The sequence below is a fragment of the Dyadobacter sediminis genome (assembly GCF_005860765.1).
Taxonomy (GTDB): Bacteria; Bacteroidota; Bacteroidia; order Cytophagales; family Spirosomataceae; genus Dyadobacter; species Dyadobacter sediminis.
In genome coordinates this window covers 115,344-173,014 of the sequence record NZ_VCEI01000025.1, presented here as the reverse complement: position 1 = coordinate 173,014, position 57,671 = coordinate 115,344, and the positions used below count along the sequence as shown (strand labels likewise).

The window sequence follows — 57,671 nt, the reverse complement described above, 5'->3', positions numbered from 1 at the left end:
GATATGGAAACCGGTAACTTTTGGCAGCAGATCTTTCCTTCATTTTTTCAGCCGTATCGTCCTGATGCGTTCCCGGATCGCTTGGATTGATGGCAATTACCGGAAATCCCTGAGACGCAAATTTACTGTTCAGCGCAATAACGCGGTCTTCATAAGCCTTTGCGAACGGACAGTGATTGCTTGTAAAAACAACAATAATGCCTTTTGACCCTGAAAAATCATTTAAAGAAACATTGCTGCCATCTGCATTTTTAAGCTGGAAATTAGCCACGGCATCGCCTATCTGATAACCTGAGGAAACCTGTTTTTCATCATTCAGATAAACATAATCCGAACTGAAAGCACTTGTTCTGCCTGTCAAACCCGTAAATACAGCAATCAAAATCCACAGACCAATTTTCATTTTTATATTTTATTAATCATTCCTATGGTAAGACGTAATTTAATGATAAAAGTAACATTTTTGGAATGTTAAGGTTTGTTAATCCTTCAATTTGACAAATATTCCGTGAACGGCACTTTTCATCTGATGTATAAAGGTAATTGTTTGAACAGCTTTAACTATATCTATACAAATAATTGCATAAATAATCCGGCCGGCATTTCTATTGGCGTTCCGGGCTCTGCTTGCAGTACCAAATAAACAGCGTAAGGCATTGTTATTCTGCATTTATGTGCCTATATTTGCACCTCATTTTGAAATTCAGTATATCATAATCAATTAACATGTACGCAATTGTAGAAATCGCAGGTCAGCAATTTAAGGTTGAAAAGGGTCTCGCTATCTTCACGCACAGGCTTGAAGGTGACGTGAACGCTGCCCTTGTGTTTGATAAAGTCCTTCTCGTTGATAACGGAGGCACAGTACAGGTAGGTTTGCCAACAGTAGCCGGCGCTTCTGTAAAAGCAACTGTACTTGAACACCTTAAAGGTGAAAAAGTAATCGTCTTCAAAAAGAAAAGACGTAAAGGTTACAAAGTTAAAAATGGTCACCGCCAGTATCTGACAAAGATCAGCATTGACGAAATTGTAGCCTGAGTTGTTCCGCAACCCGGAAAGCAAGTATCTGTTTAAATCAAGAAATTACAACAATCAGTTTAAGATATCATGGCACATAAGAAAGGTGTAGGTAGCTCGAGAAACGGACGTGAGTCGGAAAGCAAGCGTCTTGGAGTAAAATTATTTGGTGGCCAGCTTGCCAAAGCAGGCAACATTCTGGTCCGCCAGCGCGGAACAAAACACAATCCTGGCAAAAACGTAGGCATCGGCCGCGACCATACATTGTTTGCACTGGTTGAAGGCAATGTGGTTTTCCGCAAGACGCGTGAAAACAAGTCTTACGTTCACATTGAACCCATCGCAATTGCGGCAACCGAGCCTGCAACAGCAGAAGCTTAGGAAATCAGATCCAGCATTTTATCGTGCTGAACTTTGAAAGCCCGTCAGAAAAATAACTGACGGGCTTTTTTATTGCCGTGCATTTCCGGATTTGAAAACCAAATCTTCATTTTACTTGTTCATTGCAGTAGAGATTAATTTACCCCATCATTTTATAAAAAAGAAATGCTTACACGACCGGTTTTTGTATATACGGAATTAAGCCCCAATCCGAATTCAATGAAATTTGTATTGAATTTCGAACTGGTTCCCGACGGACTTTCATTTGATTACCCTTCGCGTGAAGCCGCTTTGCAAGAAGGCAGTGCTTCACCGCTTGCTTATGACCTGTTTCAGTTTCCGCATGTAAAAAGGGTTTTTATAGCCAGTAACTTCATTACGCTGACCAAAGATGAAGCCATTGCGTGGGAAGATGTGCTGAGAGATACAAAGCAGTTCATAAAGATTTATTTTGAAGAAAATCATCCTGTTTTCGAACAGCGCACCATTGATAAAAACACGGTTATTGTAGATTCAAGGGATTCCGACACGGTTCAGAAAATAAAGGCGGCGCTGGACCAATACGTACGTCCAGCCGTGGAATCGGACGGCGGTGCCATTAACTTTCATTCGTTCAATGAAGATTCCGGCGTTGTTAAAGTATTGCTCCAGGGTTCGTGCAGCGGCTGCCCGTCTTCCACGCTGACATTGAAAGCCGGAATTGAAAATTTGCTTACCCGCATGGTTCCGGATGTGAAACAGGTTGTGGCAGAAGGAGTTTAAAAAAGAAAATAAAATTGCCGAAACCCTGTCCGAAAGACAGGGTTTCTTTTTATAGTGTGATTTGTTAGTTTCGGAACATGAAGCAAAACCTGCAGAAATTCATTGATCAAACCGAATGTCTACAATCCACGGGAAACCGCTATTTTCCGGAAGGCATTTTTTCTGCATACCGCATTAATCCGGTTATTGGTTACAGAAGACCGGATACAACGATATTTTTTTCAGCCATTATCTGCTATACGCTGCAATCGGTACGGAATCAGGCGGACGCTGAACTTCAAAACCGGATCGACAGAATTTGCGGCAAGGTTATTAAAAATTATCCTGCGTTTCAGAACAAAGACGGTTTAAAGACTTATAATTTCTGGAAAACAAAACCTTCCATGCATTTTCCGAATGGCCATGTATTCCGCCATTTTGATCATTTCCGTATTCCTGACGACATTGATGATACTGCATTTATTTATCTGACTTCCAAAGCGTCAACGGATGAAATGATTTGGCTCAAACAGAAACTGCCGCTGCATGCCAACGGGACCGGACGACGCATTCGGAACACGTATCCCGAATACAGCGCGTTGCAGGCTTATTCAACATGGTTCGGAAAGAACATGTATATTGAATTTGACGTCTGCGTGCTGAGCAATCTCATGCTGCTGATTTTCCGGCATAACCTGCCTTTGAACCGGCACGATCACGACAGCCTTGCTTACATTCGTTCCGTCATTGAAACGGACCGTTACCGGACTGCTCCTTTCCGGTGTGCGCATCAATATCCGCGAACACCGCTGATTATTTATCATGTAGCGCGATTGATTGCAGCATTCGATCCGCCTGCTCTTCAAAGTATCAGAAAGAAACTGGCTGAAGACACGATTCAGCTTGCAGCCGCCACGAAAAGCCCGATGGACCGCGTGATTCTTTCTACTTCCCTGATAAGGCTCGGCATTGAAACAGAAAGGATTCCCGTCGAAAATTACACGGTTCATGACTTCAAAGGTTTTTACTTCTTCATTGCCGGATTGCTGACAGCGTATGAGAATCCTTTGCTTTACAAGGCTTCCATTAACCCGCTTTTTCATATGCACTGGATTTGTGAGGCGCATTGCTGGACTTTGCTGGCAGAATATGAAACGGTCTGGAATAATTTTCTTGCTGAAAAGTCTTACTTAAAAAATATTCAATAAAGACACCAACTGATGTCCGACTCCACCATTTCCCTGCGCGTAAGGCAAATCATTCCGGAAAGTGAAGATACCAAAACGTTTTTGTTTGAAAGAACCGACGGAAAGCCTTTTACGTACAAAGCCGGTCAGTTCCTTACTTTTCTCATTCCGCAGCATGGCCATGAAGTTCGGCGTTCGTATTCCATGAGTTCTGCGCCGGATGCAGATGCCTTTCCGGCCATTACCGTCAAGCGTGTTCCAAATGGTGAAATTTCCCGTTTCTGGGTACATTCCGTCCAGGTCGGCGATGTATTCACAGCCTTGCCTGCAGCAGGCCGTTTTGTGCTGGAAAAAACCGGAGATAAGCCGCATGACATTGTTCTGCTCGGTGCCGGCAGCGGCATAACGCCTCTTTTCTCTCTTATGAAACAGGCACTGACCGATGAAATCGAAAGCCGCATTACATTGATTTACGCCAGCAGAAACACAAAAACAACGCTGTTTCAGGAACGTATCCAGCAGTTGCAGCAACAGTTTCCGGAACGGCTGAAAGTCATACAAATCCATAGTCAGCCTTCGGACGACTGGACGGGCATCCGCGGCAGGATCAATAACACGCGGCTGGAACAGCTTGTAAGCAAATCACTCGCTTTTCCACCGGAACTTGCCCGTTTTTTCATCTGCGGTCCTTACGAACTGATGCGTTCCATGGAAATTACGCTGCATTTCATGGGCTTTACTTCTTCACAAATCCGGAAAGAAAGCTTTGTGATTCCTGCAGTTCCAAAACCTGAAACGGATTCTTTTCCGCATACGATCGATTTACATTTCAGAGATAAGGATTACCAGTTGCTTGTGCCGGCGCATACGACCATTCTGGATGCCGCACTTTCTGCGGGAATCCACCTGCCTTACAGCTGCAGAGGCGGCCGTTGTTCCGCTTGTGCAGGAATATGCAAGAACGGTGCAGTAAGAATGAGCGTAAATGAAGTTTTAACAGATCGGGACCTGAAAGAAGGCTGGATACTGACCTGCTCCGCTTATGTGGACAGTGACGATGTAAGAGTTGAAATCCTTACCGCGATGTAAATAAAAAAGCGTACGTTTTTTACTTCGTACGCTTTTTTCAGGATTTAGGATTAGCAGGAATTCAGAAACGGTTAAGGACAGGAATAAGGTCAGATGAATTAAATGCTGAAATATTAGGAATGCGATAGTGGCGTGATCAGGAATAATATTCTATTTATATTACTGATTACAAAATTAATTGTTAAATCCATTATTCCAAGTATAATTCAAAAAAGTGTACGAACACGCTGCTGATTTTACTGATTGTGTTCGTACACGGTTGATTTGCCGCATGCTTGCAGTACAATTTGCAAAGGCGGGGTTCAAACAGCATCAGCATATTTTTATTATAAATTACATTTGAAAAATCTTGTTATTTATCTGTAAGTAACCATCTATATTTTTCCGAATACAAATCGATAGTGAAAAAAAAGATCGTAAGAATTAAAGACATTGCAGAAAAGGCGCAAACCTCCAAGGGAACTGTGGATCGCGTGCTGCATAACCGCGGAAGAGTAGCGGACGATGTTCGTGAACGAATCCTGGGCATTATAAAGGAACTGAATTACGAACCGAACTTTATTGCGCAGTCGCTGAAATCGCAGCGTACATTCAATTTAGCCGCACTTGTTCCCGATCCGCACATGGATTCCTATTGGGAAGCACCTGAAACGGGAATGGAAAAGGCAGAAAAGGAACTCCGTCAATACGGCGTTACCATCAGCCGGTATATTTTTGATCCGCATGAAGAACAGTCTTTTATTGCAAAAGCGCAGGAAGTAACCAGAGAACATCCGGACGGCTTGCTGATTGCGCCGGTGTTTTACAAGGAAGCATTGCCGTTTTTTAAAGAATGGGCCGCACTGAACATTCCTTACGTGCTGTTCAACACACAGATTGAACTTGTAAATCCACTTTGTTATATCGGGCAGGATTCCTACAGAAGCGGTTGCCTTGCAGCCAAAATATTGTGTTTCGGCCTTCAGTCGCCCGGAAGTATTCTGGTGGCGCATGTTAACGAGGATATTTCAAATTCCGCACATCTGATTACCAAGGAAAAAGGTTTTCGGGACTACTTTAACACCTTGCCGGAAAAAAGCAGCTTCAAAGTGATCAGCAAGGAAATCAATTATGCTGAAAACGAATCGATTGATCCGCAACTGGAAAGCATCCTGAAAGACGAACCCGGACTGAAAGCGATTTATGTTACCAATTCCAAAGCCTTTGAAGTTGCCTCTTATCTGGAACGAAATCAGCTCGGGCACATCAAACTGGTCGGATATGACCTTTTAAAACCTAACCTGAATTATTTAAACAAGGAAATCATCAACTTTCTGATCAATCAGAATCCGCTTGGACAAGGTTACTGGGGAATTCACCAGCTTGCCAATCATCTGGTTTTTAAAAAAGAAATCCAGCCGATCAAGTTTTTGCCGCTGGATATCATTACAAAAGAAAATCTTGATTATTACCTGGATCCGCAATGAATGCCGGAAGCGGGCAACTAACCTGAAAAGCTGAACTTTTACTCAGTAGTTTTTATTACAAATCACCAAACTGATTATACATTTCTTTCAGCTTGGGTTCTGTTTCCTTGGAGCGGATGTCTTTACGCAAAGCAGAAACACCCTGTATATCCGTCAGCAGCCCAAGTGCCTGAAAAGCACCAAACCGTACAAAATACGAAGGATTGTCACGCGCAAGCCCTTCCAGCACCGGAATGCTTTTTCTTTGAATATCCTGTTTTGACTTGATCAGATACTTTCCGAAAACCTGCAGGAAATTATATTTCTCGGTTGGTTTCATCAGCTTCATTTTTTCCAGAAACCATTCAAACCTTTCAGGCTGCGCCAGTCCGGCATAATAATTCGCAACGGAAGTGACAATCGCGTCATTCGGGGAATTCTCAAACTGCGCGGCAATGCTGCTTGCGTCATCCGGCTGGCCCATCAGGTATTTTTCCATTGCTACTGAAACAACCTGATAAGAGCTGTCGCTCAAAGCTTCCCGGAAAATGGAATCGTTGTTGTTGTCGCCAAAAGATGCAAGCGTAATAATGGCCTCTGTGCGGACCTGCGGATGCGGATCAAGTTTTGCACGTTCCTGAATTACTTTTTCAATATCGACAAACCCGGTGCCGTCATATTCGGCAAAGTTACTGATCGCCATCTGACGAAGTTTCCAGAATGGGTCATTCATCGCTTTTACCAGGATATTCTTGACGGTAGAATCGGCCATTGCACCTTCAAGTGAAGCAAGTGCCTCGTATTTATGCAGAAACCGGTCGGCATTCAGGTATTGAAACTGCATTTCCTTGCGTGATTTTTCGTGCTCGATTACGCCGAGCAACTGTGCATCTGCATCAAAAATAACAAGGTCCGGTCTTTTGGCAGCTGGAAATTCCAGTGTTTGCGAAGCTTTATCCAGCGTAACGTCATACCGGTTTTTCTTGCCGCTTACCCATACATCCACTTTCAATGGCAAGCGATAAACCGTTGCAGCCAGCGTATCCTGCGCCTGTTTTACTTTTAAAAGAACCTTTCCTCCACCGGCTGTTGCATATTCCTGCTGGATTTTTAAAACCGGATGTCCCGGCTTGTGAAACCACTGATCGAAAAACCAGTTCATATCCTGTCCGGTGATTTTTTCAAATGACATCCTCAGGTCGTCGATTTCCGCCGTTCCGAATGCATGCGTTTTCAGGTAATGCTGCAGCGATGCAAAAAAAGCGTCGTCGCCTACGTAAGTTCGCAGCATATGCAGTATCCGGCCACCTTTTGCGTAGGAATGGCTGTCAAACATATTTTCCCGGTCCTTGTAAAAATAGCGGATCATCGGAACCTGCTTGGTTTCTGCCTCTGCAAGGTATGCCCTCATTTCCTGAAGATTCTGCCAGTCTGCCTCGTATCTACCGTTATTGTATTCGCTCCACAGGAATTCGGAATAATTGGCAAAAGATTCGTTCAGCGGAAGCTGGCCCCACTCCTCGCAGGTAACGTAATCGCCAAACCAGTGATGCGCCAGTTCATGCGCAATGACCGCATCCGAATTGCCGTCTACAAGCGAGCGCGTATCGTTTTGTACGCCTTCCTCATGCACCGTTGCCGTCGTATTTTCCATAGCGCCGGCCACAAAATCCCTTACTGCAATCTGTGCATACTTTTCCCAGGGAAAATCCATTCCGAATACGTTGGAAAAAAAACCGATCATTTCAGGCGTGCGACCGAAAATCGCATGTGCGTCCGCTCCGTATTTCGGTTCTACATAATAGCTGAGTTCCAGCCCGTTCGGCATCATGTCTTTGGCAACGGCAAAATCTCCGACGGCAAGCATCGCAAGGTACGGCGCATGCGGAAGCGACTGTTTCCAGTGATCGGTACGCATGCCTTTTTTCTTTTCTTCCTGCGAAATCAGCAGTCCGTTTGATAAGGTTTTGTAAGTGCTGTCAACGGTAATGTAAAAATCATGTGTAAATTTCTGATTCGGCGCATCAATGGTCGGGAACCAGCAGGAACTTCCTTCGGTTTCGCCCTGCGTCCAGATCTGCCGCGGTTTCCCTTCGTCCATTCCGTCGGCATTGATAAAATAAAGTCCTTTGTCCGAAACGTTGTCGTCCGCTTTTCCTCTCGGAACGTCGTTCGGTCTGGCGACGTAATCAATTTTGATAAAAAGCGTATCTTTCCGCATATAGTTTTTACCGAGCTTGACAATCAGTTTACGCTTGTCATACGTGTATTCGAGCTTTTTCTTCACCTTGCCGGCTATTTCCCCGGCGGCAATATCACCGTAATTTGCAAGTGTATCCAGCAGGTTAATTTCCTTGATATCAAATCCCTTGGCATCCAGTTCCAGCGTATTCTGCGGATAAAAATGCGGTTTGAACATCAGTACCGCAGAAGCCGGCGCCTGCTGTTTTACCCAGTCAAACTGAATATCCAGACGTGTGTAAAGAATATCGCTCTTTTTGGGGTTTTCCGGACGGTATGGTCCTTGCGGCGTAATGGTTCCGGGTGTTCTTCTGAAAAGTGTATCAGCCGTTTCACGGTGTTTTTCGGAACGGGAAACCAATGGGGAAATCAGTAAAACTCCAAAGATTATGCAGATCAGCCCGTTGTGGAAGAACTTGTTATTTTTTCCGGTCATAACTGCTTTTGAATTGATTGCAGGATAGTTAGTCAAAATATTCAGATGGTATAGTGTCATTTTCAAATCCGGAAATCAGCTTAAACGCGTAAAATCTGGCCTGCGTCTGCTGCTCTTCGGGCTGGAATATAAGAAACGATCATAGTAATAATAACGACAATGACACCTGTGTAGAGTATGTCCTGCCACATTAATTTGACGGGATACGCATCAATCAGCGAAGTGGTCATGCCCATGGATACAAAACCGTAGCGGATCTGAAGAAGGCAAATCGCGATCCCTCCGCAAAGCCCGAATATGGCACCCGACAACGCAACAATGGCTCCTTCCGCCAGAAATATTCTCCGGATAAGCGCCGGCCCGGCACCGAGCGCGTACAGCATAGAAACATCTTTTTTCTTCTCGATGGCAAGCATGCTTAACGAAAAGAAAATGTTGATCGCGGCCACCAGAATAATCAGCGACAAGGTTACGCTGACAAAAAGTTTTTCCAGGCGAATGGCGCGGAGCAGATCCGAATTCAGCGAATCCCGGTCTTTTACCACAAAATTCTCACCCAGCTTTTCTCCGATTGCCCTGCTGATCTTGTATTCTGAAAAACCGGGTATTGTCTTTATTTCAAGTGCAGAACGCTGACTGCCGTATTCCATGAGCGTAGAAACAAGCGAAAGCGGTGCAATAACATAATCATCGTAACGTGCTTCGATAAAGAAAATTCCGCCCGGCCGCAAGGTAATGTGGTTAAAAGCTTCGGCAGACGTAACGTTCAGCGTTTTGGTACCTGTACGCGGATACAGAAGTTCAAGCGGCACAATGACATCTTCCAGCGAAATCGACAATGCGTTCCTGATTCCTTCTGCTATAACCGCATAAGGCGTTCCATTGGGACCGTACAACTTCAGCGAACCCTGAACAAGCGCAGTATCCAGCTGGCCCTGCTGTTCAAAACCTTCATCTACGCCTTTCAGCCTCACAATCATTTGCTGGCTTCCGTACCTTGCCAGCGCGTTGTCTTCAATAACTTGTGTAACCGATTTTACTCCGTTTACCGATTTTATTATGGAAATCAATGAATCAGAAACCTGAAATCTTTTTCCTTCACGCGGAGAAATCTTCACGTCGGCATCAAAAGTTTTAAAAATCTTGCGGTTCAGATCTTCCATTCCGTTAAAAACAGACAAAACAACAATCATCGCCATGGTACCCACGGCAACGCCGGCCATGGCAATGCGAGCGATCAGACTGATGAAACTGCGTTTGTTTCTGGAAAAAAAATAGCGAACTGCAATCCTGTATGAAAGATCCATCAAAAGCCGCAGTTGAAATCAATTGGATTCATCTTCACTGTCGGGCTGCGCCGGCGGAATGACGATATCAGAAAAAAGCAAATCCATTTTAGCTGCATATTCCGCCGTATCGTCCATATAAAACTGAAGATGCGGAACAATGCGTAACTGGTGACGAACTCTTTCCGCCAGTTTCTGACGGATAAAACGGGTATTTTCCTGAATTGTTTCCAGCAGCATCTTTTTGTTTTTATCAGGCAAAAAACTGAGATAAGCTCTTGCTATGCTGAGGTCAGGCGTAACGCGCACGGCGGTGATGGTTACGAAAGATCCGTTTGTCAGGTGCTGCGCATCTTTCTGGATAATTTCACCAAGGTCCTTTTGTATCTGCCTTCCTACTTTTTGTTGTCTTTTAGATTCCATAGTTTCAAATCATTGTCAGCCGGTAAGCTGCCTGAATCAATATCCTGAGCACCCTGCGCTGCATCTTGTTGTGCCAACAAACCTGCATCTTCAAAATCCCCCTGCTCCTATATAATAAGTACAAATATCCATACTTATTTTGTTATTGTAGAATACGGAGTTGTAATTTCGTGAAAGTTATTCCGATTAAGATCTATAATCCGCCAACTTCTTGTTAAGCTTCTTTCGCGTTAACGCACGGTATCAGACCATCAGTCTGATTGTATTTTTCCTGCTGCTCCGGCTGCCGTTTTTTCTGGGCGGCGCACCTTTGCTTATACCCGAACTGAGCTGGATGCTGGTTGGCGAACAAATGGGCCGGGGCTTTATGCTTTACCGCGACGTATGGGATAATGTAAGTCCTTTTTCGGGATTGACTTACTGGCTTATCGACAGCCTTTTCGGACGGACGCAATGGATTTATCAGCTTGCCGCCATTACCGTTTCCATTGTCCAGATCGTCTATTTCAATTACGTCATTCATTCCAGGGAAGTATTTCCGGAGCGCAGTTTTATTCCCGGCGCACTGTACGCGCTTTTCCTGAACATTTCATTTGATATGGGCACGCTTTCGCCCATGCTCATGGCCAACACTTTTCTGCTATTTGCATTCGGGGCTATTGTCAAGATACTCGTAAGAAGAGAAGTCAGCCCGCAGGTTTTTGAAATGGGTCTGTATGTCGGAATTGCCACGCTGTTTTATCTTCCGGCATCCTTATTCATGATCTGGGCTTTTCTGGCGCTGCTTTTTTATACCGGCTCTACGGTCCGACATCACCTGCTCGGCATGTTCGGTTCTGTTTTTCCGCTGCTGATGGTCGTGCTGTTTTTTTACATGAACAACGGCATGGAAAGTCTGAACAGGAATCTGCTCACTTCTGTTTTTCAGGTGAAACAATATAATCTGAACGATTTCACTTCGCTGATTGCCTCCCTCCTGCTGCCGCTGGGTTTTGGAGTAATGGGTTTCATGCGGATTTTCACCACCATGCGTTTTGTAAGTTACCAAACCCGGATTCAGCAGGTGATGGCTCTATGGTTCATAACGGCTGTTTTCACCATACCGCTCATGCAGTTCCTTGCGCCGATGCAGTTCGTAATCTTTGTACCGCCGGCTGCTTTCTTTGCCACGCATTATTTTCAGAGTTTCAGGAAAAACAGCTTTTCGGACGAGCTTCAGTTTACTTTAATGGGCGGGATTATTTTGCTTATACAATATCAGGGATTGCGTGGCGTGGTACCCGGCGTCAGCATGGGCAGACTGGAAAACCTCAGGGCAAGACCGGCAAACCTGCCCGGCCAGATCCGCAGCAAACGCATTCTGGTGCTCGGGCAGCATACGGGAGAATACATTAATAATTACACGGCAACGCCTTATCTCAACTGGGAACTGGCGAGCTACGATTTGATGAACCTCGACAATTTTGACAGCGTCATCCATGTTTATGACAACTTCCGCAAAGATCCGCCCGACTACGTTGTAGACAAGGTGAATATCATGCCGAAACTGCTGAACCGTGTTCCGGCATTACAAAAACAGTACGAAGCCAGTCCCTGGAAGGGCATTTACCAGAAGAAAATCTAGCAGGCAATTTTATCTACGCGCGCCTGATGCCTGCCGCCTTCAAATTCAGTGCTCAGAAATGCTTCAATGCTTGCCAGTGCTGTTTCCAGCTCAATAAACCTTACCGGGAAACAAATTACGTTGGCATCGTTATGCTGGCGTGCCAGCTGCGCCAGCGGCGCATCCCAGACCAGCGCGGCACGGATTCCGGCATGTTTGTTCGCCGTAATGCACACGCCCTGGCCGCTTCCGCATAGCAAAACTCCTTTCTCAAATTCCCCGCTTTCCACGGCACTTGCAACCGGATGTGCAAAATCGGCGTAGTCAGCGGAATCGGCACTGTATGTGCCGAAATCTTTTACTTCAAAACCGTTTGTAATAAGCCATTGTGTTACAGGCTCTTTATAAGGAAAACCGGCATGGTCCGAACCGATAGCAATTTTTCTCATTATTTTGTTGTTATATGTAACCCGTTTATATACAAAATAAAAGGGTTTTTAAATGTATAATTTTAAACTAAGTAATTGTTAAAATTAGTCGGGAGCAGCCGTTTTTACAACATGTGCTTTGTTAATAATTGATCTTCCTGACTGCTTAGAGCGGCTTTCCGGCAACTGCAAAGCTACGATATATGAATTAACAACTAAATGGAATTTTTAAGTATGGATGAACAAGTAAAAACAGAAAATTCACAGCTCATTGACGTATCCCTTCTCAATCCGGCAGTTCCGGAAGATGAAAAACGCATCAAGGAAGCATTTGAGGATAGAAACTGGAATGAAATAAAAAGTGCCGATTCCTGGGTTGTATTCAAGGTCATGGCCGAATTTGTTGAGGGTTTTGATAAACTGGCCAAAATAGGCCCCTGCGTTTCTCTTTTCGGTTCTGCCCGTACGCCGGCCGACAATCCGCATTATAAAACTGCTGAAGACATTGCAGCTAAACTGGTCAGGCATGGCTACGGTGTCATCACCGGCGGGGGGCCCGGTATCATGGAAGCGGGAAACAAAGGTGCTTTTCAGCAGGGCGGCAAATCCGTCGGTCTGAACATCAAACTGCCTTTTGAACAACACAGCAACATTTACATCGATCCGGATAAAAACATCAACTTTGACTTTTTCTTTGTCAGAAAGGTCATGTTTGTAAAATATTCCCAGGGATTTATTGTCATGCCTGGCGGTTTCGGAACGCTGGATGAACTTTTTGAGGCATTGACTTTGATACAGACAAAAAAAATCGGCCGTTTCCCGATTGTGCTTGTCGGAAGCAGTTACTGGACCGGATTGCTCGACTGGATCAAAGGAACGATGCTGACTGAAGGAAATATCAATCCCGAAGACCTTAAACTCATCAGCGTTGTGGATACGCCTGATGAAGCGGTGAAAGTGATCGATAATTTCTACTCGAAATATCTGCTGAAACCCAATTTTTAAAATCATCATTTCTGATCAGAAAGAAAGATACGGCTCGATCTTTCTGATCATGATTTCATCCACGACTTTTACTTTCCGCAGATCGTCAGCAGACCGGAACGCCCCGTGCTGATCGCGGTAATTAATAAGGATTGCGGCAATTTTTCTGTTTTTAAGATACGTATGGCTGTTCAGTTCTTCGGCAGTCGCCGTATTGATATCAATCTTTTTTACGGCACTCTGCACTTTTGCAAAACGGTTAAGCTCGGACAAAGCCAGTGAATCCAGCCCGAATATTTCCGCATACTGACTCGCAGAATGGAACCCGCCAAGCCCGTCCCGGAATTTCAGAATCCGCATGGACAATTTACTGCCGATTCCGCGAAGCCGTACAAGCTGTGCCGTATCGGCTTTGTTAATATCAAACTCTGAAATGACCGGCTTTCCTGCCAAAATCTTTTTCTCAGTTGCTGCTTTATCCTTTTCCGCAATCTTATCCCGGATTGTGCTGGCAGCAAACGGCAGCACAATGTGTTTTTCCAGCCGTTCGTAAAGACTGGAAGGAAAATCATAAATCGTGAGCAAATCTTCTTTTTTACGGAATTTACCGCCCTTACTCCTGAATTTCTCCATTCTTTTTGCAAGAAAAACCGGAATTCCAAGCTCCGTCAGTTCATCAACGGTTGCCGTATTCGGGTCAAAATCAAAAAGGCGGAATGAACGGGCAGATTTTATATCATCGTTTTTCTGAGGATATTTCTTGTACTTTTTAAATTTCAGCTGATTCTCTTTTTCAAGCCTGACTGCAATGCTGTCCAGCTTCTTCAGATCAACGTCGTTCTCGTTAACCGGAACAATCGGCAAAATCCATCTTCTGAACACAAATGGCGTCCAGATCAGAAAAAGGCATAAGAGCATCAGAACCAGCGCGCCGCGTGCTTCCTTTCTGGAAATTCCAAAATAGTCCTGCAAGCGCGTAACCATATTTCTAAACATACGTCAGACCAAAGGTTTATTCTTTTAGACGCAGTTTCCGGTTTATGGTTACTATAAAAAAATAAAATGGCGGAAGAACGAAGCCAAATCCCGTCCTTCCGCCGTTTACAAGTAATTTTTTATCCTGACAGCTCCAAGTTAACTGCCAACAGCCATTCATTGATTTACATAAACGCTTCCGCTGCTGGCTGAAAGTGTAACCGGAATGCCGCCGCCATTCATTTTGCCGTTTACGCGGTCTTTTTCTGCTTCGCCGTCAAAGTTTTTCAGCGGGATGGATACTTTGTTTCCTTTCAGGTTCAGGTCCACGCCTTTATCCAGCGGCATTGTCACGCGTACGCTTCCCGCCGAGCTGGACAGATTCACATATTCGCCCAGCTTGGTCAGTTCCACTTCAATGCTGCCTGCGCTTGTACTGGCTTTCAGGCTTCCTGAGACATTCGCCAGCCTTACAGAACCGCCTGAAGTTCCGGTGTTCAGCGAGCCGGCCAGGTTTTCACCTTTGATGCTTCCGCCGCTGGTCTGCGCTTCAATTTCTCCATTCAGGTTATTCAAGGCAATGCTTCCGCCGGAAGTTTTGAGTTCGATTTTACCTTTCAGGTCGCTTGCTTTGATGCTTCCGCCGCTCGTATGCAGCTCGATGTCCTTGCTGCAGTTGGCAACCTCAATGCTTCCGCCGGAAGTACGCCCGCGGATCATTCCGCTCAGGTCATTTACATGCAGACTGCCACCGCTTGTCGTGAAGTTCTGTTCACCGTTCAGGGAAGCAATGCGGATGCTTCCGCCGCTTGTTTTAAGGTAAGTGGCTGTATTTGTAGGTGCATACACCTTAAACCCGATCGAAATGCCTTTGTTATTGTTCTGGTTATTGTTTTTACGCTTTGCTGTGGCTACAACCCGGTCGCCTTCCGTACCGATCAGAATGTCGTAATCTTCCAGTCTGTCTTCGATTTCTTCTTTTGAAAGTTCACTTTTGCCATTCCAGTTATTGGGTTTTACAAACATTTCCACTTTAAAGCCGTTGCTTTCACCGCCCGTTACCGAAATGGAACCGCCGGAAGTTTCAACAGACAATTCTTTCAGTGAGGCATTGGTAAAATTTTTGGTCACATACGGCTTGTCACTGTCATTCTGGGCATTTCCTGCAATAGCGACGAACATTGCAAGCATAATTACAAGTAGCTGTTTCTTTTTCATGATCCGATGTTGTTAATTTTTGTAATGATGATAAAATGAAATCGTATGTTGCACGGCGTAATGTTAATTTTAATAAGTCAAAAACAAAGCCAGCACTAAAATATACTGATTATTAACTACATAGACATAATGTACTGTTCAAAATCGGACATTTGAAATACTGGATATGCATTTGCCCGTTACAGGTTTCAAACGGGTATGATTTTTTGAGTTCTTGTATAAAATTTAAAAAACAGCAGTTCTATGAAAACCTTTCATGTCAAAGCAATTAACGAATCGGACAACAATCTGGCAGAACAAATACTGGTTGCCCTGAAAAACAAGGGCATTATCGATTTTTGGGAAATCAATCCGGCAAACAATACCGAACCCGCAAAACCCGCAACGGAAGAACAGGTTCAGGAAATTATTGATGAGGCGGAGCTTGGCCCTTTTTATACCGAGAAAGAAGCAAAAGACATTCTGGATTTGTAATGCTGTAATTCCGGAAAATCCTGTTTGTTTTACGCAGACACTTCTAATTTCAGATTTTTCAGGATGATGGCTTTAAACTATATTTCTGTAATACTGCTTGCTGCATTGCTGGTTTCCTGTTCTTCCAGAACGGCGGAAAAAAGTGAAAATGATGTTCTGAACCGGATTTCCAGTGATTATGTCCGTCTGGCCTTAAATATCGGTCAGTATGATACGGATTTTGTAGATGCATATTACGGCCCGGATTCACTGAAAACTGCTGCTCCGAGACATGCGGATTTTCCAAAAGACAGCTTTCTAACGCAAGCGGCCGGTCTGAAAAAAGAACTTGACAGCCTCGCCGCTGCATCCAAAAATGACTCGGCCAATAAAAGGGCAAAATGGCTTTCGGCACAGCTGACGGCATTTCAAAGAAGAATAAAGGTGTTTTCAGGAGAAAACGTTTCTTTTGACGAAGAATCCAGGGAATTGTTCGACGCCGTTGCGCCTGTTTATTCTGAAAAGCATTTTCAGTCGCAAATTGCCCGGCTCGACAGTCTGCTGCCCGGCAGCGGTTCCATTTCAGATCGCTTTCAGAAACTGGCCGGACATTTCCTGATTCCGGAAAACAAGATTGACACGGTTTTCAGAACGGCCATTGCCGAAGCCAGAAGACGGACTTCAACGCATTACCAGCTTCCCGCCGGTGAAACCTTTACGCTGGAATATGTCAGGGACAAACCTTGGTCGGGTTATAACTGGTACAAAGGAAATTTCACTAGTGTCATTCAGATCAACGTCAGTCAGCCTATTTTTATAGAACGGGCCATTGATCTGGCTTGCCACGAAGGTTATCCGGGGCATCACGTTTATAATTCCTTGCTGGAAAAAAATCTTTACAAGGATAAAAACCGGACTGAAATCTCCCTTTATCCGCTGTTCAGTCCGCAGTCGCTGATTGCCGAAGGAAGTGCGAATTATGGTATTTCCGTTGCTTTTCCGGGCAATGAACAAAAGGAATTCTGCAAGAAAGTCCTGATGCCGCTTGCAAAAATGGACACATTAAAAGCAGATCTGTACTTTGAAGCTTTGACCGTTAAATCCGGCCTCGGCTATGTAAGGAACGAAGCAGCAAGAGGAATCCTGAACAAAACCATGACGGATGAACAAGCCGTTCAGTGGCTGGAAAATTATGCTTTGCTTACTCCGAAAGGCGCAGCAGATTATTTAAAGTTTATAAAAAAATACCGCAGTTACGTCATCAACTATAACTACGGACAGGATCTGGTCAAAAATTATATAGAAGCAAATGGCGGCACGGACCATGCTCCTGAACGGCGCTGGAAATTGTTTGGTGATTTGCTGAGCAACGAAATCAAGGCAGGTGATTTACAGATTAAACAGTAACAGGCCAGCAGAAAATTACCGCAGCTTAAAAATGAATATTTTCAGTATCCATGCAGTTCAGTTATGTTTCAGATTATACAAGCTTCTACACCGGCAGATTACCAGACAGGCGCAGCACTTTTCAAAGAATATGCCGCTTCGCTCGATTTCACACTTTGCTTTCAGAATTTCGATGATGAACTGACGGTTGTTTCTGACATGTACGGCGCACCGACCGGCGTGCTGCTGTTGGTCAAAAATGAAAACGAGTACATCGGAGCCGTCGGATTAAGGCGTATTGAGAACGATTTTACCTGCGAAGTCAAGCGCATGTACATCCGGCTGGAATTCCAGGGTAAAGGCATCGGAAAAGCATTGATGTCCAGCGTTATTGAATGTGCCAGAATGTTGCATTACAAAATCATCAAACTGGATACACTCGGCACCAAAATGCCGGCTGCGGTGGCATTATACAAATCTTTCGGCTTCAGAGAAACGGTGCCTTACAATTACAATCCGTACGATGGCGTGCTTTATTTTGAAAGGGAACTTTCATAGAATTCAATAAAATACAGGCCTATTTTTGAGATTTTGAACGGTTTGAAAGTATATTGAGCACACGAACTCATTCCCTTTACCGATCTTGAAAAACTTAAAATTGTTCAAAGAAAATAACAGCTTTGAACTGAATTGCCTGTTTCGGTTACCCATTTTCGCCACTTTCCTGTTTGCCGGTTTGCTTGTTTCAAACAGCGGGTTTGCGCAAGCTCCCAATCCCCCTGAAAGCTACATCTGTTTTCAACCGGACGAAAAGATTGTCATTGACGGAAAGCTGAATGAAAAATCTTGGAAAAAAGCGGAATGGACGTCAAAATTCAAAGATATTGAAGGTGACAAGAAACCGCTTCCTTTGCAAGATACGCGTGTCAAAATGCTTTGGGACAATGAATTTCTCTACATTGCTGCTGTGCTGGACGAGGAACACATCTGGGCATATCAGGACAAAAAGGACCAGATTGTATTTCACGAAAATGACTTCGAGGTTTTTATTGATCCCGACAGCGACACCGAAAATTACTACGAGCTGGAAATCAATGCAATCAACAATACTTTCGACCTTTTTCTTCCGAAAACGTACAGAAAAGGCGGAAAAGCGCAAATTTCATGGAATATCGAAAACCTGAAATCGGCCGTTTCCATTGACGGTACGCTCAACGACGGCAAGGATAAAGATAAGAGCTGGACGCTGGAAATGGCCATTCCGTTCAGATCACTTGCCAATGAAAAGGTCCCGGCCATACTTCCTGCACACGATGTCGTATGGCGTATCAATTTTTCGCGTGTCAACTGGCAGCACGAAATCGGAACTGATGGCAAATACAGCCGCAGGAAAAATAAGGAAACAAACAAATTAATTCCCGAATATAACTGGGTATGGTCGCCGCAGGGCATTATAAACATGCATTTTCCTGAATATTGGGGCTATCTGCATTTCAACGCAGGCACTGTGGGCAAGAAGCAATCAAAAAGCAAGTAACTGTTTTAACCGGATTGAAAATGAAAGTATTCTGCTATTCTTTTCTGCTTATGCTTCTTGCGCATGGCTTGTATGCGCAGCCTTCGGCAGTCGGTAAAACGAAAACGGACCAGAAATTAACGGCCATGCTGGAAAAGGCATTGGCCGGCTTTCACGGCAATGCGGGCGTGTACGTCCGGAACCTGAAAACGAATCAAACAGCCGCCATCCACGCAGACTCGATTTTCCCGACTGCAAGCATGATCAAGGTCCCGATCATGTGTGGTCTATTTGATAAAATCAGCAAAGGTGAAATCAGATTTAACCAGGAACTCGTTTACCGCGATTCTCTGAAATATGACAACGGCATCGTAGGCTCGTTCCGCGACAGTACCAGAATCGCTCTGCCGAAAGTTGTGCATCTGATGATTTCCCAAAGTGACAACACGGGCAGCTTGTGGTTGCAGGCTATGGCCGGCGGCGGCGCAGCTATTAACCAGTGGCTCGATGCAAACGGCTTTGCCAATATCCGCGTCAATTCCCGCACGCCCGGCCGCAAGGAAGGTCAGGCGAAGTACGGCTGGGGACAAACCACGCCCAAGGAAATGGCGGAACTTGTTGCGATGATCCGGAATGGCAAAGCGATCAATGCAGCTGCAAGCGAACGGATGTATCGCTACTTAGGCATGCAGTTCTGGGACGGAGAAGCTATTTCACAGATTCCGCCGTACATCAAAACGGCTGCGAAAAGCGGAGCGGTAAATCAGGCCAGATCGGAAGTGCTTGTTGTACATGCGCCGCACGGGGATTATGTTTTTTGTGTCTCCACAAAAAACCAGCAGGATGAAACCTGGCAGCAGAACAATGAAGGTTATACGCTGATCCGCAAAGTGTCAGAAATTATCTGGAATCACTTCGAACCGAAAAGCAAATGGAAACCGCTTCCGGATTCCGGAAAATGGTGGTTCTGAATGCAGGCTTTCCAGGCAGAAACAACCCGGAAAGTCTGTGAAATAACCCTTATGCCATTGCTTCCCGAAGGAAGTTCCTGCTTTCTTTCTTTACAAAAGTAATCGGGACAAACTCATCATTCGGCGCGCCAATGTAATAAACGGTCCATTCCGGATCATGATGTGCCAGCATTTCACTGATGCAATCGGCACGATGCGCAACCGGATTGCTGCAGTCTTCCCAATAAAAAAGCTCTACACGATAAAACAGGTTCTGCCTGATTCCGTTGATCGTTACTTCAACTTTGATTTCCTGCTTGCCCTGAAGCGGCGGAATCGGGATCGCAATATGGCTCATGGTAACGGTTGATTAAAAATTTAACATATTGAAAGTATAAGTGGAATCCTCTTTTTACTGCCTGCTGTCAAGCGCGGAATGCTTGCTGCACAGTATAAATTTCAGGAACAGTGATCGTTCTCTGAAATAGCAATAAATGCATGCCGGCACGTATACCTTATTATATTTCAATAAGTTAAACCAAAATAAAATTCATTTTCTGTCCGAATTCGAACAGCTTTGTTCGTGGATGAACAACATGTATCAACGGAATAAAACCATTTACCAGTTTCTTCTGATCCCAAGATAACCGCCGGTTGTTTGACTGAACAGATGTCCCTGATCCGTTGCTACTTGAACGATGAGACTTGTATTTTTAACTTTTGAAAGTGCATAGCGGGCAGAGATCATCGAAGAGAACTGATTTCTGACTTCTGTATAGTTATTGCCCGGCATACCGAAATTGCGGCTGAAAGAAGTACGCAGGGTAAACATCAGCGATTTGCCCAACATGCCCTCGGCGCCCAGATACCACATATTGACACGATTGTCCGGAAAGTACCTGTTTCTTGTTGGCGATGCATGATCCATATCTATTCCGGGAACAATAAACGGCGTTCCGACTGTACGGCCGAAATAAGACCAGCCTTCGGCATATTGCGAGTGGTTAAAATAATTGTCCGCGCCCTGAAACTTGCTGCCCGGAATATAGAATGTAGATCCCGACTGGTCTTTTGTTGTAAGAAACTCCATTGTGAGGCGTGTCAGCCTGAAACCTGCATTGGCAACCGCATTGACGCTTAAATTAATACCGTAAAGTCCGTCGGGAACGTTTTTGAGCAGCATACTCGAAACATCTTCAAACGGATGCTGATGATAAATCCACAATTTTCTGCCATTGATTTTTGTTTCAAAACCCAGATCATAGCTGCCCAGATGATTGCCTAGCCGGTAACTGTCAAAAGCGCCGTAACCATTTTTGGTAAACCAGTTTTTGGAAGTAAAAGCCAGAACTACATTGGGGTAAAATTTCCAGGAAGAAGGCAGTTCGCCGTTCAGGGCCAGCTCAGGATATCTTTTCAGGTATTCGGCATGGCCGGCCCAAAGTACATTATGATTAAGCCCGAAAAAGAATTTGCTTTTGGACTGTTCTTTGCCAAGCCTGAAATATAAAAATTTCTGGTGAAGCCGCACACCCTGAATATAGTCCGTACCAAACCAGCCGTGTGCAAATCCCGCATGTACCGCTACGAAATTTCCCGTAAACCGCAGCGGCGTAAAACCGATGGTTCCGATCTGGACTTTAGGGACCGGAAGCGAGTTGCCCGAAACGGAATAAAATCCGGATGATAAAGTGGAATCGCCTAATCCCATTAGTTCTTTTCTTCTTCCTGCAAACAGTTCCACTGCCTTAAACCTCACTTTTACATGCGCTTCCGGAAAAATCAGTTTTGTATGATTCCTTTTGTCAAACGTAAGTACCGGGTTGAAGGCAAAACCCCAATCGAACTTTTTCGGACGCTGTTTAAGGGAATCATAAAATACATAGCTTTTACCAGCATTTCCCTGAATTACCGCTGACGGAGCCTGTAACGGAACTGCGCCAAACTGATTGGTTCTTAGCCAGAACGGCGTCCGATTTCCGGAGGAAACGTAACCTCCCGCTTCCAGATCTGCTTTTAGCAATGAACCCAACGATTTCTGCTGTGCATAAACCGTGTTAAAACAAAAAAATAAAAGGAATATAGTGCGGTAACCTGTTCTCTGAGGCATAGTCTACTTTTGAAAAGTACGGATATGCAAGATAAACACCGCGCCAGAATTATAACTCAGTACAATTCATTTTAATAAAAGATTAATGGATTTTGGCTATTAGCTGCTGGCTATTGGCTTTTGGTAATCAGCCGTCCACTTTTGTTTATTAAAGAAAAATCCTGCCTTCATTTTTTGATAAAAGCCATTTGTTAACAGCGCTAGCCAGTAACAAAAAAGTTACAAGCCATCGGCTCATAACTCTTCTGAAAACAAATACCAAAAGCTAAAACCTACTCACTCCGCAGCGATTTCACCGGATTCATTAATGCCGCTTTGATACTTTGGAAACTCACCGTAATGAATGCGATTGCAACCGAAAGAAATGCGGCTACGAGAAAAATCCACCAATGAATATCTGTACGGTAAGCAAAGTTCTGCAGCCACTTGTACATACCGTAATATGCAACAGGCGAGGCAATTACAAATGCAATTAAAACCAGTTTCAGAAAATCCCTGGACAAAAGCCCGACTATACTTCCGATGGATGCGCCCATTACTTTCCGGACACCGATTTCCTTTGTACGCTGCATGGTGCTGTACGAAGCAAGGCCCAGCAAACCAAGGCAGGATATAAAAATGGCAAGAATGGCAAAATTGAAAAACAGCTTTTCAAATCGCTCTTCACTCCGGTACTGACGGTCGAAAAACTCATCCATAAAATAATAACTGAATGGCCGGTCCGGCAGGATGGATTTCCATTTGCTTTCAATAGCCGCAATGGTTCCCTGAATATTTCCGCCGTCTATTTTCACCGAAACCAGATCCGTATTCCGCGGCTCAATGCGCATGGTGAGCGGCTTGATCACTTCCTGCAACGCCCTGAAATGAAAATCTTTGATAACCCCGACAATTTTTCCTTCACGCCCCCATTGCTTGAAACGCCTGCCGATTGCCTGCTCCGGAGAACTGTACCCGAACAATTTTACCGCCGCTTCATTGATGACCATGGCCTGCGTCGTATCCGTACCAAATTCCCGTGAAAACGGGCGTCCGGCAGCCATTTTCAGTTTAAACTGAGGAATATAGTCAAAGTCTACAAAGTAAAGGTCAAGATTGGCAATCTGCATGTCGCCGCTTTTGTTCTCAATCTCGGAATACGCGCCCGGATTGCCGCTTCCCGGTACGCTGGACGATGTGGCAGTCGATTTCACACCGCTCAGACTGGCGAGCGATTCTTTGAATGCTTCTTTTTTAGGATCACCTTCGGAATTGATAATCAGCATCTGATCCTTGCTGAAACCCAGATCGCGGTTGCGCATGAAATCCATTTGGGTATAAACGACAATCGTGGCAATAATCAGCGCAATGGAAATGGCAAACTGAACGGCAACCAGTCCTTTTCTTAACAAAGCACCTTTGAAACTTGTCGTAAATCGTCCTTTCAAAACCACAACAGGCTCAAAAGATGACAAAACAAGCGCCGGGTAAATTCCTGCCAGTATGCCGATCACAATGGAAGCGACAAGCAATCCAAGCACAAAAGGCAAGTTATCCAGCATACCGTCACTGATTATTTTACCCGACAGGTTATTGAATAAAGGAAGGAGTACGGCCGACAAAACAATGGCAAACACAAACGCGATCAGGCACAGTAAAATGGATTCACTGATAAATTGTCTCGCAATCAGCCATTTCGGGGCACCCACGACTTTGCGGATACCGACTTCTTTTGCTCTTTCCACGGAACGCGCCGTAGTCAGGTTTACAAAATTGATACAGGCAATGAGCAGGATAAAAACAGCCACAACCGAAAATATATATACGTTGTTCATACTTCCGGCTTCATCCGATCCGCGGGTCGAAAGCAGATGCACATCCCTGAGCGGTTCCAGGAACAAGGTATAATGCATGTTCAGTTCGTTCATGAGTTTTCCCGCACGGTTTTTCAGAAATTCCGGCAGCTTTTTTTCAAGCGCTTTTCCGGTGGTTCCCGGTTTCAGAAGCAGGTAAGTCGTTGCCCCGAAATTGCCCCATTGCTCATCCAGTCCTTTGTTGAACTTTTGCGTAAGCGTCGACATGGACACGAACATATCGCCTTTGATCTGCGAATTTTCCGGAATATCTTTCATAATGCCCGTTACAATCGCGGGAAATCCTTCGCCGGACAACAGCAGCGTCTGCCCGATCGGATCGGCGTCGCCAAAATATTTTTTGGCTGCTTTTTCCGTAAAAACCAGGCTAAGCTGATCTTTCAGCGCAGTAGCCGGGTTTCCTTTTATCAGTTTGAAATCAAAGACCCTGAAAAGTGAAGAATCGGCAAAAACCGTTTTTTCCTCCTGAAATTTGACATCGCCTTTCCGGACCAGAAAACTGCCTCCGCTTACGCGCGTAAAGGCATCTACTTCCGGCAAATCGTTTTTCATGCTCGGTGCAAATGCCCATGAAGTAACACCGGTGTTAATGGTTTCGGAAGGCGTCTTGATGTCCGTTACGAGCCTGTAAATACGATCTGCCTTGGAATTGAAAGCGTCGTAGCTCAGTTCAAAATTGACATACAGAAATATCAGAAAGCAAGCCGACATGCCGACCGTAAGCCCCATAATATTGATAAACGAAAATACCTTGTGCTTCCAGAGGTTACGAAATGCAATTTTGAGATAGTTTTTTAACATTGATGGTCGGAGTTGGAAGTTGTTTATGGGTTTTGGCTATTAGCTATGGGTTGTTAGCTGTTAGTATTTGGTTATCTGAAATACAAAACTTGTACCGAATCTTTAACTTATTACAATTCAACGGATTAACTTAAAAAATCATTAACCAGGTGTTCAAAAACGAACATTACATCTTCCACGCCGGACAGTATTGCCGGCTGTTAGCGATTAGCTGTTAGCAGCCGGTGGTTAACTGTGAAAAACTAATTATGGACAATCAGCAATAATCTGACAGCTAGTAGCCAATAGCTAAAAGCCAACAACTAATCACTTTTCAGCGATTCCACCGGATTCATCAGTGCTGCTTTTATGCTTTGGAAACTGATCGTCAGCAATGCAATGGCAATAGCTGAAATACTCGAAACAATTAAAATCCATATCGGAATCTGGATGCGGTAAGTAAAATCCTGCAGCCATTTGTTCATCAAATAATAAGCTGCCGGAATAGCCAGAACAATGGCTACGAGCACCAGTCTGATAAAATCACGAGAAAGCAGCGCAACGATTCCGGCTACTGAAGCGCCCAGCACTTTGCGGATACCGATTTCCTTTGTCCGGATTTCGGCAGTAAATGTCACCAGTCCGAAAAGTCCTATGCAGGCAATGAAAATAGCAAAAGCCGTAAATACCGAAAACATTCTGGACATGCGGATTTCCGTTTTGAAAGTTTCATTGAAAGCATCGTCCAGAAAGTAATACTCGAACGGCTTCTCACGGTCATATTTTTTGAAAATTCCGCCGATTGCTGCCACTTTCTCTTTCAGGTCAGCTTTCGGATCCAGCCGGACATACAAAACGCCGGTTGCGCCGGGAACTTTCAGGACATTGGAAGTATCGTTCACAACAAAAAGTCCCATGGCCTTGATCTCGTTCTGAACGGATGAAAAATGAAAATCCTTTAAAATACCCGCAATTTCGTCATTTTCCCCCACTTTCTGCCCGATCGGGTTTCCTTTCATGCCCAATTGCCGTACGGCTGTTTCATTCACAACCACGTAGTTCCGGTCTTTCCATATTTCCGCCGCAGGCTCCGTTTTCCATTTCAGTCCAAGGGTGCGGGTAAAGTTTTTATCCACAACCATATAAGTAAGACTGACATCTTTTCCGGTTGTAAAATTTTTGAGAAAAAACATATTGTAGCCCTTAAAAAGACCGGCATTGGTAAAAGCCACTTGATCAACGCCTGTTTGCTCCCGGATTTCATTCCGCATCGGAAAATAATTCGGTGCCATAGTGGCACTCAAAGGAATGCTCAGCACCTGATCTTTGTAAAGCCCCAGTTTTTTGGTCTGCATAAATTGCAGCTGATTATTCACCACCAGACTGCAAACGATGAGTGTAATGGATACGGCAAACTGGAAAACCATGAATATGCGCCGCACCGAAGCGCCGTTCTGCGCTCCTCCAAACTTTCCTTTCAACACATCCAGCGGTGCAAACCCCGACAGAATCAATGCCGGATAGCTGCCGGCAATCAGTGCACTGACCATGAGCAGCAAAGCTAAAAATCCGATAAATCCAGGTGAAAGCAGAAAGGACGAGTCGATACGAAGATCAAGCAGATTGTAAAACGGCTGCTGCATCATATTAACCAAAACAAAAGCCAGCGCAAACGAAAGCGTACAAACCAGTACGGATTCGACATAAAACTGCCGGACCAGACCGTTTTTGCCAGCGCCAACCACTTTCCTTACGCCCACTTCCTTTGCCCGCATTGTTGCACGGGCGGTTGTAAGGCTCATGTAGTTGAACAATGCCAGAAGAAGGATCACCACGGCAACGCCGGCAAAAATATAAATCAGCTTGGTGTTGCCTGATTCATTGAAATTATTGCCGAGGTGAATGCCACCGAAACTTTCCAGTTTGTAATTCGCCGTACTGTCAAATGCACCCGTTTTGTTGCCTTCCCTTTTAATGTTTTTTTCAACAATGTATTTTGATTTTTCAGAGTCCAGCAAAAGATAAGTTGTAAAAATCCCGGCTACTTCCCAGTTGTTCTTATCCTGTTCGCTCAGCTTCGGGAAAGTGGACGCGGACACTACAAAATCAAAATCAAACGTGGAATTGGACGGAGGGTCCTGTGCGATACCGGTGATCTGCATCATGTGCTTGCCCTCGTAAACCAGCGTTTTTCCCAATGCTTGCCGGTTTCCGAAATACTTTCGTGCAGCACGTTCGGATATGACCATTGTAAATGGTTTTTCCAGTATCGTGTCCGGATTTCCTTCTTTTAATTTAAATGAAAAAACCTTGAAAAAGGAAGGATCGGCAAACAGAAAGCCCGGCTCATAAAACAGCTCACCGCCTTTTTCCGGATTTCGCATGACTACTTTCTGATAAGCAGGCTTGACTCTTACATAATCCTGAACCTGCGGGTTATACTCCTTCAGTGCCGGACCCAGCTTGGCCGAAAACGAAGTAAACTGCATGTCATTGTCGCCCATTTTAATCTGAGAAAGAATGCGGTATATGCGTGTATTGTTGACATGAAACTGATCATAACTGAATTCATGCATGACAAAAATGAGTATCAGCACGGAAACTGCCATTCCCAGCGCCAGCCCGATGATATTGATAAGAGAATAGGTCTTGTTCTTGACAAGGTTCCTGAAAGCAATTTTCAGATAGTTCGTTAGCATGGGTTTAATTGCGGTTAGCTTTCAGCTTTTAGCAGTTAGCTTTTAGCGGTTAGCGATTACTAAATGGGTTTCAGTTTTTTTAGGTAGTCGGCAACTCAATTCAGGCTGATTATTGAAATTTATAATTGCCGATCAACGGCTTGCTAATAGCCAAAAGCCAAAAGCCAGAAACAACTCACGTTATTCGGTTTTCAGCGACTTTACCGGATTAATTAATGCTGCTTTTATGCTCTGGAAACTGATCGTGGATAAGGCAATGGCAATGGAAATGACAGCCGCAAAAGCGAAAACAGACCATTGAATTTCCGTATGATAGGCAAAATCCTGCAGCCAGCTGTTCATGGCATACCATGCAACCGGCGATGCAATCAGAATGGCAATAACGACCAGTTTTAGAAAATCGTTGGAAAGTAAAATAACCAGACTGGTCACCGAAGCCCCGAGCACTTTGCGCACACCGATTTCTTTGATTCTGATTTCGGCCATGAACATGGAAAGTCCGAGCAGTCCGAGGCAGGAAATAAAAATGGCAATGCCTGCAAAAATTCCAAAAAGCAGTTGCTGCGTCTGTTCACGTGCATAAAGTTCGCCAAACCGCTGATCCAAAAATCCGTAATTGAACGGACGGTCTGGAAATTCCTGCTGCCAAACCGCCTTGATATGCGCAAGCGATTCCTTGATGTTTCTGCCGGCTATGTGCACCGACATCCAGCCGAGGCGGTCATTCTGGCGGAACATGACAACGGGTGCCACTTTCTGATGGAGCGATTCAAAATGATAATCCCTGGTAACGCCGATAATCTGGCCGCGAATCGGGCCGTAACCGAAACGGTCGCCTATTGCGCTTGCCGGATTCTTATACCCCATCAGCTTTATGGCCGTTTCGTTCAGGATAAAACCGTTTGTTTTGTCAGTAGAATAATCGCGTGAAAAATTCCTGCCAGCAGCCATTTCAATTTCGTAAGCGGATATAAAATCCTCATCTACAGATAATGATTTTATATTGATGTTGCTCGGAGCCATGGAATCGCCTTTGGAAACATAGGCTTCCCAGGAATCCAGCAGCCTGCCGGAAGGAATGCGGGACGACCGACCGACTTCCAGGATATTGCTGTTTGCTTTGAAACGCTGTTTGAGACTTTCAAAGTTGGTGGTCGTATCGTTTCCCGCGCGCAGCAGTACAACCTGATCTTTGGCATAACCCAACTCGTAATTTCTGATGTATTGCATTTGCTTGTAAACCACAGTCGTACTGATGATGAGAACAACGGCAATTGCAAATTGAGTTACGACGAGCACCTGACGCAGCGTTCCTTTTTTCAGTGCCGTTGTGATCTTTCCCCTGAAAACACTGAGCGGCTGAAACGATGTCATGAAAAAAGCAGGATAACTGCCGGCAATCAGACCCGTGAACAACGTAATGCAAACCACAATCGACAAAAATACCGGATCAAGCAGCGATCTGAACGATAACTGTTTTTGTGTAAATGAATTGAGATACGGAAGACAAAGAACGATGATTACCATAGCCAGCAACAGCCCGATGATAACCAGCAGCAGGGATTCACTCAGAAACTGACGGATAAGCTGATACCGCACTGCACCGATGACCTTACGCATGCCGACTTCCTTCGCACGCATTGCCGAGCGCGCCGTAGCAAGGTTCATGTAATTAATGCAGGCAATGATCAGGATAAAAAGTGCAATGGCAGAAAAAAGATATACATACTGAATATCGCCATTTGCCTCTATCTCCGAATCCGTATGCGAATGCAGGTGAATATCGGTCAGCTTCATAAGGTCAAGACGCGAATATTTGGATGCATTGGGTTCTATATGCCGGTTTTGAAACGCCGGAAATGCATTTACGAGATTCTGCGGATTGTAATTTTCAGGAAGCAGCAGAAAAGTTGAAAAAGCGTTATTGCCCCAGTTGGTGCGCAGGTTTTCGGCACCATAAACGCGGTCGTCGTTCAGCGAGGAAAAGGAAACCAGAAATTGCGGATGGAAATGTGACTGCGAAGGAAGCGGCTCGAAAACCCCTGTAACAGTATAATCAAACTGGTTATCCAGCCGCACGGTCTTTCCTACCGGATTTTCGTTTCCAAAGTATTTTTCCGCCATTAGTTTTGAAAACATAACAGAAAAAGGGTTTTCCAACGCGCTGGCTGCATTTCCCTGCAGCACTTGAAAGGTAAATACCTTGAAAATGGCCGGTTCCGCCACAAACAGATCTTCTTCTTCAAAAACCTTGTCGCCGTACCTGAAAAGCGCCCCCATCTGGAGTAACCGCACGACTTCTTCCACCTGCGGAAAATCCTGCTTTACAAGCGGGCCGAACGGCGGGGCAGCCTGTCCGAGCCGCAGCGATTCTGTTCCGTCAGTGGAAATAAATGTGCGTGAAAGCCGGTAAATACGGTTTGCATTGGCATGATGACGATCATAACTCAGCTCATCTTTTACATAAAGGGAAAGCAACAGAAAACAAGCCAGTCCGATGGCTATACCGGCAATGTTAATAAAGCTGAACGCTTTATGTTTGATCAGGTTCCGGAATGCAATTTTGAGATAGTTCTTTAACATGGCTTCTGGCAGTTGGCTGTTAGCGATTGGCTGTTAGCTTTTATTAATTAGATATAAGATTTCTGAATTAAATGGCAACGATTTGTACCTGGCTTTTAGCGATTGGCTATTAGCGGTTATTGGTTGGATATAAAATTTCGAATCGAGATGTAAGCAGTTTACAATTCACTATTAGCAATTGGCAGTTAGCTTTTATTGGTTAGAAGTAAATTTCTGACATTGAAATGTAAGCGATTTGTAACCGGCTTTTAGCAATTGGTTTAAAACCAAAAGCTAACAGCTCGCAACCAACAGCTTCCATCAATCACTCTTCAGCGACTTTACCGGATTTACCATTGCGGCTTTGATGCTTTGAAAACCGACCGTCAGTACGGCAATCAGAATGGCCGTAGTGCCTCCGGCGGCAAAAATCCACCAGCTCAATTTGACCTGATATTCAAAACCCTCCAGCCAGCTGTTCATAAAATACCACGCAAGCGGACTTGCAATGATTATGGATACAAAAACAAGTTTTAGAAAATCTGCTGACAGCAAACCGGCTATGCTGGCCACCGAAGCACCGAGTACTTTCCGGATCCCGATTTCTTTTGTCCGGGTTTCAACCGTAAATGTAGCCAGTCCGAACAATCCCATACAGGCTATGAAAATGGCCCAAACCGATGCAGAAGTGAATATTTTGCCATATTGCTTTTCAGAAACATACTGCTTGTTAAAGTTTTCATCCGCAAAAAAGTAATCGAACGGATTGCCGGCAAAGTAGTTTTTGTACATGCTTTCCATCCGGGCCATTTTGTCCTGAATATGTCCCGGCGCAAGCCTGATTGTGATGTAAGTGTTGTTGTTTTGAGGGTAAAAGATAATCGGGTCAATGGCATGCTGCAAGCCCGTATGATGATAATTCTTGACAACGCCGATTACTTCCAGATACCTTTCATCCCATTTGATTTTGTTCTGAACGGCTTCTTCTGCAGACTGGAAGCCAAACTGCTCCACGGCTTTTTCATTCAGGATAACTTTGCTGTTGCTGTTCCAGTCTACCCGGACTTCCTGTGATGTAAAATTTCGTCCGGCTTTCCGCTGGATGCCGTAAGTATCAAGATAATGGTTGTCGATAATGGCAAATGAATAGGTTTTGAATTCATCACCCGGCCTGGAACCCGACTGTGTAAAACCGGAAGTCTTGAAATTGTACCAGTTTCCCGGCACCGTTCCGGAAAGGCTGTAATCCTTTACATAGCTCTGCCGGCCCAGCTCATTGTAAAAAGCAGCCTGCCGCGTTTGGTAAGTGCTGTCATTGCCTGCTTCCGGACCGCGTACAACCAGCAACTGTTCTGTACTGATTCCCAGGTTCCGGCTTTGCATGAAACGCAGCTGAGCGTATATGACAATCGTTGCAAGGATGAGTACAATGGAAATCGTAAACTGTGAAATTACAAGCGATTTTCGAAGCAAAATGCCTTTGGTCGATTTTACCAGATTTCCTTTCAGGATTTTAACCGGATTGAACCTGGATAATGCAAATGCGGTATACACGCCAGAAATTGCCGAACCCGACAACAGAATACAGGCGCCTGCAAGCCACATGGAAGAATTGCCCAGCGTTGCCAGTGAAAGTTCTTTTCCGACCAGTTCATTGAAAAATGGCTGAAGAACACTGATCAGCAATACAGCCGAGGAAATCGCAAGCATGTTCACCAGCATGGATTCCCCGAGAAATTGTGCAATCAGATTACCCGGCGTAGCACCGATCACTTTGCGGACGCCCACTTCATTCGCCCGTTTGAACGCATTCGCCGTAGAAAGATTAATGTAATTGAACCATGCGATCAGCAGAATAAGAACGGCAATGATCAGCAGCATATAAACATATTTCAGGTTGCCGCTGGTTTGGTAAGTATCGCCCAGCTTTTCAGAAAGATGTACATTTCCAAATGCCTGCAATCCGAATTTTACGCCGTCTTTATCCGTTTTCAGCTCATCACGCAACTTGCTCAGCTTAGTTTCAAGGCTTTTTACATTTGTATTTGGTGCAAGCAAAAAGTACGTGCTCAAAAACTGGGAATCCAGATTATCCAGCGTTGCCCAGTCGTTTCCGTTAAGGTTTGCCGGATTGGCCAGCGTTTCCAGTGAAAATATCATATCAAACTGAATATCGGAATTCGCGGGTATTTCATAAATCCCTTCTACGGAATAGGAATGCGTTCCAAACTGGTTCGAAAGTGTCAGTACTTTACCGATCGGATCGTCATTTCCGAAATATTTTACCGAAGAATTTTTCGATATGAAAACAACTTTCGGCTTACTGAGTGCGGCCTTGTTTCCGGCCAGCAACGGAAAACTGAAAAAATCGAAAAAGTTACCTTCTGCATATCCGATATTGGCTTCCCGGAATGGTTCCGCCTTTGCATCTGCTCTTTTCACAATACCTTTTGCATATCCTTCCGCAAAACGGCAGTATTCCTTTATTTCCGGAAAGTTCTGTTTTGCCTGTGCGCCCCAGCCCGGTTCCACTTCCGTCCAGGTTTCACCTTTCGGATTAATGTTCAGCATTCGGTACATATCCGGAAGGCTGGCATGAAACTGGTTTACACTTTTCTCAAAGCTCACATATTCCAGGATCAGCAGGAAAGCAGCTATGCCCATGGCGAGCCCGGCAATGTTTATAAAGCTGTAAACCTTGTTGCGAAAAAGGTTACGCCATGCAATTTTAAGATAGTTATGGACCATGGCTTTTCAGGAAAATAATTAATCAGGTTCAAGAAAGATGCAACTTTCATACTTTCGGAAGTATAAATCCTGTACCAATTACATAAATATCTGAATATAAGCTATTTACATAAATAATTTAAAAGTAATCTGTTCGATATTGAACAGTTTGTACAGCACTGAACGGGCATCGATCCAAATGCTTGATCCGGCAATTAGGCCATTTATTGTTTGCCGCCTGCCACGGAGCGGCTTCCTGTTTGTAGAGATTGCACCGACACAAATACCATCGGCCCCGGCGGGGCCTCCTGATTATAGGTCAACCCAAGGATGCTCCTCCGGAGCAACAAAAAACTCATGTAAATCTCCTTTGCTATAAACAGTTAGCTCCTCCGGAGCTGACTTTGCATATGTAAAAAAAACCTTTCTTGTTTAAGGCCTGCCGCAGAGCGGCTTCCTGTTTATAGCAATAACATTGCCACAAATACCATTGGGCCCCGGCGGGGCCTCCTTACCATTTGTCAATCCAAAAATACTCCTCCGGAGCAACAAAAAACTCGCACAAATTTCCTTTGCTATAAACAGTTAGCTCCTCCGGAGCTGATTTTACGTATGTAAAAAAAACCCTTTCTTGTTTAAGGCCTGCCGCAGAGCGGCTCCCTGTTTATAGCAATAACATTGCCACAAATACCATTGGGCCCCGGCGGGGCCTCCTTATCATTTGTCAATCCAAAAAATACTCCTCCGGAGCAACAAAAAACTCGCACAAATTTCCTTTGCTATAAACAGTTAGCTCCTCCGGAGCTAATTTTACGTATGCAAAATAAGCCCTTCATTGTTCACAATTGGCCGCGGAGCGGCTCCCTGTTTATAGCAATAGCATTGCCACAAATACCATCGGCCCCGGCGGGGCCTCCTGATTATAGGTCAACCCAAGGATGCTCCTCCGGAGCAACAAAAAACAAATATGAATTTGCTTTGCTATAAACAGGTAGCTCCTGCGGAGCTGATTTTACGTATGCAAAATAAGCCCTTCATTGTTCACAACTGGCCGCAGAGCGGCTTCCTGTATTTCTGGAACTATGCGGTTACTAATAAAGGCTGCCGCACTCTTAATAAAACATGCCTGTCGCATTTTCCTTTCAGTTCTGCACGTCGTCGTTGCGGATGCTACGCTTGTTTTTTTGGATTGCTTCTTTCAGACGGCCGAATTTGTAGTTTACGCTCAGGTTGAAAGACCGGAAATAATCTCTTCTGTCATTGTATTGTGAAAAATTCGGCCCGGAGGTTTCGGTATGGTATTTCCGGAATTTGGTAAACGGATTGTTCGCCGCAGCCGAAAAAGTCAGTTTGTCTTTGATAATATCTTTGTTAATACTGAAAGACGGACTGACCATGGAATTGGATGTTCCCTGCAAATTCAGGTTCGGGCCATAAATGTTCAGATTGGCATTAACCCGCCAGTCTTTTGGAAGACGGTAACCGCTGGAAACAGCCAACTGATACATCAGTCCGCTGTTTGTGATCTGCGCGCCGTTCACAATCCCTTCTACTTTTCCATGCGCCAGCCGCATGTTCATACTGAAATTCCATTCTTTTGAAATCGGGTAATTCAGGTTAAGGTTTCCGCTGATCAGTCTTGCCCGGCCCGTATTTCCGAAAGAAGTGCGGGTGACACCCGTTTCCGGATTGAAAACCGCAACGCCAAAAATCAGGTCTTTAAACTGCGTATACCCTATACCGAAATTAACGGATGCCTTCTTTGACTTGCTGTAGCCCAGCTGCAGATCGTGCACGAATGCCGGCCGCAAACCCGGATTGCCTGTTCTTTCAAAACTCGGATTGGAACGGTCAATGAACGGGTTCAGCTGATAAATGCCCGGCCGCTGTATCCTCTGCGTATAACCAAAGTTCAGACCGCTGTTATCCTTCATCTTGCGGTTAATGGAAACAGACGGAATTACATTGAAATAGTTTTGTTTTACTCTGGAATCCGTAGAAATGAAATCGGCATTTACAATGGTCTGTTCAATCCTTGCACCTGCTTTAAATCCCCATTTCTTGAAATTGTACTGGTACGTATTGTAAGCACCGAACACATTCTGCGTGTTGCTGAACATGTTGCTCATACCCCGATCAATCTCGAACAATTTGTTTTCGGCATTGAAAATGCTGTAACGAAAATCGCTGTTATTGTCGCGCATAATGCCTTTTATACCTGCTTCAATGCCCAGTTTTTTTACCGGATAAACAAAATCGACCTGAAAAGTCTGCTCCGCGAAGCGCTGGTCATTGATCTGCCGGTAATCCGGCGTTTCATAATTGATCCGGTCCAAAATGGAAAGATTGCTGTTCTGAATGTTGTTGAAACCATAGTAACGGTAAGAGAAAGTGAGCAGCCTGTTTTTATCAGCTTTAAAACCCTTTTGATAATTCAAGGCAGCATCCATACCGCTTCCTTTTCCGTCATTGTTGTTGATGATTTCATATCCCTGCAAAATTCCGCTGTTGCCGCTGAGTGCGGAACGCTGAAACCCCGAACCGTCCGATCTGCTTCCGTTCAGATTGATCTGTGCGCTGAAAAGGTTCAGGCTGTCCAGCTCGTAAGTTACTTCATAACCGATATAGCCGTTCCTGTACGCCGATTTTGCCGATCCGTTCTGAAACAGGTTTGTCGGTTCAGAACCAAAATTTTTCTGATAAAGCATATTCTGCGTGGAAGGCGTATTATACTGACTGCCACCCGCAAGAGCCGTCATTCCCAACTTGCCAAGCTTAGCAGAAAGTGAACCGCCAAACCCGGGTCCTCCGATCGGAAAGCGTTCGCTGACGTTAATGGTGCCGCTGTAACCGTTATCAACCTTTTTATTGGTAATGATATTGATAATGCCCGCCAAACCTTCCGCATCGTACTTGGCAGGCGGCGTTGTAATGACTTCAATCCGCTGGATGGAAGACGCAGGCATGCTCCTCAAAACTTCCTTGTAACTTCTTTCCACCATACTCGACGGCTTTCCATTAATCAGAATTCTGAAATCTGCGTTTCCCTTCAGATAAATATTATCGTCCGCATCCAGTGAAAGATAAGGTACTTTCCGCATCATTTCCAGTACGCTGAACACCTTGCTTTCCGGATCAGCCTGCAGATCATACGACATGCGGTCAACTTCCTGTTTTACAATGGGCTTGATACTTGTTACGGTCACTTCTTTCAGACCAGTAACACTTGGTGCAATGAAAACCGGCCCAAGCTCCGTAATCCTTTTTGTACTGTCCGAAAGATCGGCTTCAACCGATTTGTTCCGGTAACCAACGCCTACAATCACGACTGTATATTTGATGGGTTTGAGGTTCCGGAAAGCAAATGATCCGTCCGTTTTGGTAAAATCAGCCTTTAATGCTACGTCTTTATCCGTCATCAGATTGATAGTAATGTAATCGAGCGGCTTTCCGGTGACCGAATCTTTGACAACGCCTGAAATGGTGCTTCCGGAATGAACCGTCTGACCAAGGGCAGGCTTGCTGAGACAGACCAAACCGTAAATCAAAAGGAAAAAAAGGTAAGAAAAAATGGTTTTCATAGCTAAATTTTAGATGGCTAACAGATTCAAAAAAGGCATAGCAAATCCGATAAGTGCCTGTGGCTCTTTTAAAAAGATTATTCAGAAATGTCGGATTTACATCATTTTACATCAACTCTCAATTGACAAACAAATGTATACTAAGGTACTTTGTGATGCAAGGTACTTGGTGGAATAATGTTAAACGGCACATTTTAAATTTGAACGGCAGGCGTTTTTTTATCTGTAACGGCAAATTAAAAAGCAACCTGCACCGGCATAAACTTGCCTGATACGGGTTGCTTTTTTATGGTTAGCTTGGTGCTTTACTCGTGCTTATCCTCTTCGGCTACGGTATTTGCTGTCAAGGCGGTTGGCGTGCTGATAGGCATACAAGCGCTGGCGCTGAACCGGAGTCAGTACAGAAAGTATTTCCTGCTGCTTCCGGGTCTCCAGCCGCCGGAAATCCCGATGCGAATTATATCTTCTGTTGGACGATTGCAGGCGGTCATAATGGTCTTTAATTCTTTTCAGCTGCTTTTCCTGCTTGCGGGAAAGATTTACAATTTCGTTCAGTTTGCTGATCCGGATATTTTCATTGATATCATCTATCCGCGAATTTTCTGCAGCCGGAATTTCATGCCTGCCATATGGGCGTTGTGCGAAGCTGTTTCCTGCTGTCAGAGCAATGACTGTTGCGATGGCTAAGATGATCTTTTTCATGGTTTCAAGTATTAAAGTGTTTGTTTATGAAGGTTAGAGGACCTTTTTTCACAAACGTTTAATGCACCTGAACCCCGATCTGCCACTGGGCTCTGCTGGCAGACAGTATGCCTGATTTTATCGACCAATCGCTTTCATCCGGTTAAATACTACTCGCTCCGCAAAGATTTTACCGGGTTCATCAATGCTGCTTTTATAGCCTGAAAACTCACAGTCAAAAGCGTAATGACAATAGCGGTAAATGCAGAAACAGCGAACACAACCCAGCTCAGTTCAATATGATACTGGTATTTTTGAAGCCAGTCATTCAGGAAATACAAGGCGATAGGCGAAGCAATGATGCAGGAAATCGTAACAAGATAAACAAATTCTTTGGAAAGCATGGCCCACATCTGCGCTACGCTTGCGCCAAGCGCCTTGCGAATCCCGATTTCCTTTGTACGCTGCTCGGCCGTGTAGGCGGCAAGCCCGAACAGTCCGAGGCAGGAAATAAATACGGCCAGCACGGCAAATACACGGGCCAGCTTTCCGATTCTTTCTTCAGAGCGGAACTTGGCATCGTATTCCTCATCGGCAAACTTGAACTCGAACGGAGAATCCGGATCGTGTTTGCGGAAAACGGCCTCTACCCTTTTCAGTGCCTTGTCAACCGGAACACCCGGTGCCAGCTTGATATTGATCAGATTGGCCCATTCGTAATCCATCAGAAAAACAGTTGGCATGGCCGGCTCATACGGCGACTGCATGACCATATCCTTGACGACACCCACGACCTGCCGCGGCTTGCCGTTAAAACGGATTGTTTTGCCAATGATATTTTTGATTCCCGTCAGTTTGACCGCTGATTCATTCAGGATAAATGCAGCTGTATCAGTAGAATAATCGCGTGAAAAATCACGGCCTTCTATAATTTTCCAGCCGATTGTCTTTCCGAAATCATGCGTACATGCAATTGTCCCGAAAAGCGGCACGGAACCGGGTGTCATTCCTTCCCACTCAAAACCGATCTGATTGGAATAAATATCCGTGGTCGGGCTGGAAGATTCGCTCATTTCACTGACCATGCCTGTTTTCAAAAGATCGTCACGAAGCGGATAATACTTTCCGAAGATATTTGGTGAAATGCGGATCTGAAGCAATCCCTGCCGGTCGTAACCGACCGGCCGGTTTTTGGCATGTTGAATTTGCTGAAAAACGATGATTGTTCCGATAATGAGCGTAATGGAAACGGTAAACTGCATGACAACCATTACTTTACGCGGCACAGCCGACCATTTGCCAACTTTAAAGGTACCTTTCAGAACAGCCAGCGGGTTGAAAGAAGAAAGGTAAAATGCCGGGTAACTTCCTGAAATAAGACCGGTGAACAAAGCAAATACAAGAATGGCCAGCCAGAACTGAAAATAGGCAAACGGAAGACTTACATGCTTGCCGGACAATTCATTAAAGGCAGGAAGCGCCAGCAAAACAATGAGGACAGCGAGTACAAGCGCCAAAATGACAACCAGAAAAGATTCGCTCAGAAACTGAAAAATCAGCTGGTTCCGCAATGAACCGATGGATTTCCGGATTCCGACTTCCTTCGCACGCTTTTCCGAACGTGCAGTGCTCAGGTTCATGAAATTAATGCAGGCAAGCAGCAGCACAAAAACGCCGATGATGCTGAACAGCCACACAAACTGAATGCTTCCGCCTACGTTTTTGCCGTCTTTGAACTCGGAATACAAGTGCCAGCGGCTCATCGGATGCAGGAAATACTGCGGCTTGTCCGTTTTGGAAAATGCATGCGGCAGCTCCACATCTTTTATCTTAAGCGACACTTTATCAATATCCGCCTGATCCGCAACCTGTGCAAAAAACTGGAACGAATGATTTCCCCATTGCGTCTGCGCATTTTTAAGCCAGTTTTCGGAAACCAGATAATCGTTCCACGGCAAGACAAGCATCAGTTCTCTGAAATCAGAATTGAACGGAATGTCTTCATAAACGCCCGTAATTTTAACATCTTTCCTGATATCCAGTTTGAGCGTTTTGTTCAGCGGATCTTCATTTCCGAAAAGTGCTTTGGCTACAGACTCCGCTATGATGATGGAACCCGGGTTTTTCAGTGCACTGGCATAATCGCCGCGGATCATTTTCAAAGAAAGCATTTCAGGCAGATCCGGCTGTGCATACATGCCCGGTTTATTGATTTTCTTTTCGCCATTCGTAAGTAAATGACTGTTATTCCAGGAAGCAAGTGACGTATATTTGAAATCGGCCGAATACTTGGTGGTCATTTCAACAGCCGCCGGAATGGAAACAGCCGTGCCGCTGCCCGTTTGTTCATTAAAAGTCTGGCTTACCCATGCCTGCACAATCTTGTCGTAATTCCTGTGGTATTTATTATAGGAAAGTTCATCCCAGACCCAAAGGCCGATCAGCATGGCAATGGCAATCCCGACGGCAAGGCCAGTAATATTGATGAATGAGTAAACTTTGTTTTTGGCAAGATTGCGCAGTGCAATCAGCAGATAATTCTTGATCATGGCTTTATAGTATGGATTGGGATATTACTCGCTTGTCATCACACGACAATTTATTCGCTTTTCAATGAATTTACCGGGTTCATCAATGCTGCCTTGATGCTTTGAAAACTGACGGTAAAGACTGCCACGATGATGGCGGAAAGCCCGACCAGAACAAATACCAATGGATTTATCTCAATGCGGTACGGGTAATTATCCAGCCATTTCTGCATAAAAAACCACGCAAGCGGCGATGCGATGAAAATAGCGACCAGCACCAGTTTCACAAAGTCACGCGACAGAACAAAAACCAGATTGGATATGCTTGCACCCAGCACTTTACGAACGCCGATTTCTTTGGTACGCTGCTCAATGACAATCAGTGCAACAGCAAAAAGGCCGAGGCAGGAAAGCATAATGGCAATGCCGGAAGCCAGACTGAAAACCTGCGAAAGCTGTTCTTCCTCGCGGTACCATGAATTTGTATTTTCATCCACATAGGAACCAATAAATTCGGATCCGGGCGCCACTTCATCCCAGATTTCCCTGAACTTGTCCATAGCACCTTTAAGGCTCTGCGGCGTTACGCGCACAAATATATAATTGATCGCTTCCGAACCGGAAACATGCATGGTGATCGGCTTCTTTTCATTCTTGGAAGAATACAGGTTGAAGTCGGGAATGAGGCCGATGATCTGGTATTTGGCACCGGCTGTATCTGTCTGGAAAAATTTACCGACCGGCTCGGGCTCTGCAATCATTCTGGCCATGCTTTCCGTAATAATAACCCGGTCAAGCGTATCCGAAGGATAAGCCGGGCTGAACTCGCGGCCCGCCAGCAATTTGATATTCAGCGTTTTTAAATAATCGTAATCCACATGCAGCCAGTCTGTTGTGACTTCCTTTTCCTTGTACGTAAACCCAAGAATACTTCTTGAAGTACCTCTGTCAATTCCTACGCCGAGGTTTACACCGCTTCCGGTAATGCCGAGTACGTTGGGATCACCTTCCAGTTTGTTCCGCATCCGCATCAGCACCTGACGTCCGTTCACCTTTTTCCCGACCGGAATACTGATGACCTGTTCTTTCTGAAAACCCAGCGGTTGTTTTCTCAGATGATCCACTTGCTGAATGGCAATAACAGTACAGCAGATCAGCAGACTTGACAAAGTAAACTGTGCTACAATCAGTGAGTTACGCAATACACCGGGCTTCTTCAGGGAAACTTTTCCTTTCAGCACTTCCACCGCGTTGAACTTGGACATCTGCCACGCAGGATAACCGCCCGCAAGCAAAGTTACAAGTATGAAAAGGCTCAGCAGAATGGCTAACTTATCGGGCTGAAGCAAATAATCCAGAGTTAATTTTCCCTGGAAAGTGGCGTTAAAAGTAGGCAGCAGCAGAACCGCCAGGATAACTCCCGACAGAAAACCCATAAAACAGATGATGCCCGCTTCACCCCATATCTGCAGAAAAAGCTGGTTTTTCAATGCACCGAGCGATTTGCGGACGCCTACTTCACGTGCACGGATAAAAGATCTTGCCACGTTCAGGTTGATGAAGTTGATGCAGGCAATGAGCAGGATAAAAAAACCGATTCCCATCAGCGCATACACAAGCGCAAGCGGTGCACTTCCTCCGCCGGACATCTGTGAGTCAAAATGCACTTTCCGGATCTGCTCTATCCGTACGGCAAACAAATCTCCTTTTTCATCCGGCTTTGCTCCTTTCTTTTTCAATGAAGCGATATTTTCACCGAAGTATTTGGCTGAAAACGGTTTAAGGCGCTTTTCAAAAGAAGCCTGATCTGTATTCGGGTTTAATTTTAAAAATACGCGATGCGAATAGGCATCCCACTGATCTTTTTGATTCTGGTAGTTCGCTGCGTTTTCGCTTCTTATAAAAGCATCAAATTTGATAGATGAATTTTCAGGAAAATCCTTTAAAATCCCCGTTACGACATACTGCTTTTTACTGCCGTCCAGACCCACATCAAGCGGCTTGCCCAACGGATCTTCTTTTCCGAACACTGCTTCGGCCATATTTTCGGAAATGATTATGCTGCTCAGGTCCTGAAGTGCCGTTTCCGGACTGCCTTTTACAAGCGGAAACGTAAAGATTTTCAGAAAATCCGGATCTGTAAAAAGAACTTGCTTATCAAAATATTTCCCTTTGTATTCCACCACATTGCTGCCGTTCAGAACCCTTGTAACACCTTCTATTTCGGGAAATTCGGCTTTGAGTGCGGGCGTAATCGGAAAAGGCATCGAGCCTACTTTTTCTGCTTTTTCCGGCTCGTTCGAGAAAAAATAAGCCTGATACAACCGTTCGTTATCCTTGTGAAAATTGTCGAAGGACAAGGCAAAGTATGCGGTCAGAAACAAAAAAGTGCTGATGCAGAATGCCACGGCAAGGCCTGCAATATTGATAAAAGCATAACCCTTGCTTTTCCAGAGGTTACGAAAGGCGATTTTAAGGTAACTTTTAAACATGGTTTTTCTTGGCTAAATATACAGGCAGCAGGGATTGCTACTATTCATCAGCTTCATTTTAAAGAATATTATACCAAAATTTATTAACAAGCATAAATAGCTTATAATCAATAAATTATACCAACAACCAGAAATTTTCAATGTTCAAAAGCGAACACTTTTGTTCATTTGCGTTCGAGGGTAATTTACAACCGCCAACTATTTTTCATAGCGGGCGTATTTCCATATCTTTACAAGTAGAACTTACATTTGATCTGATGACGAGCGAGCTTTCATTATACATCAAACTTCAAACCCTGCCTCCGGAATTAAAGCAGGAAGTAAATGAATTTGTTGATTCACTGGTTCAAAAATCTGCATCGCAAAACCAGAAAGCAGTTCCCGTATTTGGATGCGCAAAAGGAAAAATCAGAATGTCAGCTGATTTTGATGATCCGCTAGATGATTTTCGGGAATATATGCAATGAAATACTTGCTTGATACACACATCTTATTATGGTTTATTAATGGCGATCTTGAACTTTCAGCAAATGCTAGACAAATAATAAACAGTCCTATTAACTGTAAATTTATCAGTATTGCTACGTTTTGGGAAATAGCAATTAAAATAAGTATTGGCAAGTTGGAAATCAAAATGCCGTATGCAGAACTTGATCTCTATATAACCAGAAACGGCTTTGTTTTACTTCCCATTACGTTTCAGCATACAGTTGCATTAGTTAACCTGCCCTTTTATCACCGAGATCCTTTTGACAGAATAATTATAGCACAATCTTTTTGCGAAAATATTCCGGTTATTAGCAAAGATGCTAATTTTGGAAACTACAAGATAAATACAGAATGGTAAAAGTCAACAGCTATCAGCTTCTAGCTGGCAGCTCTTAGTATCAACCATCAACTCATCTTACATTTCACATTCTACATCTCACAACGCCTGCGCTACTCACTTTTCAGCGATTTTACAGGATTTGTAACGGCTGCTTTAATCGCCTGCGTGCTTACGGTAATGATGGCAATGCATACGGCAAGCGCGCCGGCCAGCACAAACATCCACCATTGAATACTGATCTTGTAAGCAAATCCCTGCAGCCATTTGTTCATTACATACCATGTAAGCGGCGTGGCAATGACAATGGAAACAATGACCAGTTTGATAAAATCGCCCGAAAGCAAGGCCACAATGCTTGTCACGGAAGCGCCCAGCACTTTCCTAACACCTATTTCCTTGATTCTCTGCTGTGCTGCAAATGCCGCAAGTCCGAACAGGCCAAGACAGGAAATAACGATGGAAATCAGTGTAAAAGAATTGACAATGCGCGAAGTACGGGCATCCGCGGCATAATTATTCTGAAAATCCTGATCCAGAAAACTGTATGTAAAAGGCTCGTCCGGAACCAGCGACTTCCATTTGCTTTCGATAAACGGAAGCACCTTGCCGGCATCTCTGGAACTGACATGCGTAACGATGTAGTTAAAATCGGAATTCATATTCAGGAACAAGGCGTAAGGCTCAATGGCCTGATGCAGATCGGCAAAGTGGAAATCCTTCACAACGCCAACGATTTCAAGAGGATGTATTACGTCGTCCGTATTGCTTTTAAAATGGAGCCTGCTGCCAACTGCTTTTTCCAGCGGAATGCCCATTTTTCGTATGGTTGCTTCGTTCACCACCATTTTATAATTGGTATCTCCGGGAAAATCAGCTGATAGCATACGGCCCGCCGCCATTTCAAATCCCATTGTTTTCATAAAATCAGGAGCAACCCAGTTTGTTTTAACAAGTTTGGCTTCGTGGATACTTTGATCTGACGGATAAAGAGACATATCGCTCGGGTTCAGGATTCCCGGATAGTAAGATGTTCCGGAGGCACCTTCCACCTGACTGTTTTGTAAAAACTCATTACGTAAGGCTGTATACGCATGCTTTGCAGCCTCGGTTCGCAAAGGAATGACAAGCTGCTGATCTTTGGTAAATCCAAGCGGCTGTTCCCGCATGTATTTCATCTGGGTTTGAATAACCAGCGTAGCCACAACGAGCCCGGTGGAAATGACGAACTGCACAACAACAAGCCCTTTACGCAAAGTCGTAGCCGAAACAGAGTTGACAAATTTTCCTTTTATTACATCCAGCGGGTTGAAAACAGATAAATAAAATGCGGGATAACTTCCGGCCAGCAATCCGGTTACAAAGGCCAGCACGACAAATGCCAGCATAATTTCAGGTTTGAGCAGTTCATTGAAATCCAGCATTTTGCCTGCAAGCTCGTTAAATACAGGCAGAAACAACACGACGAGAACCGCAGCAACAGCCAATGCAATAAACGTAAGCACCATGGATTCTCCCAGAAACTGCCCGACCAGCCCGCTTTTTCCGGCACCCATCACTTTTCGAATGCCCACTTCGGCTGCACGTTTCGCAGAACGGGCTGTTGCCAGATTCATGAAATTGATGCAGGCAATAAGCAGCGTAAACAACCCAATGGATGCCAGCACATAAAGGTACGTGGAGCTTGTTGTCGGCGTTACAATGCTTTCAATCTGATTAAAAAGGTGAATATCGTTCACTGCAAGCAGGGCCATTTGCTTGTCAACACCGGCCGCCTTCAGATCCTGCCGCGCATATTTATCAATAAATGCAGGCAATTTCTTTTCAAAACCGGATGCGTCCGTTCCGGGAGCCAGTCGGACGTATGTATAAAACATATTGTTGTTGGTAAAATCCTGCTTCTGCTCTCTCAGAAAACCGCCAACCCAGCCGGCATGCATCGAAACAAAAAAACGGGCATCAATATGCGAACGTGCACTTTCATCTTTGTAAACACCTGTAACCCTGAAATTTTCACCATTTCCCGTTGTACCGCCCAGACGGATTATTTTATTCAGCGCAGAAGCACTGCCGAACAGGTTTCTGGCCACTTCTTCCGACAGCACAACCGCATGCGCGTCATCGAGTGCCGTGTTGGCATCACCTTCCAGAAACTGATACGTGAAAACGTCGAAAAAAGTAGAATCAACATGATAGCCGCGGGTTTCATAAAATGACTTTACAGACTTGCCGGATTCCTCCACGCTGAGCAGCGTTTTGTTTTCCAGAAAATTCTGCCATAATCTTGTGACCTGCTTTACCTCCGGAAATTCCGATTTGATGGCACCGGCATAAGGCGAAGGCGCACGCGGATTATCCATTTTTTCTCCGTTGGACTGAATACGAACGCTTCTGATCAGATAAATATCCTTGCCAAACTGATGATGGCTGTCAAACGAAACTTCACTTAAAATGTACAGCAAAAGCAGCATGCAGCAGGTCATTCCTACGGACAGGCCAAAAACATTGATAGCAGAAAAGAGTTTGCTTTTAAGCACGTTCCGCCAGGCGATCTTCAAATAATTTTTTATCATGGCTAACAGATTGCAAACGTATTGTTGCATAGGTTCGGCTACTATGCAATGAATATTGTACCAGCGCAGCAAAAAATTTACTTATATGCTAATAATCAAGAAATTAAGTAGCTATAAAAATAACAAAAGTGTCCGCTTACGGACACTTTTGTTCGGTATTGGACTTGGCCTGGAGTTATGTTCCTAAAAAAAATTTCATTTTTCAGTAATTGTCTGAAAAGATAAAAATCAGCATTCCAGCACTTCCGTTTACTCACTCCGGAGCGATTTTACCGGATCAAGCAAGGCTGTTTTTACACTCTGAAAACCCACTGTCAGTATGGCGACGGAAATGGCGATGGATGCAGCCGAAATAAAGTACCACGATGTAAGATCAATCCGGTATGGAAAGTTCTGAAGCCAGACATTCACGGCATAATAGGAAAGTGGCAGCGAAATGACAATCGCCAGCAAAACCAGTTTTACAAAATCTGTGGATAACAAAGCGGCAATACTCGAAACTGAAGCACCAAGCACTTTTCTGATCCCGACTTCCTTAACCCTTGTTTCTGCATTGAAAGTAGCCAGACCAAACAGACCGATGCAGGAAACAAAGATCGAAAGTGCCGCTGCAAGCGTAATCATCTGTTTCCAGCGGGCCTCGGATTCATATCTTTTATAATTGGCAGCATCTTCAAAATGATACTCGAATGGCATAAACGGAACATGCTTCCGGAATATTTTTTCCACGGTTCTGATCGTTTCCGGAATGTTGGCGGCGTTGAGTTTGAGATATACGGTTCCCAGACGATAATTGGGGTCCTGCGTCAATAACAACGGCTTGATCGTGTCTTTCAGGGAAGCATAATGATAATCCCGGATTACTCCGATCACATTCATTTTCTGGTTTTTCCATTTAAAATCCACTTCCTTGCCAATCGGATCATGCCAGCCGGCTTCCTTTACAAAAGCTTCGTTCACGACAACGGATTGCAGCGGATCGGAAGGATAACTCCTGGAAAAATTACGTCCTTTAACCAGCGGGACCTGTAATGTTGAAAGAAAGTGATCGTCTACGCCAATGTACCCGAAATCCATTCTTTTGCCGTTCACCTCTGCACCGGTTCCGTTGTAATGGCCATTGAAAGCAGCAACGGATTCAATGCCGGTCGTATTTTCCAGTTCTTCCATAATCGTGGCAAGTGTTTCATTGCCCGGGCCACCCCGGCCCGTACTGAAACTCATCAGATTCTTGTCATTATAACCGAGCTTCTTGTTTGTCAGATAGTTGAACTGGGAATAGATAACCAGCGTGCCAACCAGCAGAAATACGGACAAGGCAAACTGGAACACGACCAGTCCTTTGGTAAGGTAATTTCTTTGTGTCAGGCGGGTACGGTTATAAAGTGTCTGCGCAGGACTGAATCCCGACAGCACCAAAGCCGGATAAAATCCAGCAATCATGCCGGTTACCAGAAACAGCAGCAAATAACCTGTAACAAGCTGTGCATCGAGCAGGTACGAAAGTGACAGCTCCTTATTGGTCAGTACATTAAAGGTTGGCAGAATGAACTTTGTCAGTAAAAGCGCAAAACTGAATGCAATGAACGACAGCAGGAACGATTCGCCCAGAAACTGGATCATCAGCTGCTTGCGCTGGCTGCCGACTACTTTTCGGATACCGATTTCCTTGGCGCGGTTGAGCGATCTGGCAACGGTAAGATTTACAAAATTGATACAGGCAATCAGCAATATGAAAATGGCAATCCCGGAAAGGATATAGGAATAAACCGGACTGCCGCCGCGTCCAAGCCCGTTCCGGAGTTCGCTCGATTCGCTGTCCAGATGAACTTCCATAAAAGGCTGAAGACTGAAACTGATTTTCTGGTTGAAATCCTTGATCTTGCCGATCTCATCCGCCGATTTGCTTTTGAAAATCCGATTAAGCTTTGGAATAACCGTTTGGTAATTTGTATTGTCATGCAGCAAAACAAAGGTGTTCATATAAAAGCCCAGCCACGCATGGTCCGTCCAGCCTCTGGCCTCCTGAAACTGAAAAGGCAAAATGGCTTCAAACTGTATGGATGAATTCTGCGGACATTTCCGGGCTACACCCGATACGGTAAACGTTTCAAACACATCGCCGATTTTCAGTTCCAGGGCTTTGCCGACCGCATCTTTGGTATTAAAGTACTTTTCAGCAATGTGTTCTGCCAGCACAATCGAATGGATATCTTTCAGGACTGTTTTCGGATCGCCGGCCAGCAAGGGCATTGTAAAAACATTAAAAAAGTTGCTATCGGCAAAAAGGACATCTTCATTCAGCAGTTCGCGGCCTTTCCTGATGACAAATGAGCTGGTTTGTGTCCTCACAAACTCGTGCACTTCCGGAATTTCCGCCTTGAACGATGGCCCGTGGATCGCATTGGTACTGCCGATTGTGTGCGTTTCCTTATCGTCCGACAAGGTTACTTTTATCCTGTACAAATGATCTTTTTTCTCCTGAAAACGGTCAAAACTTATTTCATCCTTTGTATAAAGTACAATCAGCATGCAGCATGTAAGCCCAAGCGAAAGACCGGCAATGTTGATTAATGAAAATATTTTATTTCTGGTCAAATTGCGGACAGCAATTTTCAGGTAGTTTTTGATCATGGCTTTAAGGTTCAGGTAAATACAGAAACAGAAAAACGGCTGTACCTGAATTGTCTTTCCGGCACAAATACTTTCACTCCGAATCCGGAGATTTTACCGCATTCATCAAAGCTGTCTTTACAGCCTGAAAGCAGACGGTAAACCATGCAAAGGCACTTTTCACACGACCTTAAAATTCATATGGAGCAAATCACGGACTGCGTACAAAAGTAATTCCGGCTTGCGCAACAGCTTTGCTGCACCAATCCGGAATTACAGGTTAATAGGCGTTTCTCTTCCCGGAAATGCTATTTCGTCTTCAAATTCAAGAATGATCTGCTTACGCTCTTCCTTTGATTTTCCGACGGCATTTATCGTCTTTTCATAAATAAATTCTTCGCTGTTTTTCACAAACTCATATTTAAGAAAGAGTACGCCGGAATCATCATTGTAGCGCACATATTTTTTAAATTCCCCGGCTTCTTCCGCTGCATACGTTGGTGTATATATGCACTCCGACACGGCTGCATGTGCTCTCACTTCACACGGGTCGGTGACTTTGCCGCAATCCGGATCTTTTTGGGCGATTGCCGGCGTATGCATGCCGAGCATACCGGCGCCGGCAAAGACAAAAATTAAAAAAGCTTTCATGCTACACATGTACTTTTTCTGTCACTATTTTGCCGTCAAACAAATTTACAATCCGGTGTGCAAAACCGGCATCGTAAGGCGAGTGCGTTACCATCAGAATCGTTGTTCCGGCGGCATTGAGCTGGCTGAGCAGGCTCATAACTTCCTCCCCGTTTTTGGAGTCAAGGTTACCCGTAGGCTCATCCGCAAGGATTGTTTTCGGCGTTGCAACCACAGCCCGGGCAATGGCGGTACGCTGCTGCTGCCCGCCCGAAAGCTGTTGCGGAAAGTGGTTCCTTCGGTGCATCATGTTCATGCGCGTCAGGGCGGCTTCCACTTTTTCCTTGCGTTCTGCCGGAGGTGTTTTCAGGTACAGCAAAGGAAGCTCCACGTTTTCATACACGGTCAGTTCATCAATCAGGTTAAAGCTCTGAAATACAAACCCGATATTTCCCTTACGGATCTGCGCGCGCTGTCTTTCCGACATTTTTGCGACTTCGGTCCCGTAAAATTCGTAAGAACCTTCACTTGGATTATCCAGAAGTCCGAGGATATTCAGCAACGTGGATTTCCCGCAACCTGAAGGCCCCATAATGGCAACAAATTCGCCGTCCCTGACATCCATATCAATGCCGTTCAGCGCTGTGGTCTCTACTTCTTCCGTAGAAAAGATTTTGTGAAGGTTCGTAATTTTGATCATCGTTTTTCTGGCTTTTGGCTGTTAGCTTTTAGCTATCGGCAATTTGGTTATGATAAATGTGGTTTACAAATTCTGTCTTGCTTTGTGACCTGACATCTGATTCTAAAGGAAACAAGTTAAATGTTTATAGATCAAATGAAAGATTTCAGGGTGTTAAGAGTTTGGGAAAAAAGTCATCAGCTAGTTCTTGATATTTATGCCATTTCAAAAAATTTTCCTAAGGATGAATTATTTGGCCTTGTCAGTCAGATTCGCCGTTCTGCCGTATCCATACCGTCAAACATTTCCGAAAGATGCGGAAGACTTTCAGATGCCGAACTGGCAAAATTTATGGTAATTGCCAGCGGCTCTGCTTCTGAGCTTGAATATCAGCTGCTTCTTAGTAAGGACCTTCATTTTCTTACGCTGGATGAATATGAAATACTTGCAAACGATTTAACCGAAATCCACAAAATGCTTAATTCGTTTATTAAAAAATTAAACTCGAAATGAGAATGGTTGTTGGCTGTTGGCGATTAGCGATTAATTTTTGGTTACTGTATTCAAAGCACTTATATAATTGACTTTAAAGTGCTAAGCACTTGGCTAAAAAACAACGAATCGCTAACAGCTAATGGCTAAAAGCTAACAGCCATCAAAATTCCAGCACCTCATTATCCCCGAAATTCTCGTACGAGCTCGTAATTACCTTTTCACCCGCCTTCAGACCTTCCAGTACTTCAAAATATTCAGGGTTTTTGCGGCCTAATGTGATGTTGCGTTTGGAAGCGCGTTTTCCGTCTTCGCCGACTACATACACCCAGTTTCCGCCAGTTTCCGAGAAGAACCCGCCGACCGGCAGCAGCGTTGCCTGCGACGGTTGTCCGAGCTGCAGACGGATCGGTGCCGACTGGCCTCTTTTGATCAGTTCTGGCGCACCTTTGTCAAACTGCATATCGACTTCAAACCGTCCGCTCAGTACTTCCGGATAGATTTTGATGATCTTCAGTCCGTAATCCTTTCCGTTGAATTCCATGGAACCCTGCAGACCTGCAAAAATCCTGGAAATATAATGCTCATCCACGCTGACGCGCATTTTAAAACCGTTCAGGTCATCGATCTGGCCAATGTTCTGGCCCTGATTGATATTCGATCCTACTTCCACGTTCATGGATGAAAGCAATCCGGAAACCGGCGCTTTAACAACAAGATTATCCAGCGTCTGTCTCCACAGGTTTACGTTCTTCTGCGTGCTCGCCAGCGTTCCTTCCAGCTGGGAAATCTGCATGCGCGAGTTTTCTTCCTGGTATTTCTGCGACTCAATCTCGATTTCACGCTGTTTGCTAAGCCGTTCAAACTCTCTTTTTGTTTTCAGGAAATCAGCATCCGGAATGACTTTATCCTTGTACAACTTGGTATTTCTTTCATGCGCATCTTTCGCCTGGTCGATCTGATAATCCAGTTCACTCAGCGTTTTCTGAAGCGTAAACCGCGCAATACGCAGGCTTTGACGCGTATTCTGAAGATCATTTACCAATCGGCTGGCTTCCGTTTCTGATTGAAGAAAGCTCAGTTTCAGGTTCTGGTTTTCGAGCCGCAGCAGCACGTCGCCCTGTTTTACCATATTCCCGCCTTCGATCAGTTTTTCGGTCACATAGCCGCCTACGATCGCATCCAGCTGAATGGTTTTCAATGGCTGCACAACGCCCGTAACCACAATGAATTCATCAAATTTCCCTTGCTTCACCGTCGATACAGTAAGTTTGTCCTGCTCTACGTTGAGCTTGCTGCGTTTGTCTGCAAAGAAAAACTGATAAATCAGAAATGCAACCAGCAATGTGCTTCCGGCAATGATGCCAATGCGTTGGGTAGTCCAGAATTTTTTTGGTTTGATTTTATCCATAGACGATGAGCCTCCGGTAAAGCCGTTACTGCTGCTCGCTGAATTAGGTGTTTTGACTTCCATTATATAGTAAAGATTGGATTCGCTGTTAAACTTTGATCTTAACTATCCAATCCTTGTGCCAAAGAACATTTACGTATTTAAATAACTGAAAATCAATATACATAATTATTTACAAACCTGCTTATTTGTCCGATAACGGACATTTTTGTTCGGCGCCGGACAAGCCGTTTTGCCGCATGATCCGGGCATGTCACCGCTTTTTAAGCAGGTATAAACGTAAATTTCAAATTGCATATATTATCTTACCGAACAATTACCAACATCCGGATAATTTTTGTTTTCAACCGCAGGATTATCTTTGTGAATAAAAACAGCCATGCAACTCTCTGAAGCAAAAATCCTGATCATCGATGACGATGTTGACGTGCTCAGCGCAGCCAAACTTTTGTTAAAACGGCATGCAAAAGCAGTCGATATCGAAAAGAACCCGCAAAAACTTCCATTCCTGATTACCAACGGCGACTACAACCTTGTTCTGCTGGACATGAATTTTACGCGTGACGTCAACAGCGGAAGGGAAGGATTTCACTGGCTTGACCGTATTCTGGACATCAAGCCCAGCTCAAAAGTAATCATGATTACGGCATATGGTGATATTGAAATGGCCATCCGGGCCATCAAAGCAGGTGCCACCGATTTTGTACTGAAACCCTGGGAAAATGACAAGCTGCTTGCAACCATTGCCGGCGCGCTGGAAGGCGGAGCGGACAAAGCGATAGTCGTGCCGGAAGAAAAAAGCAAAGAAGACAACAAGAAACCCAAACCGGCCGCAGACACGATCGTGGCATCCAGCGAATCGATGCGGCAGGTGCTGGCAACCGCTGAACGCGTGGCTACAACGGATGCAAACGTGCTGATACTCGGCGAAAACGGCACAGGCAAAACGCAGCTTGCCAAACATATCCATCAGCATTCCAAACGTTCGGACAAGCCGTTTGTCGTCGTTGATCTGGGTGCTTTGAGCGAGACACTTTTTGAAAGCGAGCTTTTCGGACACGTGAAAGGCGCGTTTACGGATGCCAGGGAAGACCGCGCCGGACGGTTTGAAGAGGCAAAAGGCGGCACCATTTTTCTGGATGAAATCGGTAATCTTACGCTTCCGCTGCAAGCCAAACTGCTGACTGTCATTCAGGAGCGGCGCGTTACGCGTGTAGGTTCCAACAAGCCGATCTCGCTGGATGTACGCCTGCTTTGCGCCACCAATATGAACATTGAAAAAATGGTAACCGAAAAAACATTCCGTCAGGATCTGCTTTACAGGATCAATACCATTGAACTGGAACTTCCGCCGCTGCGTGAAAGGCCCGAGGATATCAGCGCGCTTGCGGATTTTTACCTGAAACAGTACAGCAAAAAATACAACCGTCCCGTTAACGACGTCAGCAGCGCACTCATCAAGAAAATGCAGCAATACAACTGGCCGGGCAACATCCGCGAACTGCAGCACGCCATTGAACGCGCCGTGATCCTTTCGCAGGAAAAAACATTGCAGCCCGACGATCTTTTCCTGAAAAGTTCCGGCGGACAGCCTGTAACAGCTACGGGCTTTGATCTGGAAGACATGGAGAAAACACTGATTATCAAAGCCATGAAGCGCTTCAACGGAAATATTACAGATGCCGCACGCGAGCTGGGCCTGAGCCGCGCAGCACTTTACAGAAGAATGGAAAAGTACGGTTTGTAATCCTCAAAAACCCTATAACAAGCGGATTAATACATAAAACACCCAGCCTTCGTTGGCTCTTGTGGTATAAACGGGAACATTGATGGCACTTGATCCCGGGTCGAAAGCTGCCAGGTTAATCGGTTTTGCAAATTGATAAACCAGTTCAAAGGAAACGCGTTTTTTAAGATTTAACCCTACTCCTGCGATATAGGAAAAGTTTTTTCTGAGCTTTTCATTGGCAGGAATTGTGAAGTCTGCCGGCGTATTTCCTGAATCTATTTCTCCGATCAACGAGCTTTTGGCAGTATAACGGATGCGGCCGGAAGTAATAAACGACGGCATGATACCGGCAGTAATGTATGGTTTGAAGGATTTATCAAAAGGTGAATATTGCAGGGTTAACGGCAACTGAATGCGCTTGAAATTGTTTCGGTAAAAAGTAGTATAAACCGGATCATTTGAAGTGTCGGCAGAATTTCGGGCATCGAAAGTCCGGATTCTCAGATCCTGACTGAATTGCCATTCTGCATCCATGGCAAGTGTCAGAAATCGGGAAAGCCGTAATCCGGCGCGAACACCTGAACCAATCTTGAAACCCCGGCTGAATTCGTCCTTTGTTTCCCGATCAAGGATTATTGTCTTTTCCGTTCCGGCCCACCCGTAACCCGGTTTAAGACGGAATGTCCATTTGGAAGACTGAGCGGATACACAGCCCGTTTTAAAGAAGATCAGTAAAAAAATTAAATATTTAAGCATGGCTGTTTCCTTTTTATTAAACCATTTGAAGATAACAACCGTTTTCATCCGATTGTAAAAAGGCTTTCAGAATTGACTGACTGGCATGTTTTTAGAAGCATTCTATCGTTTTAACGTCGGATTTAGAACCAATTTGATTTTATAATGACCAGATTCCTGCTTTCCTTTTTCCTGTTTTTTTCCTGCCATTTCCTTTTTGCCCAGAAAACCAAGATAACTCCCGTTCCGCTTAAAAACGTAAAAACCCGTCAGGGATTCTGGCACCAGAGGCTGGAAGCGGCAAAGAACGTAACCGTTCCGCATGTGCTGGAAGAATGCGAAAAATCGGGAAGAATCGACAACTTTGCCGTGGCCGGCGGATTGAAAAAAGGAAAATTTGAAGGCACACGGTTCAATGATTCGGATGTTTTCAAAGTTGTGGAAGGCGCGGCGTACGTGCTGCAAAACCAGTATGATGCCAAACTGGATCATTACCTCGACAGTCTGATCATGCTTTTTGCCGCTGCGCAGGAACCGGACGGATACCTTTATACAATCCGTACGATCAACAAAGACACGACGGGTTCTTACGACTGGATTGCCGGTCCGTACCGTTACGGCTTTGAAAACGGCAGCCATGAACTCTACAATGTGGGGCACCTTTATGAAGCAGCCATTGCCCATTACGAAGCCACCGGAAAAAAATCACTGCTGAATGTGGCGATCAAGAATGCGGATCATCTTGTAAAAACTTTCGGGCCGAATCCCGGCCAGCTCATCGTGGTTCCCGGCCATGAAGAAATAGAAATTGCATTGATCCGGTTGTACCGTACAACCGGTAAAAAAGAATATCTGGACCTTTCCCGCTTTTTCATTGACATGCGCGGACGTTCCGACAAGCGCGCACTTTATCTGGATGAACACAAGCTCGGACCGGCGTATTTTCAGGATCAGGTTCCTTTTGTAAGGCAGAAAGAAGCCGAAGGCCATGCCGTTCGGGCGCAGTACCTTTACACGGCAGTTGCCGATTTCCTTACTGTACAGGAAGATGCCGGCTACAGCAATGCCGTTCACGCCATCTGGAAAGATGCAACGGAAAAAAAACAATACCTAACCGGCGGCGTCGGGGCACGTGAAGACGGCGAAGCGTTTGATAAAGCATACGTGCTTCCCAACGATAATGCTTATGCCGAAACCTGCGCGGCGGTGGCCAACATGCTCTGGAACCATAAAATGTACCTGTATACAGGTGAATCCAGATATATGGACGTTTTTGAACGGGTGCTGTACAATGGGTTTCTGGGCGGTATGTCCGTGAAGGGCGACAAATTTTTCTATGTAAATCCGATGGCTTCCAATGGAGTCAATGACTTCAACCGGGGTACGGGCGCAGAAAGGCAACTTTGGTTTGGAACGGCATGCTGTCCGACGAATGTCTCACGGTTTTTGCCTTCCATGCCGGCGTACATTTATGCTCTGCGCGGCGACGAATTGGTCATCAATTTATTTGCCGATAATGAAGCTAACGTTTCGGTAAAAAACGAAAAGGTTAAAATTGTTCAGCAAACCAGTTATCCCTGGGATGGAAATATAAAAATCAGTATCGAGCCAGAAAAACCGCTTGCATTTCCTTTATCAGTACGAATTCCCGGTTGGGCCAACGGACAGGCCATTCCCGGAGATCTTTATACTTATACCGAGAAAGCATCAAAGCCTGTAACGTTAACAATCAATGGTAAAAAAACGCCGGCAACAATTGAAAACGGATATCTGAAAATTTCAAGAACGTGGAAAAAAGGTGACGTTATTGAAATGACGCTGGATATGCCGGTGCGGAAAGTCATTTCGGATCAAAACATCAGGTCAAATAAAGGAAAAGTGGCTATTGAACGCGGGCCCGTTCTGTACTGCGCCGAAGGCCGCGACAATAATGGAAAAGCAGCTGCCATTCAGGTTTCGGCTTCGGACACGTTTGTTCCGCAGTTCCAGAAGGATCTTCTGGGCGGCATCAATGTATTGAAATCAGCTTCCGGAAATGCAATGCTTGTTCCCTATTATGCGTGGGGAAACAGAGGCGCCAATGAAATGACAATCTGGTTTGACCAGAAAAAATAACTTTTTAGGATCGTTACTTTTTGATCAGGTTTTCTTTTGCCATTTTCAAATCTTCCAGTTCTCCGTTTGTAACCATGTTGATATTACTGTTTTTGAACATGTCATTTTCCGAAACAATCTTGCTCTTGAAATAGAAAGTATACGGCAGGTGCTTGCCTTTGGTAATCACCTGTCCGGTCGCTTTCAGCATTTTTCCAAGATCAATCGACATCGGGATTTCATATATTTCCTTGCTGTGCGCCTTTATTATGGTTGGGCCTTTTACGCTACCCTCCGCAATTCTTTTCTGTTTGCCAAGATCCATTACATAAGCTGCATTCCTGAATTCCATTGAAAACGGATTAGGGTTCGTTAACTCTATACTCAGGACTACTTCCGTATCTTTCAGGCGCAGCTTTTTCATGTCATAGCCGGCCATTCGGATTTTCGGGACTCTTACAAGCGGCAGCCGTTTGTCCATAGACAATTCAATGAAATCTTTACCGAGAAAAGGTTTCTGAAGATGAAAAACGCCTTCAAAATGGTAATCGGCGCTGTCTTCACCTTGAGATGCTTCCCGATCGCCTTCCATCCTCAATTTACTGATTTTCAATTCGGAAGAAACAGGAATAATCGTACTGTCACTGGATTTGATATTTACAGGTTTCGGATAATCGTCTTCCATAATCGTTTTTCCGTTCATCTGAACAACATAACTGAAGTTCTTGATGTCCAGCCCGACAGGCAGCGGATTATGTACAAGCACTTTCAAATCCATGTCCAGCGTACTGTCCGTAATATTATTGATTTGTCCGATCCCCATTTCCACACGTGGTTTGAGGCCGGAAACCGGGTTTTCGTTCTTCTTTTTATACATATACCAGCCGAAACCGCCGGCAATCAGCAGCACAATGACAATCAGCAGCGTTTTTACAAACTTCCCGTTCATAATGGTTAAATTATTGGTTCAGAGCGGAGCAGATAAAAATCATACCTTCCAACCAGATTTCCCGGAATCTGATTGAAAACAGAATTGTCCGCGCATGAAAGATCCGTTTTACGCATATGTAGATTAAACTCTTCATTACAATCCGGGTAAAAGCCTGTTTCTGTCATGCTGAAATTGGTATGGTTTTTTATACATCCGGAATCAAAAAAGATGACGTTTGTCATCCAAATTCATTTTCAAACCAAATACCTTTTTAATTTTTTAAAATCATGGCAACTAAAAGCAAAGCAACCAACAAGATTACAGGATCAGATAGTGATAAGTTAAAAGAACTGTTTGTTGACGGTCTGAAAGATATTTACTGGGCAGAAAAAAATCTGGCAAAAGCGTTGACCAAATTGTCAAAAAGTGCAACTTCTGAAGAATTGAAGGCTGCTTTTGAACAGCATACTACTGAAACAGAAGAACATGCAGCAAGACTGGAGCAAATTTTCGAACTAGTTGGCGAAAAAGCACAGGCCAAAAAATGTGCAGCCATGGAAGGTCTGATCGAAGAAGCGAATGAAATCGTAAGCAGCACAGACAAAGGAACGATGGTTCGTGACTGCGGACTGATTATGGCAGCACAGAAAGTTGAGCATTATGAAATCGCTTCTTACGGTACACTCCGTAACATCGCAAGAACACTGGGACATGCAGACGTAGCTGATTTGCTGCAACAAACGCTGGATCAGGAAGGTGAAACCGATCATAAACTGACGGCACTAGCAGAAACGTATGTAAATGAAGAAGCAAGCGCTGAATAAGCAGCATTTGCAAATCATTTCTAAAAAGAGAAGCCGTTCAGAAATATTCTGAACGGCTTCTCTTTTTATCTGTAGAATCAAGCCAGATTTAGCTTGCCGTAATCGCCGCCGTCCGGCGTAGTGCCCGTTAAAACTGCTTTTACCATGGAGAAAAATACGATCATTTGTGACGATGTATTATCCCAGTATGCTGCTTCGTCGGTTGTAACTTTCAGCAATACGACATTCGGATCATCTTTGCCTTCTGGAAACCACGCTTTTGTCATAGGATTCCACAGTTCATCTTTTTTTGCCTGGTCTTCAACTGCGACCGCGCTACCGGAAACACTCAGATAAGTATTGTTTTTAGGATCGGAATAAAT

At 44.7% G+C, this 57,671-nt stretch carries 44 protein-coding genes (2 of these 44 cut by a window edge); 19 read left to right on the top strand and 25 right to left on the bottom strand.

The window, feature by feature from the left end; genetic code table 11:
* Positions 1-403, bottom strand: partial view of a thioredoxin family protein gene (locus FEM55_RS13155; RefSeq protein ID WP_138281834.1) — the 5' portion only. The gene continues 248 nt to the left of window position 1, outside the view; only the first 403 of its 651 coding nucleotides appear in the window; it begins with the start codon at positions 401-403; its stop codon lies beyond the left edge, outside the window.
* A gap of 323 nt (positions 404-726) precedes the next feature.
* Between FEM55_RS13155 and rplU the strand changes: the two genes are divergently transcribed.
* The 6 genes from rplU (at position 727) to FEM55_RS13125 (ending at position 5,881) form a co-directional block, all read left to right on the top strand.
* Positions 727-1,038 (top strand): 50S ribosomal protein L21, encoded by a 312-nt coding sequence (gene rplU, locus FEM55_RS13150; RefSeq protein WP_138281833.1) that lies wholly within the window; start codon positions 727-729, stop codon positions 1,036-1,038.
* 69 nt (positions 1,039-1,107) lie between these two features.
* A complete protein-coding gene (gene rpmA / locus FEM55_RS13145; RefSeq protein ID WP_138281832.1) occupies positions 1,108-1,398 on the top strand; it encodes a 50S ribosomal protein L27 in 291 nt (96 codons plus the stop codon).
* A gap of 165 nt (positions 1,399-1,563) precedes the next feature.
* Entirely contained in the window at positions 1,564-2,160 is a 597-nt protein-coding gene (locus tag FEM55_RS13140) for a NifU family protein (protein WP_138281831.1), read from the top strand.
* Between the two features lie 77 nt (positions 2,161-2,237).
* Entirely contained in the window at positions 2,238-3,347 is a 1,110-nt protein-coding gene (locus FEM55_RS13135) for a hypothetical protein (RefSeq protein ID WP_138281830.1), read from the top strand.
* A 12-nt stretch (positions 3,348-3,359) separates the two neighbouring features.
* Positions 3,360-4,415, top strand: a complete 1,056-nt coding sequence (locus FEM55_RS13130) for a ferredoxin--NADP reductase (RefSeq protein ID WP_138281829.1) — start codon at positions 3,360-3,362, stop codon at positions 4,413-4,415.
* Between the two features lie 401 nt (positions 4,416-4,816).
* Positions 4,817-5,881, top strand: coding sequence for a substrate-binding domain-containing protein (locus FEM55_RS13125; protein WP_138281828.1), 1,065 nt, complete (start codon positions 4,817-4,819; stop codon positions 5,879-5,881).
* A gap of 55 nt (positions 5,882-5,936) precedes the next feature.
* Here the strand turns inward: FEM55_RS13125 and FEM55_RS13120 are convergent, their stop codons facing one another.
* Genes FEM55_RS13120 through rbfA form a run of 3 tightly spaced genes read right to left on the bottom strand, consistent with a single transcriptional unit; the run spans position 5,937 to position 10,246 of the window.
* Positions 5,937-8,597: a M1 family aminopeptidase gene (locus tag FEM55_RS13120; RefSeq protein ID WP_229209245.1), complete on the bottom strand. Its 2,661-nt coding sequence runs from the start codon at positions 8,595-8,597 to the stop codon at positions 5,937-5,939.
* A 20-nt stretch (positions 8,598-8,617) separates the two neighbouring features.
* On the bottom strand, positions 8,618-9,844 hold the full coding sequence (locus FEM55_RS13115) for an ABC transporter permease (protein ID WP_138281827.1): 1,227 nt from the start codon (positions 9,842-9,844) through the stop codon (positions 8,618-8,620).
* A gap of 18 nt (positions 9,845-9,862) precedes the next feature.
* Positions 9,863-10,246, bottom strand: a complete 384-nt coding sequence (gene rbfA / locus FEM55_RS13110) for a 30S ribosome-binding factor RbfA (RefSeq protein ID WP_138281826.1) — start codon at positions 10,244-10,246, stop codon at positions 9,863-9,865.
* 211 nt (positions 10,247-10,457) lie between these two features.
* On the opposite strand from rbfA, the gene FEM55_RS13105 reads away from it, so the two are divergent.
* Positions 10,458-11,870 carry a hypothetical protein gene (locus FEM55_RS13105; RefSeq protein WP_138281825.1) on the top strand — a complete coding sequence of 471 codons (1,413 nt, stop codon included), beginning with the start codon at positions 10,458-10,460 and terminating at the stop codon, positions 11,868-11,870.
* Here FEM55_RS13105 and rpiB read toward each other — a convergent pair.
* Positions 11,867-12,298, bottom strand: coding sequence for a ribose 5-phosphate isomerase B (rpiB, locus tag FEM55_RS13100; RefSeq protein WP_138281824.1), 432 nt, complete (start codon positions 12,296-12,298; stop codon positions 11,867-11,869). The genes FEM55_RS13105 and rpiB overlap by 4 nt on opposite strands.
* A gap of 198 nt (positions 12,299-12,496) precedes the next feature.
* Here rpiB and FEM55_RS13095 point away from each other — a divergent pair, with 198 nt between their 5' ends.
* On the top strand, positions 12,497-13,282 hold the full coding sequence (locus FEM55_RS13095; protein ID WP_229209244.1) for an LOG family protein: 786 nt from the start codon (positions 12,497-12,499) through the stop codon (positions 13,280-13,282).
* Between the two features lie 15 nt (positions 13,283-13,297).
* Here FEM55_RS13095 and FEM55_RS13090 read toward each other — a convergent pair whose 3' ends face one another.
* Entirely contained in the window at positions 13,298-14,257 is a 960-nt protein-coding gene (locus FEM55_RS13090; protein WP_138281823.1) for a ComEA family DNA-binding protein, read from the bottom strand.
* Positions 14,258-14,413: 156 nt separating this feature from the next.
* A complete protein-coding gene (locus FEM55_RS13085; protein WP_138281822.1) occupies positions 14,414-15,454 on the bottom strand; it encodes a DUF4097 family beta strand repeat-containing protein in 1,041 nt (346 codons plus the stop codon).
* A 243-nt stretch (positions 15,455-15,697) separates the two neighbouring features.
* Between FEM55_RS13085 and FEM55_RS13080 the strand changes: the two genes are divergently transcribed.
* From FEM55_RS13080 to FEM55_RS13060, 5 genes are all read left to right on the top strand, one after another.
* Positions 15,698-15,928 (top strand): hypothetical protein, encoded by a 231-nt coding sequence (locus tag FEM55_RS13080; RefSeq protein WP_138281821.1) that lies wholly within the window; start codon positions 15,698-15,700, stop codon positions 15,926-15,928.
* 63 nt (positions 15,929-15,991) lie between these two features.
* Entirely contained in the window at positions 15,992-17,314 is a 1,323-nt protein-coding gene (locus tag FEM55_RS13075; protein WP_138281820.1) for a hypothetical protein, read from the top strand.
* A gap of 63 nt (positions 17,315-17,377) precedes the next feature.
* Complete coding sequence (locus tag FEM55_RS13070) at positions 17,378-17,851, top strand: GNAT family N-acetyltransferase (protein WP_138281819.1); 474 nt, start codon at positions 17,378-17,380, stop codon at positions 17,849-17,851.
* A gap of 85 nt (positions 17,852-17,936) precedes the next feature.
* On the top strand, positions 17,937-18,830 hold the full coding sequence (locus tag FEM55_RS13065) for a carbohydrate-binding family 9-like protein (RefSeq protein WP_229209243.1): 894 nt from the start codon (positions 17,937-17,939) through the stop codon (positions 18,828-18,830).
* 20 nt (positions 18,831-18,850) lie between these two features.
* A complete protein-coding gene (locus tag FEM55_RS13060; RefSeq protein WP_138281818.1) occupies positions 18,851-19,780 on the top strand; it encodes a serine hydrolase in 930 nt (309 codons plus the stop codon).
* A gap of 49 nt (positions 19,781-19,829) precedes the next feature.
* Here FEM55_RS13060 and FEM55_RS13055 read toward each other — a convergent pair whose 3' ends face one another.
* The 10 genes from FEM55_RS13055 to FEM55_RS13010 all read right to left on the bottom strand — a co-directional run bounded on the left by FEM55_RS13055 (position 19,830) and on the right by FEM55_RS13010 (position 41,772).
* Entirely contained in the window at positions 19,830-20,117 is a 288-nt protein-coding gene (locus FEM55_RS13055; protein WP_138281817.1) for a hypothetical protein, read from the bottom strand.
* Positions 20,118-20,378: 261 nt separating this feature from the next.
* Positions 20,379-21,869: a capsule assembly Wzi family protein gene (locus tag FEM55_RS13050; protein ID WP_138281816.1), complete on the bottom strand. Its 1,491-nt coding sequence runs from the start codon at positions 21,867-21,869 to the stop codon at positions 20,379-20,381.
* A 272-nt stretch (positions 21,870-22,141) separates the two neighbouring features.
* Positions 22,142-24,523, bottom strand: coding sequence for an ABC transporter permease (locus FEM55_RS13045; RefSeq protein ID WP_138281815.1), 2,382 nt, complete (start codon positions 24,521-24,523; stop codon positions 22,142-22,144).
* Between the two features lie 302 nt (positions 24,524-24,825).
* On the bottom strand, positions 24,826-27,201 hold the full coding sequence (locus FEM55_RS13040) for an ABC transporter permease (protein ID WP_138281814.1): 2,376 nt from the start codon (positions 27,199-27,201) through the stop codon (positions 24,826-24,828).
* Positions 27,202-27,381: 180 nt separating this feature from the next.
* A complete protein-coding gene (locus FEM55_RS13035) occupies positions 27,382-29,784 on the bottom strand; it encodes an ABC transporter permease (protein ID WP_138281813.1) in 2,403 nt (800 codons plus the stop codon).
* 300 nt (positions 29,785-30,084) lie between these two features.
* Positions 30,085-32,511 carry an ABC transporter permease gene (locus FEM55_RS13030; protein ID WP_138281812.1) on the bottom strand — a complete coding sequence of 809 codons (2,427 nt, stop codon included), beginning with the start codon at positions 32,509-32,511 and terminating at the stop codon, positions 30,085-30,087.
* Positions 32,512-33,632: 1,121 nt separating this feature from the next.
* Positions 33,633-36,071 (bottom strand): outer membrane beta-barrel family protein, encoded by a 2,439-nt coding sequence (locus tag FEM55_RS13025; protein WP_138281811.1) that lies wholly within the window; start codon positions 36,069-36,071, stop codon positions 33,633-33,635.
* A 315-nt stretch (positions 36,072-36,386) separates the two neighbouring features.
* Entirely contained in the window at positions 36,387-36,773 is a 387-nt protein-coding gene (locus FEM55_RS13020; RefSeq protein WP_138281810.1) for a hypothetical protein, read from the bottom strand.
* A 149-nt stretch (positions 36,774-36,922) separates the two neighbouring features.
* Positions 36,923-39,301, bottom strand: coding sequence for an ABC transporter permease (locus FEM55_RS13015; RefSeq protein ID WP_138281809.1), 2,379 nt, complete (start codon positions 39,299-39,301; stop codon positions 36,923-36,925).
* A gap of 50 nt (positions 39,302-39,351) precedes the next feature.
* Positions 39,352-41,772 carry an ABC transporter permease gene (locus tag FEM55_RS13010; protein ID WP_138281808.1) on the bottom strand — a complete coding sequence of 807 codons (2,421 nt, stop codon included), beginning with the start codon at positions 41,770-41,772 and terminating at the stop codon, positions 39,352-39,354.
* Between the two features lie 140 nt (positions 41,773-41,912).
* On the opposite strand from FEM55_RS13010, the gene vapB reads away from it, so the two are divergent.
* Positions 41,913-42,239, top strand: a complete 327-nt coding sequence (vapB, locus tag FEM55_RS25115) for a type II toxin-antitoxin system VapB family antitoxin (protein WP_212748306.1) — start codon at positions 41,913-41,915, stop codon at positions 42,237-42,239.
* A complete protein-coding gene (locus FEM55_RS13000; RefSeq protein WP_138281807.1) occupies positions 42,236-42,619 on the top strand; it encodes a type II toxin-antitoxin system VapC family toxin in 384 nt (127 codons plus the stop codon). Before vapB ends, FEM55_RS13000 begins: the two co-directional genes overlap by 4 nt.
* A 92-nt stretch (positions 42,620-42,711) precedes the next feature.
* On the opposite strand, the gene FEM55_RS12995 is transcribed toward FEM55_RS13000, so the two are convergent.
* The 4 genes from FEM55_RS12995 to FEM55_RS12980 all read right to left on the bottom strand — a co-directional run bounded on the left by FEM55_RS12995 (position 42,712) and on the right by FEM55_RS12980 (position 49,114).
* Positions 42,712-45,171 carry an ABC transporter permease gene (locus FEM55_RS12995; protein WP_138281806.1) on the bottom strand — a complete coding sequence of 820 codons (2,460 nt, stop codon included), beginning with the start codon at positions 45,169-45,171 and terminating at the stop codon, positions 42,712-42,714.
* Positions 45,172-45,420: 249 nt separating this feature from the next.
* Entirely contained in the window at positions 45,421-47,805 is a 2,385-nt protein-coding gene (locus tag FEM55_RS12990; protein ID WP_138281805.1) for an ABC transporter permease, read from the bottom strand.
* Between the two features lie 252 nt (positions 47,806-48,057).
* A complete protein-coding gene (locus FEM55_RS12985) occupies positions 48,058-48,435 on the bottom strand; it encodes a hypothetical protein (RefSeq protein ID WP_138281804.1) in 378 nt (125 codons plus the stop codon).
* Position 48,436: 1 nt separating this feature from the next.
* Positions 48,437-49,114, bottom strand: a complete 678-nt coding sequence (locus tag FEM55_RS12980; RefSeq protein ID WP_138281803.1) for an ABC transporter ATP-binding protein — start codon at positions 49,112-49,114, stop codon at positions 48,437-48,439.
* Between the two features lie 120 nt (positions 49,115-49,234).
* Between FEM55_RS12980 and FEM55_RS12975 the strand changes: the two genes are divergently transcribed.
* Complete coding sequence (locus FEM55_RS12975) at positions 49,235-49,606, top strand: four helix bundle protein (RefSeq protein WP_229209242.1); 372 nt, start codon at positions 49,235-49,237, stop codon at positions 49,604-49,606.
* 142 nt (positions 49,607-49,748) lie between these two features.
* Here FEM55_RS12975 and FEM55_RS12970 read toward each other — a convergent pair whose 3' ends face one another.
* A complete protein-coding gene (locus FEM55_RS12970; protein ID WP_138282557.1) occupies positions 49,749-50,996 on the bottom strand; it encodes an efflux RND transporter periplasmic adaptor subunit in 1,248 nt (415 codons plus the stop codon).
* Between the two features lie 379 nt (positions 50,997-51,375).
* Here FEM55_RS12970 and FEM55_RS12965 point away from each other — a divergent pair, with 379 nt between their 5' ends.
* On the top strand, positions 51,376-52,743 hold the full coding sequence (locus tag FEM55_RS12965) for a sigma-54-dependent transcriptional regulator (protein WP_138281802.1): 1,368 nt from the start codon (positions 51,376-51,378) through the stop codon (positions 52,741-52,743).
* A gap of 12 nt (positions 52,744-52,755) precedes the next feature.
* On the opposite strand, the gene FEM55_RS12960 is transcribed toward FEM55_RS12965, so the two are convergent.
* Entirely contained in the window at positions 52,756-53,481 is a 726-nt protein-coding gene (locus FEM55_RS12960) for a porin family protein (RefSeq protein ID WP_171036545.1), read from the bottom strand.
* Between the two features lie 144 nt (positions 53,482-53,625).
* On the opposite strand from FEM55_RS12960, the gene FEM55_RS12955 reads away from it, so the two are divergent.
* The gene (locus FEM55_RS12955) at positions 53,626-55,575 is read left to right on the top strand and encodes a glycoside hydrolase family 127 protein (protein ID WP_138281800.1); all 1,950 of its coding nucleotides are present in this window, start codon (positions 53,626-53,628) and stop codon (positions 55,573-55,575) included.
* A gap of 13 nt (positions 55,576-55,588) precedes the next feature.
* Here the strand turns inward: FEM55_RS12955 and FEM55_RS12950 are convergent, their stop codons facing one another.
* Positions 55,589-56,503: an LEA type 2 family protein gene (locus tag FEM55_RS12950; RefSeq protein WP_138281799.1), complete on the bottom strand. Its 915-nt coding sequence runs from the start codon at positions 56,501-56,503 to the stop codon at positions 55,589-55,591.
* A 269-nt stretch (positions 56,504-56,772) separates the two neighbouring features.
* Between FEM55_RS12950 and FEM55_RS12945 the strand changes: the two genes are divergently transcribed.
* Positions 56,773-57,309 carry a YciE/YciF ferroxidase family protein gene (locus tag FEM55_RS12945; protein ID WP_138281798.1) on the top strand — a complete coding sequence of 179 codons (537 nt, stop codon included), beginning with the start codon at positions 56,773-56,775 and terminating at the stop codon, positions 57,307-57,309.
* Between the two features lie 77 nt (positions 57,310-57,386).
* On the opposite strand, the gene FEM55_RS12940 is transcribed toward FEM55_RS12945, so the two are convergent.
* Positions 57,387-57,671 carry the 3' portion of a pyridoxamine 5'-phosphate oxidase family protein gene (locus FEM55_RS12940; protein WP_138281797.1) on the bottom strand. It continues 216 nt past the right edge of the window, so the window shows 285 of its 501 coding nt (coding positions 217-501); its start codon lies off the right edge, out of view — the gene reads right to left on this strand; its stop codon occupies positions 57,387-57,389.

Excerpts from the sequence above, each read along its gene's own strand:
- rplU (WP_138281833.1), top strand. The coding sequence starts at position 727 with ATGTACGCAATTGTAGAAATCGCAGGTCAGCAATTTAAGGTTGAAAAG.
- rpmA (WP_138281832.1), top strand. The coding sequence starts at position 1,108 with ATGGCACATAAGAAAGGTGTAGGTAGCTCGAGAAACGGACGTGAGTCG.
- FEM55_RS13140 (WP_138281831.1), top strand. The coding sequence starts at position 1,564 with ATGCTTACACGACCGGTTTTTGTATATACGGAATTAAGCCCCAATCCG.
- FEM55_RS13135 (WP_138281830.1), top strand. The coding sequence starts at position 2,238 with ATGAAGCAAAACCTGCAGAAATTCATTGATCAAACCGAATGTCTACAA.
- FEM55_RS13130 (WP_138281829.1), top strand. The coding sequence starts at position 3,360 with ATGTCCGACTCCACCATTTCCCTGCGCGTAAGGCAAATCATTCCGGAA.
- FEM55_RS13120 (WP_229209245.1), bottom strand. The coding sequence starts at position 8,597 with ATGACACTATACCATCTGAATATTTTGACTAACTATCCTGCAATCAAT.
- FEM55_RS13115 (WP_138281827.1), bottom strand. The coding sequence starts at position 9,844 with ATGGATCTTTCATACAGGATTGCAGTTCGCTATTTTTTTTCCAGAAAC.
- rbfA (WP_138281826.1), bottom strand. The coding sequence starts at position 10,246 with ATGGAATCTAAAAGACAACAAAAAGTAGGAAGGCAGATACAAAAGGAC.
- rpiB (WP_138281824.1), bottom strand. The coding sequence starts at position 12,298 with ATGAGAAAAATTGCTATCGGTTCGGACCATGCCGGTTTTCCTTATAAA.
- FEM55_RS13095 (WP_229209244.1), top strand. The coding sequence starts at position 12,497 with ATGGAATTTTTAAGTATGGATGAACAAGTAAAAACAGAAAATTCACAG.
- FEM55_RS13090 (WP_138281823.1), bottom strand. The coding sequence starts at position 14,257 with ATGTTTAGAAATATGGTTACGCGCTTGCAGGACTATTTTGGAATTTCC.
- FEM55_RS13085 (WP_138281822.1), bottom strand. The coding sequence starts at position 15,454 with ATGAAAAAGAAACAGCTACTTGTAATTATGCTTGCAATGTTCGTCGCT.
- FEM55_RS13080 (WP_138281821.1), top strand. The coding sequence starts at position 15,698 with ATGAAAACCTTTCATGTCAAAGCAATTAACGAATCGGACAACAATCTG.
- FEM55_RS13075 (WP_138281820.1), top strand. The coding sequence starts at position 15,992 with ATGATGGCTTTAAACTATATTTCTGTAATACTGCTTGCTGCATTGCTG.
- FEM55_RS13070 (WP_138281819.1), top strand. The coding sequence starts at position 17,378 with ATGTTTCAGATTATACAAGCTTCTACACCGGCAGATTACCAGACAGGC.
- FEM55_RS13060 (WP_138281818.1), top strand. The coding sequence starts at position 18,851 with ATGAAAGTATTCTGCTATTCTTTTCTGCTTATGCTTCTTGCGCATGGC.
- FEM55_RS13055 (WP_138281817.1), bottom strand. The coding sequence starts at position 20,117 with ATGAGCCATATTGCGATCCCGATTCCGCCGCTTCAGGGCAAGCAGGAA.
- FEM55_RS13050 (WP_138281816.1), bottom strand. The coding sequence starts at position 21,869 with ATGCCTCAGAGAACAGGTTACCGCACTATATTCCTTTTATTTTTTTGT.
- FEM55_RS13045 (WP_138281815.1), bottom strand. The coding sequence starts at position 24,523 with ATGTTAAAAAACTATCTCAAAATTGCATTTCGTAACCTCTGGAAGCAC.
- FEM55_RS13040 (WP_138281814.1), bottom strand. The coding sequence starts at position 27,201 with ATGCTAACGAACTATCTGAAAATTGCTTTCAGGAACCTTGTCAAGAAC.
- FEM55_RS13035 (WP_138281813.1), bottom strand. The coding sequence starts at position 29,784 with ATGTTAAAGAACTATCTCAAAATTGCATTCCGGAACCTGATCAAACAT.
- FEM55_RS13030 (WP_138281812.1), bottom strand. The coding sequence starts at position 32,511 with ATGGTCCATAACTATCTTAAAATTGCATGGCGTAACCTTTTTCGCAAC.
- FEM55_RS13025 (WP_138281811.1), bottom strand. The coding sequence starts at position 36,071 with ATGAAAACCATTTTTTCTTACCTTTTTTTCCTTTTGATTTACGGTTTG.
- FEM55_RS13020 (WP_138281810.1), bottom strand. The coding sequence starts at position 36,773 with ATGAAAAAGATCATCTTAGCCATCGCAACAGTCATTGCTCTGACAGCA.
- FEM55_RS13015 (WP_138281809.1), bottom strand. The coding sequence starts at position 39,301 with ATGATCAAGAATTATCTGCTGATTGCACTGCGCAATCTTGCCAAAAAC.
- FEM55_RS13010 (WP_138281808.1), bottom strand. The coding sequence starts at position 41,772 with ATGTTTAAAAGTTACCTTAAAATCGCCTTTCGTAACCTCTGGAAAAGC.
- vapB (WP_212748306.1), top strand. The coding sequence starts at position 41,913 with ATGTTCAAAAGCGAACACTTTTGTTCATTTGCGTTCGAGGGTAATTTA.
- FEM55_RS13000 (WP_138281807.1), top strand. The coding sequence starts at position 42,236 with ATGAAATACTTGCTTGATACACACATCTTATTATGGTTTATTAATGGC.
- FEM55_RS12995 (WP_138281806.1), bottom strand. The coding sequence starts at position 45,171 with ATGATAAAAAATTATTTGAAGATCGCCTGGCGGAACGTGCTTAAAAGC.
- FEM55_RS12990 (WP_138281805.1), bottom strand. The coding sequence starts at position 47,805 with ATGATCAAAAACTACCTGAAAATTGCTGTCCGCAATTTGACCAGAAAT.
- FEM55_RS12985 (WP_138281804.1), bottom strand. The coding sequence starts at position 48,435 with ATGAAAGCTTTTTTAATTTTTGTCTTTGCCGGCGCCGGTATGCTCGGC.
- FEM55_RS12980 (WP_138281803.1), bottom strand. The coding sequence starts at position 49,114 with ATGATCAAAATTACGAACCTTCACAAAATCTTTTCTACGGAAGAAGTA.
- FEM55_RS12975 (WP_229209242.1), top strand. The coding sequence starts at position 49,235 with ATGTTTATAGATCAAATGAAAGATTTCAGGGTGTTAAGAGTTTGGGAA.
- FEM55_RS12970 (WP_138282557.1), bottom strand. The coding sequence starts at position 50,996 with ATGGATAAAATCAAACCAAAAAAATTCTGGACTACCCAACGCATTGGC.
- FEM55_RS12965 (WP_138281802.1), top strand. The coding sequence starts at position 51,376 with ATGCAACTCTCTGAAGCAAAAATCCTGATCATCGATGACGATGTTGAC.
- FEM55_RS12960 (WP_171036545.1), bottom strand. The coding sequence starts at position 53,481 with ATGCTTAAATATTTAATTTTTTTACTGATCTTCTTTAAAACGGGCTGT.
- FEM55_RS12955 (WP_138281800.1), top strand. The coding sequence starts at position 53,626 with ATGACCAGATTCCTGCTTTCCTTTTTCCTGTTTTTTTCCTGCCATTTC.
- FEM55_RS12950 (WP_138281799.1), bottom strand. The coding sequence starts at position 56,503 with ATGAACGGGAAGTTTGTAAAAACGCTGCTGATTGTCATTGTGCTGCTG.
- FEM55_RS12945 (WP_138281798.1), top strand. The coding sequence starts at position 56,773 with ATGGCAACTAAAAGCAAAGCAACCAACAAGATTACAGGATCAGATAGT.